The organism is Paraburkholderia sediminicola, assembly GCF_046026895.1.
GTDB lineage: Bacteria > Pseudomonadota > Gammaproteobacteria > Burkholderiales > Burkholderiaceae > Paraburkholderia > Paraburkholderia sediminicola_C.
Window position 1 is genome coordinate 1 of the sequence record NZ_JAQQEU010000024.1, and the last position, 57,671, is coordinate 57,671.

Here is a 57,671-nt window from a genome sequence, read left to right on the forward strand (position 1 = left end):
AGCAGTCCACCCACTCGAGATTCGAAAGAGGCATAAAGCAGGTTGAGTTGATGACAGCGGTAATGCCGTCGGTATTTCTTGCGTCAGGCTTCCATGACATAGGTTCCGGGCGCCGCCGCCAACGACGGATGCCGTTCGCTGCCGAGCACTGCCGGAGCGCCGCGCCGCTCGCCCGAACGCGCGGACAGCCAGTCGCGCCAGTCGCTCCACCACGAATCCTTCTCGGCCTGTGCATTCGCGAGCCACGCGTCGGCCTGCGTGGGCAGGTCAGGATTCAGGTAAAACTTCGCCTTTGGATTGCCCGGCGGGTTGATCAGACTCTGGATGTGGCCGCTCGAACTCAGCACGAACCGCGTAGTGCCGCCGAACAGCCGAGCCGTGTTGTAGACACCCTTCCAGGGCGTAATGTGATCGGTGATGCCGGCCGCCACGTACTTGTCGCACGTCACCTCGGACAGGTCGATCGGCGTGCCGAGGATGCTCAGCGCGCGGGGCTTCGTGAACAGGTTGCCCGTGAAAATATCGAGCAACTGGCCGTGTAGGCTGGCGGGTAAGCGCGTCGTGTCGTTGTTCCAGTACAGGATGTCGAACGCGGGCGGCGTCTTGCCCATCAGGTAGTTGTTGACCCAGTAGTTCCACACCAGAACGTTGGGTCTCATCCACGCGAACACGCGGCCCATCTCTTCACCGGCGAGCACGCCGCGTGACGTGCTGGCTTGCTTGGCCGCCGCGATTGCCTCGGGGGTCGCGAAAAGACCGAGTTGCGAATCCGCCGTATTGTCCAGTACGGCCACCATCAGCGTGGCAGCGTTGACGGATTTTTCGCCGCGGCTTGCCAGATATCCGAGCAATGCCGAGATGGTCATCGCGCCGGAGCATGCGCCGTGCAGATTGACATCGTCGCTGCCCGTGATGTCGCGTACCGCCGCGATCGCTTCGAGCAGAGCCGTGACGTAGGTATCGAGATCCCAGTGAGATTGCGCGGCGGTGGGATTGCGCCAGCTCACCACGAACACCTGGAACTCGCTCTGCACCAGATAGTCGACGATGCTCTTGCCTTCGGAAAGATCGAACACATAGAACTTGTTGATCTGAGGCGGAACGATCAGTTGCGGACGACCGTAGACGTGCGTGGTCGCCGGTGCGTACTGGATCAATTCCAGCACCTCGTTGCGAAACACCACGGCACCGCGCGACGTGCCGAGGTTCTTGCCCACCTCGAATGCCGTCTTGTCGACCTGGGCCGGCATGCCCTGATTCTTCAGCAGGTCCGTCACGGCGTTCCTGATCCCGCCAAGCAGGCTCGCGCCGCCGGAATCGACGATCTTCTTGAGGGCCGCCGGATTGCCCAGCAGCGTGTTGGTCGGCGACAGCGCGTCGGTGAACAGCGACAGCACGAACTGCGCACGTTCCTTGGACTTCGCATCGAGCGCCGAGCGATCGACAAAGCCGGCAAGCGCGTCACGCCACGCGAAATAGCTCTGCTGCGTCATGCGGTACAGCGAATTGTCCCGCCACGCGGCGTCGCCGAAGCGCTTGTCTCCCTGCGGCGTCGTGCTTTGCCCATTGCCGCTCAACACGGCCATCAACTCGCGTGCCAGTTTCGCTTCCTGCTCCACAAACAGAGCGGGTTGCCGCAACGCCTGCGTGCCGATCTGGTGCGCGGTGGCGAGGACGTCACACGGACGCAATCCGACAAACGGGTTGGGGCCCAACATGCCTTCCGTGGCAGACGCCGCGAGATCGTCCGACTGTTCGCTTGCCGACAGGTTTTCAGTACTTACCGCCATCTTGCTGCTCCTCAAACGGCTTATTCAGCCTGGTCAAACACGTCCGGTCACGCGACCAGCATCGCCAGCGTCTCGGCAATCAGCGCCGGCTTGTCCTCGCCGTCGATCTGCAACTCGTTCATCGTCTTGACGATGACCCTGCCGCCGCCCTTTCTCTCCACTGCCAGCAAAGTCACGCGGTTTCGCACCCGTGCTCCGGCTTTCACGGGCGTCATGAAGCGCACCTTGTCCAGCCCGTAGTTCAGGCCAGCGGATGCATCCTCGGGAATGACGCCAATCTCGATCGCGAGCGCCGCCAGCAATGACAGCGTCAGATAGCCGTGTGCGATGGTTCCGCCGAACGGGCTCTCGCGTTTGGCGCGCTCGACATCGACGTGGATCCACTGCGTGTCGCCCGTGCATTGCGCGAAGGCGTCGATGCGCGCCTGGTCGACGACGACCCAATCCGACACACCCAGTTCGCGCCCGACGAAATTTTCGACCGCTGCGACGCTGTACTCATTGATGCTCATGTGTTTGCTCCTCGTGACGGGTCAGGCGAACTGCGCGCGCAGCCACTTCTTGTTCATCTTGCCGACGCTCGTCTTCTCCAGCCCATCGACGAACTTGACGATTTGCGGCACCGCGTACTTCGAGATCCGTCCCGACGCACTGAACGTCAGAACATGACGCTTGATGTCGTCCTCGGTGACCGCGGCGCCTTCACTGAGCACCACCAACGCCACCGGCCGCTCCCCCCACTTCTCATCGCTAATTCCGATGACGGCGACTTCGGACACGCCGGGGTACAGCGAAATCAGGCTTTCGATTTCGAGCGAAGAGATCCATTCGCCTCCCGACTTGATCACGTCCTTGAGACGGTCCGTGATCCGGACGTTTCCTGTCGGGGCGATATTCGCAATGTCCTGCGTGTGCAGATAGCCGCCGCTCCAAAGGTGAGCGGAAGCTTCGGGATTGTTCAGATAGCCCTGTGTCAGCCAGGGCGCGCGCACGACGATCTCTCCATATGCTTTGCCGTCGTGGACGGCCTCCTCCATCTCTTCATTGACGATGCGCAGATCGACCAGCGGTATCGGCAGTCCGGTCGTGCAGCGCAGGCGCAACTGCTCATTCGCGTCCAGCGCCTCGGCGCCGGGCGGCAGTTGCGCGAGACTCAGCACAGGACACGTTTCGGACATGCCATAGCCGCCGAAGATGTCGATGCCGCGATCGAGCGCGACCTGCGCGAGCCCGTGCGTCAGTGCCCCGCCTCCAATGACGATCTTCCACTTGCTGAAGTCGGCGGACTTCGCTTCAGGACAACTCAGCATCATGTGCAGGATCGTGCTGACGCAATGCGAGAACGTCACGCCTTCGTCGCGCACCAGTTGCACCAGCCGGTCCGGCAGATAGCGGCCGGGATAAACCTGCTTCACACCCAGCACGGTGGCGATGTAGGGCATGCCCCACGCGTGCACATGGAACATGGGTGTGAGCGGCATATAGACGTCGCCGCGGTGAAAGCGCTGTCCGGATTCGGGGCTCGACAACGCCGCCATCACCGTAATGGTGTGCAGGACCAGTTGCCGATGCGAAAAATAGACGCCCTTGGGCAGGCCCGTCGTCCCCGTCGTGTAAAAGGTCGTGGCGCGCGTGTTCTCGTCAAAGTCCGGAAATTCGTACTGGTCCGAGCTCGCGGCAAGCATGGCCTCGTATTCGGCGGAGATCGGAATCGAGTGCGTACCGACCTCGCTGCCCTCCTCGTCGATCCAGACGAAGGTGCGCACGGTTTCGAGCTGGTCCTTGATCGACTCGACGAGGGGCAGAAAATCGGTGTGAACGAACAGGATTTCCGCGCCGGCGTGATTGATCGTGTAAGCGATCTCAGCCGGCGACAGGCGCACATTGACCGTTTGCAGCACGGCACCCATCATCGGAACCGCAAAATAGCACTCGAGATAACGGTGACTGTCCCAGTCCATCACGGCGACGGTGCTGCCGTGCCGCGCGCCGAGGTGGCTCAAGCCGTTAGCGAGCCGCGCGATGCGCTCGCGCAGTGTCGTATAGGTCATCCGCACCTGTCCGCGGTATACGATTTCCTGATTCGGCGCCTGAATGAATGGCGTGTGCAGCAGTTGTTTGATCAGCAATGGATAAGCGTAGGCCGTGGGCGCGGAGGCCTGGACATCGTCCCGCATCTGAATCTCCTGGAGTTCTGAACTGGATGGCGGGCAAACACGGCTTCATCGCTGAGTCGGCTTACTGTGTCGTCCCGATAGATCCAATGATCGGGCCGAACGCGCTCTGAACATATCCCCTGAACGGGGGAGAAAGGGGGGATGCGGGAGGGACGCAGGGGCGCTAATATGGACGCCGTCGAGTGACAATGAGAGCAGGCTCCATGAACGCATCGGCTATCTCCGCGCTGGCTGCACTAGTCGGCGCCGCCATTGGCGGCCTGACCTCGGTGCTTGCCTCATGGCTGACCCAGCGCACCCAGGTTCGCGCCGAGTGGCTCGCCCACGATCTCACCTGGCGGCAGGAGCTGTACAAGGCGTTCATCGAGGAAGCGACGAACCTCTATGTTCACGCACTGCAACACAACGAGCCCGATCTCGCCGCGCTCGGCATTCTCTACGCGAAGATCAGCCGCATGCGCATCCAGTCGTCGAGCGAAGTCGTCGAGGAAGCCGATTTGATCGGGCGCACGATCGTGGACACCTACCTTGCGCCAGACAAGACCTTCATCCAGATTCGCGAGATGCTCGCGGATGGCTCGATCGATATTCTCGGCAAGTTCGGCGACGTGTGCCGCGCGGAGTTCAAATCGCTGCGTGCACAGGAGTTCTGAACGCAGTGCACGCGCCGTTCAACGCGGCTTCAGTTCGACAGGCGAATCGGCGCGATAGCCGCCGCCGAGCGCCTTCGTCAACGCAATCTCCTGGCTCAGTATCTGGCCGTTGAGCGTGAGCAGCGCCACCTGTTCCGCGATCACGGGCTGGCGTGCCTGGAGCGCCGCGAGCCGGTTCGTGAGGCCGCGTTGATAATGGGCTTCGACGCTGTCCCTCGCGAACGCAACCGATTCGATCCGTTGCTTCTGCAGTTCGGTTTCCGCATCGAGGGCCTGCAAACGGCTGCCGGTCTGCGCGACATCGCGTACCGCGTTGAGAACGGCCTGGTTGTACTGCTCGATCAGCAGGTTGCTGCCCTCGCGCACGCCGCTCAGGTTTGCGTTGAGCCTGCCGCCGTCGAAGATCGGCAAGGTCAGGCCGGGAATCAGGTTGATCTGCTGGCTTGCATGCGTGAAGAGATCCGCGAGATGCAAGGCGTTGAAGCCGAAAAACGCCTTGATGTCGAAGCTTGGATAGAACGCCGCCTTCGCCGCGTCGATTCGGTCGAACGATGCTTCTACATACCATCGCATCGCCTGCAGATCGGGCCGGCGGGCCAGCAGTTCGTATGAAAGCGTCGCTGGCAGAGCCGCCTGCGAACCCGGCAGCGCGACGGGCTCGATGGCGGGCAAGCCGTCGGGACCCGCGCCGGCCAGCGCCCGCAGCGACTCGCGAAGCTGCTTGATCTGCCCTTGCGCCGCCACGATCTGCCGTTCGATGCCCAGTTGCTGCGCCCGTGCCTCTTCGAGCTGGGTGCGGGCTTCGAGACCGCGACCCGCGCGCGCCTCGTGAGCCTGCACCGCGAATACCGCTACCTCATGCGACTCGTTCAGCAGATCGATGAGCTGATACGTCGTTTGAATGCCGTAGTAAAGCGTCGCGACATCGGTCGAGATTTCGAGTTCGACAGCGGACGCCTCGGCAAGCCGCGCATTGCTCACGCCGAGCGACGCGGCAATCTGCGCGCGCTGCTTGCCCCAGAGGTCGATGTCGAGGCTTGCGCCCAGCCCGACGATGCCCTCCGTGTACCACGGCCCCGTCAGCCCCAATTCCGGTTCGTTCCTCGCGAACGGGCCGAGAAAGCCGTTCGCGGAAACATGCGTGCGGTCCAGCGACGCCAGCGCCGTCACCTGGAGATTCGATCCCGCTGAGACGAGCGCCACATCCGACCTGGCCTGCGCGACGCGCGTGCGCGCGATCACCATGGTCGGCGCGTTGGCGAGTGCCTGATCGATCAACCCGTCGAGCTGCGCATCGCGATAGCGCGTCCACCAGCGCGCGGCCGGCCAACCGTCGCGCGCGAGATGAATGTCGTCCGCAAGGTTGATCTGCTCGGGCGCGATCTCGGTGTAGGGCGCGCCGTTGTGATGGATCAGCGCACAACCCGGCAACACTGACGACATCCACGCGATGCATAGAAAGCATCGACGCCATCGCCCGTTGCGCCCACCCGTTCGCCCACTCATGTTCGTAGGGCCGGTGATGCGCTCGCCGCGACCGGGGCATCGACGCGCCAGTCCGGCAACCCCGCAACCTGCCGCGACAGTTCGTCCGCTGCGGCGATCAGGCCGCCGTCGGCCGGTTCCACAGCTTGCGCAGTGATTCCGATGCGTCGCGGCGCGCGGGCGCCCGGCGGGTTGGCCGCCAGTTCGTCCGCATACCGGTTGAGTTCGACGCACGCCTGTTCCTGTGTCGAGTGCACTGCATCGACCGTCCGCTGGCTCGCCAATCCCCGTTGCGCCGCTTGCAGGTTGTGCAGCGCATCGCCCGCCAGCATGATCTCGCGTCCCTGTGCGAGAACCGTTTGCGCGCGCAGTGTCAGTTGCGCTTCCTCCGCTTCCTGCCAACTGGGTTCGAGTGCGACACGCGAGAGCGCCGCCTCGCAATCAGCCAGCACCGCCCACGCCTGCAACTGGCGCTGCGCATAGGTCAATTCATCGAGCTTCCCGGCGACGGGCTGGGTTGCGCGTAGTTGTGCGGCAATCGCGCGCAACAGGGTTACGAGCTTCTGGCGCAGCACGTCGCTCTCGCCTTCACGCCAGAACGACATCTGCACGAAGGTCGCCACGCAAACGCCCAGCAGGATGCCCACGATCCGGTCGCGGATTTCAGTGAGGTTCGTGGTTGGGCCGAACTGTGCGAGCAACGCGAGCGAGAACGTGAACATCACCTGAATGCCGGCATAGCCGATCCGCTCCGACCCGGCCGCTATCCATGCCCCTAACGCGACAACGGGTAGCGCCATCAGCAGCAGACCGACGACGTCGTCGAGATGCGGCACGACGAACACCACCATGAACAACGCCAGTCCACTGCCGATGCCGGCCCCCGCCAGCCGCAGCAACGCACGCTGCGTCGATGCGCCGAGGCTCGGCAGCGCGACGATCAGGCAGGTCAGCATGATCGTGTGGACGCCCTGCCAGTCGACCGCGTTGTAAAACACGTAGCAGACGAGAACCGCGAGCAGCGTCTTCAGCGAAAAGCGCAGGTACGCGGGATTGGTCCAGGCGTCGGCCACGACCATCGGCTCGCTCGCGGCCGGCTTGCCGGCCGCCGGGCCGCTTGCGACCAGATCGGCGAACGCGCGCAGCGCCCGCTGCAATTCGGCGGCAACCGGAGACGTGTCGGCGGCATGGCGCTCGTCACCGGTCGCCGTGCTCACGTAGCGATACGGCTGGCCGGTGCTGACCGATTCGTCGAGCGCGCGGCAGTTAGCGCGCAACTCGCGCAATATCGCCAGTTGCGCCGCCGACGCGCCAGGCCAGCTGGGCGGCAGGTCACTCGCTGCGCGATAAAGACGCGACACCGTCGCAATGCACGCAAGCTGCAACGCCTGATGCTCGCGATAGTCGGCGTCACGCATCGTCGTGAACCGCAGCAGCTTCTGCAGCACGAGCGCGCCTTGCTGGACGGCTGCCAGCGTGATCGGCCCGGCACGGGTGGTGCCGTCTATCAGCTCCGTCAGGCGTGTGTCCACCGCCGCCAGCTGCCGATGGATTTCCGCCTTGAGTTGCAATTGCGGTTCGGCGGGCAGCAGCAATGTGTTGACCAAGAGCGTCAGCGCGATCGGATAATTGACGGCGATCCACACCCACAACACGGCTCGGATCAGAAGATCTGCTTGATCGGTCTGGTCGACGAAGCTCTGCACGTAGATCACGACGATCGCAACGATGAAGAACACTACGCCGATCTTCAGCACCCGCATGAGGTACACGCTGCCGAAGAACAGCAGACTCGCGGTCACGATACGCAGTAATGGATAGTCGAACGTAAACTTCAACAGCAGGATAGACGTGCCGATGGCCAACGTCGATCCGACGATGAACATCACGCCGACCAGCCGCGTGAGCACCACGTTCGACTGCGTCACGTAGAACACCAGCAGCAGCGACAGCGCGAGCTCCGGCACTTCGAGCGCCATCGACACGACGATCACGATGGCGCTCGTCAGGGTGCAACGCAACATCACGTTCAGACGCCCGGGGAAAGGCGCCAGCTCGTGCCTCAGGAAAGTGCCTGCATCGCGCAGTGCGACGGGCAGGTAGTCGGCGGCGCTCATGGGCTCCTCACCGGCGCTCGCCGTGCTCGTCGCGCCCGGGCTCCAGCACGGCCACGGCCGACGTACCCACGCGAAACAGCTCCGGGTTCGGATTCGCGACGCGGATCTTCACCGGGAAACGCTGGGATACATGAACCCAGTTAAGCGTGCGTTGAATGCGCGGCAAGCCGCCGGGCAATGCCAGGCCGGCTTCATCGGGCGCGACACCATAACTGATCGAATCGACCGTGCCCTGGAAGCGCCGGCCGGTATCGCTCATCAGATAGACCGTGGCGGGCGTGCCCGTGCGGATGCCTTTGAGTTCGGTCTCGCGAAAGTTCGCGATCACGTACCAGTGGCGTGTGTCGATCAGCGTGAAGACCGGTTTGAGCGCGGTTGCAAACTGGCCCGTCGATGTCTTCAAGGACACAATGCGTCCGTCGAACGGCGCACGTACCGTCGCATACTCCAGGTTGAGTTCGGCAAGCGCGATCTCCGCCATGACGACGGCACGTTGCGCGACCAGCGCATCGACGCCGCTCACAGCCGCGGCCGCCTGTTGCGCCTGCAGTTGCGCGGCGCTGAGTTCGGCTTGCGTGGCGCGTTGCGCGGTGCGCGCATGGTCGACGTCTTCCGCCGACACATAACCGTGTGACAGCAACGGCTCCATGCGGTGCAGCGTATCGGATGCCTGACTGGCCGCGGCGCGCGCGCGCTCGACGGCCGCGCGCACCGACTGCGCGTTGTACTGCTGCGCATTGACCGTGCGCTGGGTCAACTCGATCTGGCGGTCGAGCGCGACGAGGGACGCGTTGCCTCGCGTCAGCGCATCCTGATACGGACGCGGATCGATACGGAACAGCAGATCGCCCTGCTTCACTGCCTGATTGTCGCGCACGGCCAGTTCAACGATGCGTCCGTTGACCTCGGGTACGACGTCGATCGTATCCGCATACACGTAGGCATCGTCGGTACGCGGCGCGCGGTCCAGCAGCCGGATGACATAGACAAGCAGCAACAGCGTCACAACGACCAGAACGAAGGCTGGCCACTTTCTCTTCGATGTTCTGCTGGCTATGTTCGCCATTTACCCACTCGACGGATTCAATGTTGAAAGAACATCAGCCAGATAGCGAGCGCAAGAAAAGTGACCAGCGTGGGATACATCACGGCTGCAGGCTCTATCAGATGGCTGGCCTGCGAACGCCTGAGAATCAGATGAATGACGACCGCGAGCACGACGCCCGCGACGATACAGAACAGCCAGTCGGGAAAGTACGCGCCGAGCACGCCAATCGACGGCGAGTTCACGCACCCCGACATCAGGGTCGCGGCAATCACGGCCACGCCGATTGATCGCTTTGAACATCTGCCGCTGGCAAGTGACATGTGTCGTTTCAAGGTTGTCCTGCTGGCTCGAACCAATGCCACACCATGATGATACGCCGATGTGCCCGCTCCGGATTTCGCTTGCAAGGGAGGCAAACAGCTTCGGGAGCACTGTTCCTGCCTGTCCGGTCAGCTGGAATGGAAAGATGGCGGGTGTAGCAGGTCGTCAAATTACTGCCAAAAGAGGCATTCCGCATCACATGAATATGCAATACCGCCGCGACGAGCAACGGCGTACACTTGCGTGCGTCGCTCGTGGTCGCCTGTGACCACGGCACTCGCCCATGGGTGCCCATTCAGGCGCCATGCTATCGGCTACCCCTTGTTGCGTTCGCACTCTCGATTGGAAGGCTGAAGCTGAACGTGACACCACGGATCTCATTGCGCACGGCCCAAATCCGACCGCCGTGTGCTTCGACGACCGTTCGGCAGATCGCCAGCCCGATGCCCATGCCGGTTTGTTTCGTAGTAAAGAATGGTTCAAATATCTTCTCGAAGTCGGCAAATCCCGTACCGCGATCCTCGACATCGATCACCACGCTTTCGCCATCGCGACGCGAGCGGATCAATAGCAGCTTCGGCCGTTCCGTCGTTACTGCCAACGCCTCGATTGCGTTGCGAACAAGATTGACGAGCACCTGCTGGATCTGCACCGCGTCGGCTGGGATTTTCGGCACGTCTTCGGCCAGCGTCGTTTCGAGCGAAATCGCGTTTCGCTGAATATCATCTGCCATCAGCGTGCATGCCTGAAGTATCAGTTTGTTGATGTCGAGATCGACCATTTCCGGAGCCGTATGCTTGAAAAGTGCTCGAATGCGGCTTACCACTTCCGCCGCGGCATTGCCGTCGCGCACAATGTGCTCGGCGGAGAGTCTGGCTTGTTCGATGTTTGGCGGCTCCGCGGAGAGCCATCGCACGCATGCGCGCCCATGCGCGACAACCGCCTGCAGCGGCTGATTGATCTCATGGGCGATTGAGGCGGACAATTCGGCGACCGCTGCGATCCGCGATGCCTGGGCAAGCTTCTCCTGGGCATCGCGCAACGCCTCGGCCAGTTTCGCGGCGTCGTCAATGTCGACTTCGAGGCCGAAGAACTGCATCACGCGCGCCTCGGCTGGTTCGCCGCGGTGTTGCTCGCGAGCGGGATCAACTTCAAATCTGGATAACAGATGGGGCTCGCTCGACAACTGGACGAGTAGATTGAGAAGTTCGCGCGAGCCGCCTTCAGACCGACGTGATCCTTCTTCGACCGTGATCGCCCAACGGGGCCGCCGGAGCTGCTGATCATGGTCGGCCAGATAAGTGCGGACAATGATCTGGGCGATGAGATCGAAGTAGTCGAAAAGGTAGAGCGAGACGTCGAACAGCAACTCTTTGGTCAGCCTTCCGTCCAGCTCCCCCAGTGCGATGTACGTGCTCCAGATTTCTCGCAAGCCGTAGCGCAACGCCTGCAGCAGACTGTTCAGCGGCACACGCTGATGCTCGCGTCTTTGTCCGATTTCGCGGAACACGGCCATATCCCGAGCCGATGGAGGCTCACCCGACAACAGCGTCTCGAACCACACTTTGGCCGACAGCGCGACCGAATCCTCGACGTCGCGCATTGCAGGGGGAGAAAGCAGCTTGTATCCATCGAGCGACTTCAATATCCCGAGTGCACGTTCGACAACAAGAGACAGATCTGCTGCGAGCGAAACGGTTTTTTCCCGTAAATCGCTGCTGATTCTTGGTACGTTGGCTAACACGGCAATAGGCCTGAAGGTTTCGGACGGACAGCTTCGATGAACGAACGCGCTGGCGCTTTGAGCGCGACTGCTGCTCATCGGTTGGAACCCGCACAAGTAGTGCAATGCGGGCCGATGCGGCTGTCGGGTCTCTGGGCGAGCGGGCGTATCCGGTTCCGGGGATGTGGCGGTTCCGGAGAAGACCCGGCGGCCGCCACGCAGGGATGGGCCAGCGCACTACCCGTTGCCGGGTGCGTGCTGCAAATCCCACCGTTGTCTGCATGGTCTGCCGGGACGGCTTGACGCAACATCCCCCCTTTGGGGGAGGCGCGCCCGCGGCAATGGGGGATGGGGCGCACTCCACATTCATGTAATGGCAGCCCGCAAGCCTGCTATCTATCATCAAGCCATGACCGAGCGTTGGCTCGAGCCCTGCATGTCACATAAGCCTGCGGGCAAGCCACTGGCGTCGCATTGCCAGCGTTTGTCCAACCACAATCGAGGAACCGCGCCATGCAAGCTCCCATCGAAGCAGACAGACTCTGGCGGCCAACGACGACGCGCCTCTCTAGCAAAGCCGAAATGCGGCTGCCCATTGGGTCCAATCTCACCCACCCGATGTATGGCGAAGGCAATTTTTCGACATGTTCCATCCGGGTTCTGGAGTGCAATGGACAGACCTCGGCAACTATCGCGTGGAGCGACCCGACCTCCTGCTGCTACGGTGCACAGATCTGGCGGCGCTGCATCGCGAAGAAAGCCGGAGTTTGCGCCCTGAGTGGGCAACGCATCGCCACAGGCGACGCCGTGTATCGACCCAGGCGTCTTAAACCTGCACCACGAAACATCGAAGCGATGATTCTGGCCACAGTCATGCAGGCTATCCCATTGGAGGAACCGGTCTGATTGCATGTTTATGTAATCGGGGCCGCGTCCATGTGCTTCGCCTCGCCGTTCGATAGGCGTCGAGCGCCAATAGCCTCGTCAGGCTGATTGCAGATTCATGTAATAGCCGTCCTTCATATCGCCCACTACCATTAAAAAGCATGGCATAGCGAAACGTTCAACTCAGTCACTACGGCTTGATGATCCGGACTGTCGTTTGTTTTCCAGGGAGAGGTGAAATGGCAACCATAGCTGCCGACTACATGGTGAGTGCACTAGTCAATGCGGGAGTCAAGCGCGTGTATGGTGTGGTGGGGGATTCGCTCAATGGATTCACGGACTCCCTGCGCCGCGATGCATCGATTGAATGGCTTCACATGCGGCATGAGGAAAGCGCGGCTTTCGCCGCAGGCGCCGAAGCTCATTTGACGGGGCAGCTCGCAGTCTGCTGTGGGAGCTGTGGCCCGGGGAATCTGCATCTGATCAACGGTCTGTTCGACTGCCATCGCAGCGGTGTTCCTGTTCTCGCCATCGCCGCGCATGTCCCCAGTACGGAAATCGGCATCGACTATTTTCAGGCTACTCACCCCGAAATGTTGTTCAAGGAATGTAGTCACTACGTCGAACTCGTCCACAGTGCCGACCAGCTACCGCAGATTCTGGGCCGTGCCATCCGCACGGCGGTTGCGCGCAAAGGCGTCGCTGTGGTCGTCATACCAGGGGATGTGGCACTCGGGACTCTCACCAAACCTGCGCCGCACTGGAGCGCGCCTGCCGCTCCGGTGATGCGCCCATCGGACGACGAAGTCGCGAAACTCGCACGCCTGTTGAACCAGTCGTCGCGAGTGACATTGCTGTGCGGGGCCGGATGCAAGGATTCCCACACGGAGGTCGTGGAACTTGCCCGCAAGCTGCAAGCGCCGATAGTGCACTCGCTGCGTGGCAAGGAGTACATCGAATACGATAACCCGTTCGATGTGGGCATGACGGGCCTTGTCGGGTTCGCCTCCGGCTATTCCGCGATGAAGAGTTGCGACATGCTCCTGATGTTGGGCACCGACTTCCCCTATCGACAGTTCTACCCGGAGAAAGTGACCATCGCGCAAGTCGATACGCGGGCGGAAGCACTCGGCAACCGGTGCCCGCTAGAGCTCGGCGTATTGGGAACGGTCAAGGATACGCTCGAGGCACTTCTTCCGATGATCCAGGAGAAAACGGACAGCAACTTCCTGAACCGCGCGATCGACGACTATCGCAAGGCTCGCCACAGTCTGAATGCGCTCGCGGAACCAGAAGCGGGCAGCAACACCATCCATCCGCAGTACGTGACCAGGCTCGTCAGCGAACTGGCGGACGACGATGCGATCTTCTCCTGCGACGTCGGCACCCCCATCGCGTGGACCGCCAGATACCTGAAAATGAACGGCAAACGACGGCTGGTCGGTTCATTCAATCACGGCTCGATGGCCAACTCACTGTTGCACTCGATTGGCGCGCAGGCCGCTTTCAGGGACCGTCAGGTGATCTCGATGTCGGGTGACGGCGGCTTCACCATGATGATGGGAGAGTTTTTGACGCTGGTTCAAACAGGCTTGCCCGTGAAGGTCGTCGTGCTCAACAACGGAACGCTGGGCTTCGTGGAAATGGAGATGAAGGCCAGCGGGTTCCTCGATACAGGATGCGACCTGAAAAATCCGAACTTCGCCGCGATGGCCAATGCGATCGGAATCAAAGGCGTGCGCGTCGAGCACCCAGCAGAGCTGGAACAAGCACTCAGCGAGGCATTCGCCCATCCGGGTCCGGCTCTCGTCGACGTAGTGAGCGCACGTCAGGAACTCGTGATGCCTCCTGCGACGACCGGTGACCAGGCTTATCACTTTGGACTCTTTATGCTGCGTGCCGTCATGGACGGTCGAGGCCAACAGCTCATCGACCTGGCAAAGGTCAATCTGTTCCGGTAGTGCGATCCGCAAGCGTGAATCCGGTCGGTATGTCGCGCCGGGATTCGGTCGAACGGGGGTTGACCGATTCCGGCTCTGGATAAGCTGATCTGTATCTCCGCCGCACGTTGGCCCGTACCCGGTTCATCGGCAATTCAAGGGAAATTGAATCATGTCCAGCAAGGTCTTGAGCACCGAGAATCTTCGATCGAACCGCGAGCCAATCCACATGGGCTTCGTCGTCGCGTGGCTTTTTTGTGCCGCGTTCTACTTCATGCAGTACATGCTGCGCTCCGCGCCGGGCGTCATGGTGCCCGAGTTGAGCACGGCGTTCGCCCGCGATGCGTTGGGCGTGGGCACGCTCGTCGGCCTGTACTACTACACCTATGCGCTGTTCTCGATCGTTTGCGGAGCGTTGCTCGACCGGCTCGGCGGCAAGGCCGTCATTCCGGCCGGCATCGTGCTGGTTGCCGTCGGGGCCGCACTGTTCGGCCTGGGCAGCGTCGAGGCCGCTCAGGTCGGCCGCCTGCTGCAAGGCGCGGGCTCGGCATGCGGGTTCATCGGCGCGGTGTATCTGGCCACGCACGGGTTTCCCCCGCGTTCTCTTGCGACTGCCGTAGGTTTCACTCAGTGCTTCGGCATGTTGGGCGGCTCCGCGGGCCAGTTCGCGGTTGCGCCGCTGATTCACGGCCTCATCACGTGGCAGCAGTTCTGGTGGCTATCCGGCCTCGTGATCTTTTTGATCGCCGTGCTGGTGCTGATCGCGACACCGGCGGCGCACGACGACAACTCAGCCAGCCAGGGCTCGTGGATGAAGATGTTCGCGCCGTACAAGCAAGTGCTGTCCAATCCGCAGTCGTATCTTTGCGGTTTCTGCGCCGGTCTGCTGTTCCTGCCGACTACGGTTGGCGACATGATCTGGGGCATCCCATTCCTGCGCAACGGTCTGGACGTCAGCTATGGGGAGGCCGTCAATCGCGCGAGCATGGTGCCGCTCGGCTGGGTGATCGGCTGCCCGCTGTTGGGCTACCTGTCTGACCGTCTGGGTCGCCGCAAGCCGGTGTTGATCGCAGGCGCACTGCTGATGCTGGCATCGGGTGCCGGCATTTTCTATCTGCCGGCCGGTGTGGCGCCGCCTTACGTGCTCGGCCTGGTGCTCGGCATCGGCTCCGGTGCGGCTATGCTGCCGTACACGGTGATCAAGGAAGTCAATCCGGACAACGTGAAGGGCAGCGCCAGCGGGGCGATCAACTTCCTCGTGTTCACGTTCAGCGCATTGCTTACGCCTGTGTATGGCAAGCTGCTCGCCCACCTCGCGAACGGCGGTGCAATGGATCTGCCGGTGTTCCGTGCAGCTGGCTCGTGCTTGCTCGGCGGCATCGTGCTCGCAATGGTGCTCGCGATGTTCATGCGCGAGACCGGACCACGCGGACGCGCGAATGCATGAGCCTGCCCATTGAGGCAAGCGGGTTCGCAAGAGATGTCAGCACACGTAGGTATCGTCAATTACGGCAACGGTTCGAAGGGGAGGCGCGTGCATCTCTTTCCCCGGGTCATGGAGTCCCATACAGCTTTAACGTTGGCGTCAGGCTTCGAACGTGAGCGTCGACGGGGCTTCCAGTTGCAGTTTGCTTGCCTGCCTGACGAGAGTGGCAAAAGAATCCGCCTGCATTTTCTTCATTATATGGCCGCGATGTATCTGCACGGTATATTCAGTGATGCCAAGGTTCGCCGCCACCTGCTTGTTGAGCAGACCGCTTACGAGCAAAGGCATCAGCTCCTGCTCACGGGGTGTCAGTGATTGATAGCGCGCCCGGAGGCTCGCCACATCCTCCGCCTCCTTGCGAAGAACGTGCGCCTTGGCAAGTGCCGCATCGACCGTGCGCATCAACGCGTCTTCGTCGACGGGCTTGGTGAGGAAATCCACAGCCCCGCCCTTCATCGCCTGAACCGCCGACGGTACATCTCCCCTTCCAGTAATGAAAATGACGGGAATCCGGGAGTCCGTACTGACCAGCTTCTGGACTTCCAGACCATTGATGCCGGGCATGCTCATATCCAGAATCAGACATGCAACGACATTCCGACGCCGTGTGTCCAGAAACTCAGCCCCGGAATCGAAGGCCTGAACGTCTTTCCCGTTTGCGCGCAGCAGCGTCGACAGAGCTTCTCGCACCCGTCTGTCGTCGTCGACCACATACACCAGCTCGTTTGCGCATTCCATGGAACCCCCTCCGTGGTTAGGTAAAAAAACTCTCCTAACGTCGATACAGTCGGTCTCCGATAGACCCGCTGAATGTGCCTCTTATGTGGGCGCGCCGAAGAGAAATTATAGCCATCTGGACCGTCGTCCGGAACCAAAGATAGCGTGTTGAGCATTACATGATTATGTAATGTCACCACCGTTTATGAAGTTGTAGGGTAATTGCTTCGCCTCATTGGCCTGACCGCAAATTGCTGGCGCGCGCTCGAAAAGCTTCACTCCTATCGGTTCGACCATGTTTTTCAAAGCTGCAACTTCAGGGAAGACCGATCCTGGAGCTGCCGGCAGTCATTCGCTATTGGTATGACAGATTCGCCCTTGGCCCCTGTATTCGATGCTGAAGCTCCACGGCTCGCACGAGCAGACCTCTTAAGTACTACACGAATTAACCACCAAACCCTCCCGATCCACTTGCGAACAAGGTTGCGCTCTAAAAATCCCACCATCGGGAGGGAATCCAGAGTCTTACTCTCTATGCGCCGACGAACTCCGGGGCTGACATGCTTACCGTGTTGATACCACGCTCGGCTCGGAACATTGCTCTCAGCGTCGCCATATCAGGTGCGTCAGGCGTGGCAGGGATACTTGAACCAGTTACAGGCTGCCTTAGCCTCCTCCTGGTTGTCCTCTTCACGCAGTTTTTTGGCCGGAGTTTCGGGCGTCTGGCCGCAGGGTTCGCCTCGCTCGGGATAGCCGGCGCGGCAGTGGCTTCCAATCAACCTGCTTTTGCCTCGAGTTCTATCGCCCGTTCCGCTGTCGCCATTGGCGCGGCCTGGCTGTGTGCGGAGCTTGTCTCCCGGCGCTCCCGGCTGCCGGACTCAATGGCCGGATTGAAGAATGCGATTGACGAGCAAATCCGCCAACGACCCCAGACACTTCAAAGTACCAGCAGTCTCGTTCCCGGCCATATGTGGACCGCTCTGCCCAATGGAGACGTTGAATACCTGAATCCCAGCCTATCCGACTACACAGGCATAAAAGAAGCAGTGTCCTGCGACTTTTTCCGAGCCGCAATCCACCCGGAAGACCCGTTGGCAAATGACCGATATTGGGACGCACTCAGGGACGGAAATGATCCGGGAGAGCTTGAGTGTCGGCTCAGGTGTGTCAACGGCGAGTATCGGTGGTTCCTCTGCCGTGTCAAAGCCATCAGAAACGACAACGGAAAGCTACTTCGATGGGTCGGGGTGAGCTGGGACATACACGACCGGAAGATTTCGGAATCTCTTCTTCGAACCGAAGAGGAAACGTACCGGCGCATTGTGGATAGCGTGCCAGCATGCGTATGTGTCGGCGGACCCACCGGTGAGATTCTCTATGTGAATCGAGTTGGTGTTGCCGCGCTAGGAAGACCGATGGAGCAAATAGTCGGCGACGGATGGATGGACTACATTCACCCCGACGACGTGCAGGCCGCGCGGCAGCAATGGAGCGCGCACATTGCCGCGCGTGAACCGGTCGATATGGCATTGAGGATGTTGCAGCACGACGGCGTATACCGATGGCAGCGTCTTCTAGCCGAGCCATCACGCGGCGCAAACGGGGACATCGTCAACTGGTATCTCATCGGAATTGAAACCGAAGAGACCATCAAGGCTCAACAGGCATTGACCGCAAGTGAGAGAGAAGCCAGAGAACTCCTCGACCGGTTACCGGGCCGCTTCGCCACCCGGACAGGGCAGGATTTCGACTTCATCAATCGGCAGATTCTCGAGGAAGCGGGAACCACCCTCGAGGGCATGCAGAACCTGGGCTTCTTGCAATTCATCCACCCCGATGACCGCTCCAGAGTGAAGGAGGGCTATCTGCGCTCCGTCCGGGAAAAGAGCCCGTACGATACGAGCTATCGATGGGCAGACCGGGACGGTGAATATCATTGGCGTCACTCGCGCTCCGTTCCTTACTTTAACGATGACGGTAGTGTCTACAAGTGGTATGCCGTGAATATGGACATCGATGATCTTTATAGATCCAAAGAGGTCATCCGCGAACGGGAAGTTCAACTGAACTGGCTGGCGGAGAGCGTTCCCAGCCTCCTCTTGCGTATGGACTCCCATGGCCGCCTGGAATATGTGAACAAGCGCGCTGAAGACTACACGGGACTACGGCTAGATGAATTGATATCGCACGGCTGGCTTCACCTGGTGCATCCCGACGACTTTGCGTCAACAATCGAAGCCTGGCAAGCTTCCCTCGAAAGCGGCAGGCCTTACGACTGGGTCTATCGATTACGCGCGGCCGACAATACGTACCGCTGGTTTCAATCCAAATGCATCCCCATGCGGGATGCCAACGGCGATACCGTGAATTGGTATGGTCTTTTGATAGATATCCACGAACGAAAGTTGGCGCAAGAAGCCCTTCGCACAGAAGAGCTCAATTTGCGAAGGCTCGTTGACGCATTGCCCGCGATGATCTGGAGGGCCACGCCACAAGGAGACGTCGACAGGTGGAATCGGCAAATGCTAACGTTCATGGGCAAGAGCGGCGAAGAATTCGACGGGGAAATGTTACTCAGGCTCATTCCGGAAGCCGACCGTCTTCGTGTCCGCTCGCGCTGGAGGCGAGCTGTCCAGGAAGGTGCGTCGTACCAGGACACGTATCCGGTGACCGGCGCCGATGGGAAACTGCGCTGGTACCTCGCTCGCGGCGAACCGTTTCGGGACGAAAACGGGCAGGTTCTGCACTGGTACGGCGTATGTACGGACATCAACGATCTCAAACAAACGGAAGCCGCGCTCGAACAGCGGGAGCATCAGCTACGCGAGCTTATCGAGACCATCCCCGCCATGCTCTGGTGCAATAATCCGCGAGGGGGACTCACTTATATCAATCGTAAAACCGCCGAATTTGTCGGCCTGAGTATCTCGCAGCTCACGGACCTCTGCTTTACGAAGACCATCCACTCCGACGACCTGGACAGCCTGCTTCAAGCGTGGAGACACTCGGTCGAGACTGGCGAACCCTACAGCCACGTTGCCAGGCTTCGCCGAAAGGACGGGGTTTATCGATGGCACCAGCACACGGCCGAAGCGATGAGAGACTCCAATGGCAACATTGTCCAATGGTACGGCCTTAGTCTTGATATAGACGAACCAAAGCGTGCAGAAGACCGGCTCAGGCAGACCCAGGCTGAACTCGCCCGTGCAACCCAGATTGCCACGGTCGCAGAACTCTCGGCGTCCATCGCACACGAACTTAATCAACCTCTCACGTCCGTTATCGCTAATGCGCAGGCATGCAAGCGGTGGCTCGCAGCGTATCCGCCAAACTTGCCGGAAGCCAGGGCTTCCGTGGAAAGCGTCGTTCGTGATGCCCGGTCCGCTGACGAGACGATGCAAAGCATCCGCGCACTGTTCAGGCGGCAGACATTCCAGAAGCTGCAACGGAATGTGAAAGACCTGGTCCTCGAAGCCGTAGGACTCCTACGGGAAGATGAAACCAGATATACCGCCGACATCGAGTTCGACTTGCCTGCTGGCCTGCCTCCGGTGTTCGTCGACCAGATACAGATTCAGCAGGTCCTTCTCAACCTCATTACGAACGGGATAGAGGCCACGGAAAACTCGGGCCGCACCCCCAGGATTCTCATTACCGCATGTTCCCTTGACGACGCGTCCGTGCTGCTCCGGGTCATCGATAACGGTTCGGGCATCGTCGGTGGCGACAGCATATTCGACTCGTTCGTCACGACCAAGAACAAAGGGATGGGCATCGGGCTGGCGGTGTCGCGCTCGATTATCGAAGCGCATGAGGGTCGTCTGACTGCCGCCAATAACGAGGGCTTCGGAGCAACCTTCAGCGTCGTCCTGCCAGTCCTGCCTGTGCAAATTGCCCAGCAGCAGGCGGGCGCTAAATAGTGCACCCATGGTGCGACGTTGCTCCTCAAACAATTCTATCCAACAGGTCCAGCAACGCGTCCCCGTCGACAGGCTTTCTGAAGAATCCTACTGCGCCTCGTTGCAGATAGTAGCTTTCAGTATGTTCGCCCGGCTTTCCTGTGATGATGATGACGGGCATTGTCGAATCAGACTGAACCGCCCTTTCGAGCACTTGCATGCCATCGATTGGCCGCATGCCCAGATCAGTAATAACGCATACCAGCCCCGCGTGGCCGTCGGAAAAAAAATCGAGTGCCGATTCGTAGACCCGTGTTCCAAACCCGCCAGAGGCAAGCAGGTTTGCCAGAGATGTCAGAACGCGTCGGTCATCGTCAATTACGGCAACGGTTCGAAGCGGAGGCGCGTGCATTTCTTTCCTCCGGATTATGGAGTCTCACACAGCTTTAACGTTGGCGTCAGGCTTCGAACATGAGCGTCGACGGGGTTTCCAGTTGCAGTTTGCTTGCCTGCCTGCCGAGAGTGGAAAATGAACTCGCGCGCATTTTCTTCATTATATGGCCGCGATGTATTTGCACAGTATATTCAGTGATGCCAAGGTTCTCCGCCACCTGCTTGTTGAGCAGACCGCTTGCGAGCAAAGGCATAAGCTCCTGCTTACGGGGTGTCAGCGATTGATAGCGCGCCTGGAGGCTCGACGCGTGACCCCGTGTGTCCAGAAACTCTGCCCCGGGATCGAAGGCCTGAACGTCTTTCCCGTTTGCGCGCAGCAGCGTGAACAGAGCCTCTCGCACCCGTCTGTCGTCGTCGACCACATACACCAGCTCGATTGCGGATTCCATGGAATCCCTCCGTGGTTAGGTAGAAAAACTCTCCTAACGTCGATACAGTCGGTCTCCGATAGACCCGCTGAATGTGCCTCTGATGCGTGCGCGCCGACAAGAAATTATAGCCGTCGGAACCGTAGTCCGGTATCACGGATAGCGTGTTGAGCATTACATGATTATGTAATGCGCCATGCGGTATGAAGTTGTAGGCGACGAACAGGAAGCTGTTGCAACGGCAGTTGAACACGTTGCGAACGGCGTCACGCCGTTCCTGATCATCCTGGCGATGACCGGGGGATTGATCCTGCCCCGCATGCTGTTTGAGCGGTTTGCGACCGCGCCCCAGGCGCGACGCTACCAGCCGTACTTCAGCTCCAGCCCAACATAGTCGGCGTTGCTTCCGCCCAGCTCGCGGACGGAATTCCCGACCTGGAAATGAACGGCCTCAACGGCTGCAATCAGGTTGGTCGCCACGGTCCAGTCAGCGCGTATTTGTGCATAGGCGCCCGTCCATCGCGTGCCGTGGCCAGCCGTACCCGGGACGACAGCACTTCCCTGCTGATAAATGGCGTCGTTCGTGCTCATCCGCCATTGCAATCCAATGGCGAACAACAAGGCCAGCTTGCTGGACGGCTTGAGGGTAATCGAGGGCTTCACATGGATGAGGTTGGCATACCCCGTATAGCCCGCCAACGTGAAGTAATAACCATTCGGGAACAGCGGATTGAAGGTCTCGACGCGGCCGTCGTTCAAATGACGGTCACCCGATGCCGCATCGACCTGCAAACCGAAGCGCGGCTTCCACGGAGAATCGAGCGTATAGCCGAGCAGCGAGCCAACCGCCCATGCAGCAATCGTTTTGTCGCCGACGTGGCCCGTTTGGTACATCGACTCCACGTCCCAATCGGTGGCAGCGATTTTCCCCGTATATCGCAGGTCAAACACGTTGCGGTGCTCATCGCCTTGCGCATCGAGGAACCGCGCACCGTCACGAGTGTAAAGCGAATAGTATCCAGACAGGTCTCCAGGCCCAACGCCCTGCCGTTCGAAGCGCACGCCGCTAAAGGTCAAATGGCTATTCGACGTGTCGTCGAATGGCGAGACGTCGCGGTACTGAACAGGCTGTGTCAGGTAACCGATGAAGCGCCATTTCTGATACTCGTAATCGGCCCAGATAGCGTCGTACGCCTGGCGTACGTTCGGACCGTCGCGAACGGAAATGAACCGTTGAAGGTCGAACGCCATTTCCTGGCGGCCGACGCGGAATTTCACCGTTCCGGGCCCAAGCGGGCTGACCCACGCAACAAATGCCTGTTCCAGATCGAGTGGATTCTTGTCGACAGGGGTCACCGTATCCTTGCCGAACGGCCTGGCATCTTCGAGTTGCGCAAAGAATTGAAGGTACGGGCCAATCCGCGCATCGGCACTGACCTGCGCGCGCTGGATCACGTAGGTATCCGGCTGTCCCGAGCCGATGCCGAATAGAGGCGCATTGTTGACTTCCAGGCGCTCGCGCAGATTGGCCCCGAGCGACAGATACGAATATGGGTCGGCTCCGAGCGGGATATATTTCAGGCTGTCCAGTGCCTTGCGGGGCACACAGGGGTTCCTGAGAACGGACCAATCTTCTTGCCAGCGATTGAACATCACGACCGGCCGCTTGGCGTCACACGTCTCAGTCGGCGTGTCGGTCTGCTGAGAGGGTTGCGCCTCGTTATCCGCCCGCGTGTCTTCACAGAACCCGAGCGCAAGCCCGGCAACGGCAATCCCTATATATGCCGCGAGTTGCATCCCCACCTGGCCTCCCGCCCTGTCAACATTGTTCTTCCTGTTTCTATGGAGTGAAGTGCTCTGTCACTGCACACCTCGCGCGCTCTTCGAATGCCGTCACACCACCGTCGATGCTCCCTCCATGTAGCACGCCAGCGAGTGCGCCCGCAGGAGAAGTATCAAGCGACAAGCTTACCTACCGCGTTGCGGTGCATCCAGGCGTGAATTGCCAGCCACGCAATCCCGATTACCGGCAACAGGAGAGCCCAGAAGCCAACGCTTCTGTAAGCGAGAGCACCGGCGACGGCGCCGAGCGCGAATGCCGCAATTGCTGGAAGCATTTTGGCAATTCGCGTTCGTGCAGCAGTCTTGATGTCCGCCGCAACGCGTGGCGAACACAGGTCTAGCGCGTCGAGAATGACCTGCGTCACATTGCCGGTCATGACGGTGTTCGGCACACCAGGGCGGGCAACAAGACGGCTGTGGGCGTTCTGGACACCCATCGCGGTCGCGCCGATCATCCCACACACGACCACCGCCCAATTTTCCGGATTGAACCCGGGTTCGAGCCTGACACCTGCAAAGCAGAACGCCAGCAGCAGAAGCGCCTGCACGGCGTAAAGCATGCACGCGCCGCGCATCGGCGTCTCGGGGTTTGCGCCGCGAATGATGAAGCTGCTCAGCGCCACCCCCAGGATAAAAGCAGGAAACGCCATCAATTTAAGGAACACGCCCTGCCCATACCCGGCGATGCCGCCCCCAATGAGCACGAAGTTCCCCGTCACGTGCGCGGTGAACAGCCCGAACAGCGCGACAAAGCTGAGAGTGTCGACATAACCAGCAGTCGCAGAGAGCAAATTATCGTCATTCATTGCTCACCCTACTGGGAAGCGTTAGCGAGGATTGGCCTCTCGGATATTGACACTCCTTGGGTCGTGACGCTGCTCTATTTCGCCGCCGCGTGAATTTCCGCGACGTATCCGCCTGGGAACTGGACGATTGCCGATTCTCTGCGCTCCGACGTGAAAGGCTGCACGAGAACCGAAACACCAGCGGCCTGAGCCTTCTTCATGGTGTCATCGAAGTCCTTCACTTCATACCCGGTCATCTCGTGCCCATACGGATACGGCAGATGGCCATCGGTCACGAAAACGGTCATATTCCCGAACCCCGACGTCAGTCGAACGCGCCGGAAGGTATCGTTCGCCCGACCGATTTCAACGCCGGGCGCGCTGTGATTGTCGGAGACGACCTTACCGTGCGAGAACGCGAGCCAGTTCCTGATGAGTGCGTCCGCACGTCCCGGCGAGACGTACACCCGGTTCTCCGGAACGGTCTCGAGCGCCTCGTAGTTCGGTGCCTGCGTATGCCAGTAGAGCTGCATGGGCACGCCGCCCGGCCACGAGATGACTGCATCACGCCCAATCGGGTCCGAAAAAGTATCGACCACGACATCAGCGCCATGAGCCTTCGCCGATTTCATTGCACCGTCCATGTCCGTGACGAGATAGCCGGTACGCTCGTCACCGAACGGATGCGGAATCGGTGTCTTGAAGCCGAACACCGAAATCGTACCCACCGGCGTGAAGACCAGTTGGGACATCGTCTGGCTCGGTGTCGGCGTCACCTGGAAGACGCCTTGCTGCGATTTGTGGCCGCCAAACGTGGCGACGACGCTGTCCGTGAACTTGTCGAAGTCCTCCGGCGCCACGTACACGTGAGTGGTGTCGTACTGCGGCCCGACCGAGAAAGACGCCGACTGCGGCGCCCCGATGTCGGCCTTTCCGAAAGAAGTCGACGGTGCACTTGCAACCAGACCGAGTGCAAGAGCAATGGCGACACCGAGGGATTGAAAGTTGCGCATGATAGTGAGTTTCCTGTCTTTCTTTTTAGACGCGGGGGCGTCGCTCACCGCTGGCGAGATAGGTGACCATCACGAAGGCGGCAACCAACCCCAGGTGCTCAAAAAAACTGTTCAACGCAATGAAGCGCGCCACACCTTCCAGACTCCAGAAGTTGTTCGCCACGAGCATCGCGACCACCGTCAATGCAGCCAGCGCTCCCGCTCCGAGCCAGGTGAACCTGTTGAAGATGACGCACAGGGAGCCGGCAATCTCCACGAGGATGGCCAAGGTCGCCCAGAGCCACCCGGGATGCAGACCGAAGTGCACCTGCTCGGCGACAGCGGCGTCGAAATGCATCAGCTTGGCGACGCCGCCAATGAGGTACGCTGAGACGAGACAGATGCGGACCAATGGCATGACCCAGGGTTGACGCAGTAGTACCGCTACCCAGGAGGGACTGTCCGCCACTGGCCCTCTCCCTAGACCGCCCAGCACGCGCATCCCAGCGCTCCCCAAAAGCCCTTGTAGTCCGATGCCGGCGCATTGCCGAGCCACGCGCGTTGATGGTCGTGACCGTGTACGCCGCACGAGCGCGCGCAGCCACACGCCGTGGACGCCACCTGCTGCAACGGCGCGCCGCCCGCGCCGCCCTGCTTCCACGCGGCAAACCCGCCATACTTTCGGACCGGTGACCAGTCGGGCATGGCGGGCGGCGGCGGACTGTCGTCCAGCGAGGCGAATTCGCCAGCCGCATACACCACCTTGCCACCCACGACCGTCAGCAAGGACGAGGCCGCAGCGATATCGTCCTCGGCGCAGGCAAAGTAGTCGCGGTCCGGAACGATGACGTCCGCAAACTGACCCACTGCAACCTGCCCTTTCTTGCCGACTTCATTCGAGAACCAGGTGACCTTCTCGGTCCACATGCGCAGGGCCGTCTCACGGTCCAGACAGTTGCGCTGCGGATAGATGCGCAGGCCGCCGACCGTCTTGCCGGTCACCAACCAGGCGAGGGAGACCCATGGGTTGTAGGACGCAACTCGAGTCGCGTCGGTCCCCGCCGAAGTGTGTATCCCCTTCTCGAGCATTCGCGCAACAGGAGGCGTGCCCTCAGCAGCTTTCTCACCATATCGCTCGACGAAATACTCGCCCTGGTACGCCATGCGATGCTGGACCGCAATGCCCCCGCCGAGAGCGGCGATGCGGTCCATCGACTTCTCCGTGATGGTTTCCGCGTGGTCGAAGAACCAGTTCAGGCCGGCAAGGGGTGTATCGCGATTCACCTTCTCGAACACGTCGAGCGCACGACTGATGGTCTCGTCGTATGTTGCATGCATGCGCCACGGCCAGCGATTCTCCACGAGCACGCGGATGACGCCTTCGAGTTCGCCCTCCATTTCCGGAGGCATGTCCGGACGCGCCACCCTGAAGTCCTCGAAGTCCGCCGCGGAGAACGTGAGCATCTCGCCTGCGCCGTTGTGCCGGAAGTAGTCGTTCCCGTCCTTATACTTCGACGTCTTCGTCCAGTTCAGAAAGTCTTCCTTCTCACCCTTGGGCTTTTGAGTGAACAGGTTGTAGGCTAGCCTGATGGTCAGCAGTCCCTCCGCGTCAAGCTTCTGGACGACCTCGTAGTCCTCGGGGAAGTTCTGGAAACCACCGCCGGCATCAATGGCTCCGGTGACGCCCAGTCTATTCAGCTCGCGCATGAAATGCCGCGTCGAGTTCAGCTGATATTCGAGCGGAAGCTTGGGCCCCTTCGCCAACGTCGCATAGAGGATGGCCGCGTTCGGCTTCGCGAGGAGCAACCCGGTCGGATTGCCCGCGCTATCGCGAACGATCTCGCCTCCAGGGGGCTCAGGCGTGTCCTTCGTGTAGCCCACCACGCGCAGCGCCGCGGCGTTCAGCAGCGCTCGGTCGTAAAGGTGCAGCATGAAAACCGGCGTATCTGGCGCGGCCGCGTTCAGTTCCTCGATGGTCGGCAAGCGACGCTCGTCGAACTGATGCTCGGTGAACCCGCCGACGACGCGAACCCATTGAGGCGGCGGAGTCATTGCAACCTGCGCCTTGAGCATCTCCATGGCAGTCGCCAGTGAGCGCACACCATCCCACCGAAGCTCCATGTTGAAATTCAACCCGCCACGGATGATGTGGAGATGGTTGTCGATCAACCCAGGAAGAGCCAAGCGTCCCTTCAGGTCGACCGTGCGCGTGCTATCGGACTTGAGCGGACTTATCTCGCTGTCGCTGCCGACGGCAATGAATTTACCGTCCTTGATGGCAACCGCAGTGACAGTCGGCTTCGATTTATCTAACGTGGTGAACCGGCCATTAAGAAGAATCAAGTCCGGCGCCTGTTGGTGAGATGTCATGACCGCTTCTCCTCAGACGATACGCCCGCCATGGGCCGAGGTGCTCCGGAGTTCCGGCCAGGCAAAGACCCAAATAGGTGTTGATTGCAATGCTCCTCCTTCCAGGCCACACGCAAGTTGGCTCCGGAAAGCATCTTTTTTGCAACCGGGAAAATCTGTTCGCCCGCGAGTATGCCTAAAAGGCCCACGAGAGCGACGATAGGAGGCGCCGGTGACGGCACGCCAATCAAGCTATAGACCACGCCTACCAAGATGCCAGCCAGCAGCGAAAGCACATACGCTTTCATCGACCAACCCTCCTCCAGTATGCCGTGCGCAATCACTCGCGACGACGATCACGAAGCCGAAAACAGGAAGCACCTCTTCACGTATTCGGCGAACCGGCTTCGAAAAGTGTCGCCCCACCTTGCAACGATTGATGACGTGGCATCAAAGGACGCGCTCCGGCACGATGTAGACAATCTTCCGAGCATTGCACAGGATGATAAAGACAAGACGAGAAACCCGCTATCGAAGAACGACGAGTCTTGCGCTTTCCTCGCAGCTTATGACTTTCCATCTCCAAAGAAAAGCATCCTGTCGGTATCGAACACATACATAAAACCCTGATATCGCCATCAACAGCTTCACATCCATGCAATGTGGACTATGCTTGTTTTGGACCACGAGACGGCATCGCTCATTTCTCACTAATGCAGCGAGAGGCGCGTCGTTATTGACTTCATTCGAGCAACGCAAGTGGCTCTTCTGGCGCTCAAATCTGGCGCGACGTTTTGTTAGAACCTGAACGGATGGCATCATGAGCAAACAGAAACTGGAAGTACTTACTCCGGCCAACAGCCAAATCATCTTCATCGACCAACAGCCTCAGATGGCCTTTGGCGTACAGTCAATCGACCGGCAAGTATTGAAGAACAATGTCGTCGGACTGGCGAAGGCGGCAAAGACCTTTAATATCCCGACGACGATCACCACGGTCGAGAGCGAAAGCTTCTCCGGCTTCACGTACCCTGAACTGCTCGACGTGTTCCCGGACCAGCCCACTCTCGAGCGAACCTCGATGAACTCGTGGGACGACCAGAAGGTCCGCGACGCGCTCAAGAAAAACGGCCGGAACAAGGTCGTCGTCGCCGGCCTGTGGACGGAGGTTTGCAACACGACGTTCGCGCTCTGCGCGATGCTCGAAGGCGGCTACGAAATTTACATGGTCGAAGACGCCTCGGGTGGCACGTCGCAGCACGGGCATGACTATGCGATGCAGCGTATGATCCAGGCCGGCGTCGTGCCCGTGACGTGGCAACAGGTGATGCTCGAATGGCAACGTGACTGGGCTCGCAAAGAAACCTATGACGACGTGATGAAAATCGTGAGGGAACATTCTGGCGGATACGGGATGGGCGTCGATTACGCCTACACCATGGTTCATAAGGCACCCCAGCGCACCAAAACGAAACACGAGTCTCTCGCCGCGGTCCCGGCGAAGACCTGACGGGGCGGCGCATCTTGAGCTGAAATGCGAGGCTCGCAGCCGGAATGATCATTCCGGCGCGGGCTGTTCAGCGCAAGGTCCGTGGCTACGAGCTGAATGCGAAATAGATCGCGATAGCCATCGAGCGCGCTGATACGCGAGTCCGAGGAATTCTATTCCGATGAAACCTTATATTCTCTCGCTCCTCGGTGGCATTCTCGCCGGCGCGATATACAGCCTGATTCGAGTACGCTCGCCGGCACCGCCATTGGTGGCCCTCGTGGGATTGCTGGGGATGGTTCTCGGGGCACAGATCATTCCGACCGGACGCCAGCTTCTAGCGAGCGCCGCGCTGCCGTTTGCAAAAACAGAGGTAATGCAGACGCACACTTCGCATTCGCCTTCTTCGAATAACGCTAGACTGATTTCGCGCACGCCCGCCAACGTCTCACCGAATTGAATCCAGCAGCCTTGCGTCGACGATGCGGGCAAGCCGGTGAAGCGTTGCGCATGTTTGGAAATCAGCATCGGCTTGAAACTGTCGTTGCGATCGCGCGGAATATCCACTCGTAGCGGACGATCAATCAGCTTGACGGCAAAAGCGGCAAGGCCGTGGCACGTTCAGGCTGTGGCCAATTCGCACCCGGCAGTGTCATCGACAAAACCGTGTTCGCGTCCCAGCCGCTCAAGCCGAGACGCCCAGTCACTTACTGCGCAACCGTCGTGAATATCCTCGAGTTCAATCAACAAGTCGATCAATGGCCTCGACCGGACATCGACCCCCGACGCTGCGAGGGCTTGAAGCAAAGGGCTGTCGGGATAGTTTTGAAAGTACGATATGCCTAGCTGATCCAGTGCCGGATGGTAGTACTCCTCCCGAATCAGGCAGCCAATCGCACACTTGCGTCCCTGGTACCCGCGCAAACAGCATGATCCGGCTTCATCTTCTGACACCGCCTGCTGCGCGAGCATATGGCAGCGTACGCGTTCGAATACTGCGCAATCGTCCAACATGGCACTCACCCTTCAATCAAGGCATCTCGCGTTGCAATATCGAACTCGCGCGCAATCGAGCGCAACCGGTCATTCCATTCCCACACGCCGAACGCGTCATGTACGTTTTGCAGGCAACTCAGCAGTCGCACTGTGCGGGCGTCGTCGATGTCGATGCGTGCCCGGCGAAGCGCCTTTCTAAGCGCCATAACTCCGGTACTCATCCATGCGGGAATCTCATCGCCTAGCTTGCCGATATAGCGCACCGGCACGCCTTCCATCGCCGTGGTGTAGTCCCGTAGCGAAATGAAGCCCCCAATCGGGCAACCACCGCATGCACCGCGATATGCCCCTCCACCGCCGGGGAGTAACGCCGAGCGACGTTGCGAATTCAGGTGAGCGACCGCGAAGTCGAAGATCTCCTGGTGTGAGCGAAACACTGCGCGTTTCATTTGAGGCTCCTTGAGAGCGGGGGATCGGCCACGTGCATCACGTGTACGGCGTTTCACCGTCGTGCGCCGTTTGCGCGCCTCGTGACACGTAAACAACCGAACCACGATTCCTATTCCAGACCGCTGCACCAGAATGCAGCCGGCGCCACGCATCGCGCATTTCACCAAGGGTGAGTGCCGATTTCTGGAATGTTTCCGGTTTCGCGGGACAGGCGGTACGCGGTGTCGCTTGCCTATCCGCAATCAGGGACGATTCCTGGTCCGGAGATCGTCGCGGGGCAGCGCAAGGGCTGGGGCCCAATCCTTACTCGCCGCGGGAAGCCGGTGCGGGCCGCCAGCATGGTCGGCGGGCGAACGTTCGTTGCATGAAGGGGGAGCGGATGGTCGAATGTCCATCCGATGCCGCAGGAAAATGCCGCGACTGGCCGCAGCCGGTAGGCCGCTCATCTTTCTCCGTCTGTGCCATGCGTCATGCCCCAGCCCGCAATACGGCGATGTTGCCGTGCGGACCGACCAATCTTCAACTAGCTAACTGAATGCAATGAGGTTCGTCGATCGTGCCGAGCAAGGTCAACCCCAGCCAGGCTCAAAGTGTTTGCAATAGTCGCTGCAAAGGCTTGCCTGCCGATGAGCTTCCGTGAGTGCCCCGGGCTACGAAATCAGCATTATTTTCCGATCCTTACTTTCTCCTACCACCCCTACACCAGGAGATACGCGTACGCGCTTCCCCCGTCTAACAACTGCCATTCCGCCAGTTCCACTGGTGAAATTCGACACGTGCCCACACTATAAGTCTCGCAAACGTTTGACCACTTTGCTTGCAATGGTCGCCGCGCCGATGAGCTTCAGTGAGACTGCCCCGGTCTACGAAGTCAGCATTATTTTCCGATCCTTGCTTTCGCTTCTCAGCCCACACCAGGATATACGCGTACGCCCTTCCCCCTTTTTTCAACTGGCAGTCCGGCAGCTCCACGGTGATATTCGACACCGTGCCCGACGCGACAAGCCTCGCAAACGTTTAACCACTTTTAACTACTTACTCCGAACTATCGGCAGCGGCAGGCCGCGCGTGATAGATCGAAAAGAAATTCGATGCGAATCGTTAAAGATTCTTTTTTGGTCGCCGTTAGAGCACTCACCGGCCCTCCCGCCTCGGAGTCCGAAGCGACCGCTGTTTCCTGGACGACAAAGGCATGGGATAGGGCTGGCCACACCGGGTCCCGGTCCTTCCCGGGCCAGTCCGCCTATCCGTTTTCGGGGAATTAAATGAGTAAATTTCTTAAAGCATTCGTTCGTGACGAGCGTGGCGTCAGCGCCATGGAATACGCCATTCTGGCGGGGATCATCGTCGTCGCATTGACGGCGGTTGGCACCACCTTCAAAGACAGCATGACCGGCATATTCGATAACTTGATCAACAAAATCAACGCAGCAGGCGGTAAGACCAGCTGATGGATCGTGCCGGAGGTCTGGGCCCTCGGGGTCCGGATCTCGTTCGACCTACGCTGTCTCCACACCGAGTCCATCGTGCACGTTCTATCTCTCGTCATTCGTCTCACCGTGCTAGGTGCACTACTCTGGCTCGCGATCGTCGACATTCGTTCACGGCGCCTGCCGACCCGCATCGTGCTGGCAATCGGTGTGCTGTTTTTCGTAGACGCGGCAATGATTCGCCTGACCCTCGACCAGGTGATCGTCCACCTCGCGTTGGCACTCGGCGTCTTCGCGGTTTGCGCGGCGTTGTTCGCAGCCAGGATGCTGGGCGGCGGTGACGCAAAACTTGCCTCGGTCATCTTCCTGTGGGTCGGCGCGAGTCTCGCGCTACCGGCCCTGACCTTGATTTCAATGATCGGGACGGTAGTGTCCCTGATCAGTCTTGCCACGCGAAACATGAATTCGGATCAGCGTTCGCGGCCGCTGCGGGCATTGGCGATGTTTTCGGGAGCGCGCGGCGTCCCTTACGGCGTAGCGCTCGCGTTTGGCGGCGGTGTGGCAATTGTGCTGCCCGCCGTGCTGCCTCTGATTCTGAAGTGATAGGACGTCGGCCCCATGTCAAGCGTCATTAAATTCGCCGTGCTCATCGCCGGGGCACTCATGATCGCCCTGATCGTGCGGGTGGTCATCGCGAGCGGTTCGCATCAGTCGAAACCGGTTGTCCAGACGCAAAAAGTGTTGGTCAGCGCCGCCGACCTGCCGCAAGGCCTGCTGCTGCGCGACGAGGACCTCGGCTGGAAGGCCGTGCCAGTCGCGAACGTGCCGCCCGGCGCCATCATCTCCGGCGCGCCCGACGCCCTCGAACTGAAGGGCGCACTGCTGCGCCATGCGGCCGCCAGCGGCACGGTACTCGTGGCCGAAGACGTGATCCTGCCAAGCGCACCCGGTTTTCTCGCGGCGACCCTCAAGCCCGAAATGCGCGCCGTCTCGGTGGCGGTCGACGACGTGTCCGGCAACGCCGGTCTGATCCAGCCGGGCGATTACGTGGATCTGCTGCTGACGCAGCAAATGGATCGCCGTACCGATTCCCCCGACCTCGCGGTGTCGAGCGAAACGGTCGTCGAACACGTGCGGGTCCTCGCCGTCGGGTCGGAAATCAAGCGGCCCAAGAACGGCGACGCGCCCGATGTCCTCGGCAACCGTGCCCGCACGGTCACGCTGGAAGTCACGCCCCGCATGGGTGAAGTCGTGTCCGTCGCGGCACGCCTGGGCAGCCTGTCGCTCGCGTTGCGCAGTTTCGCGACCGCCTCGCGCGACCCTGCGGCATCGACGCCGGCGTCCGCCGCGCAGCCCGCGCCGGTTTGGGCCGGCGACATCTCGCGTGCCGTGCGCGAACTGCCGCGCACGCGCGCGGTCCAGGTCGCCGCCGCTGCGCCAGCACCTGTGATGGCGCGGCCGGTCACGATCTATAGAGGCTCCGAAAAATCGGAAGCGACAGCCGGGACGACGACGGCAAGCGACGGCGCGCCGCCGCTGCCTTCGATGCCCCCGGCGCGCTAATGCCGTTCAAGCCGCTTGCCCGGTCCATACCCCTGGATAGAGAAAGTCAAATGCAGTTCAGTCCGATTCGCAAAGCAACATGGGTGATGACGTGGGCAGTGTTCTCCGCCGCACCGGCTCTCGCAACTTCCCCAAAGGCGATCGAGGCGCCCGTCGTTTCGTCGCCCCACGCGGTCATCAGGGCTGACTCGGTAACGACCGCGAGCCCGTCGGACGCGACATCGGCGCCCCTGAACATCGCCGCGGGCAAAGGCACGCTGATCCGCTTGAGCCAGAACGCCGGCTCGGTTTTCGTGGCCGACCCGACGGTCGCGGACGTGCACGTCCCCTCGCCGATGGCCGTGTTCGTGCTCGGCAAGAAGACCGGTACGACGACCCTCTACGTGCTGGGCGCGAACAACAAGACGCTGGTGCAGCGCACGGTGGTGGTCGGGCGAGACATGGACGGCCTGCGTAGCATGATCGCCGCTCGCTTTCCCAACATGAAAGTCCAGCTGAGCACGGGCCAAGGCTCGTTGCAGATTGCTGGCGACGCGCCCAATCCGACCGACGCCGATGCCGTGGTCCAGGCCGTCACGCCCTATCTGGCGGACAAGGAAGTGCTGATCAACCGCATGACGATCGATCGCCCGCTACAGGTTCAGTTGCGCGTGCGTATCACAGAGGTGGACCGCAACGTCACGCAGCAGCTTGGCATCAACTGGCAGGCGATGGGCAATGCGGTGGGCAATTTCTACGGCGGCATCTTCAGCGGGCGGCCGATTTACAACCTGTCCCAACCGATCGTGGGCGCCAATGGACAAACGACCTTTCCGGTCAATCTTCCGAGCAACAACGCGTTCTCGTTGTTCGGCCAATTCAAGACCAACAACGTCAACATCCAGGCGCTCGTCGATGCGTTGAACCAGGAGGGCCTGCTGACCGTTCTCGCGGAGCCGAATCTCGTGGCGTTGTCCGGGCAGACGGCCAGCTTCCTTGCCGGTGGCGAATTCCCGATTCCGGTGTCGCAAACCAATGGCGCCATCTCCGTCGAGTTCAAGCAGTTCGGCGTCAAGCTCGACTTCACGCCCACCGTGCTGAACGACCGCCGCATCAGTCTGAAGGTGCGCCCCGAGGTGAGCCAGATCGACACGTCGGTGAGCGTGACGACCGGCGGCATCACGGTGCCGGGCCTGAGCGTGCGCCGCGCGGATACCACCGTCGAACTGGGAAGCGGTCAGAGCTTCGCGATCGGCGGCCTGTTGCAAAGCAATACCACCGACATCATTTCGCAGGTACCAGGCGTGGGTTCGATTCCAATCCTCGGCAAGCTGTTCTCGTCGACGAACTATCAGAACAACAAAACCGAGCTGGTGATCATGGTGACGCCGTACCTGGTCGAGCCGACCGATCCGTCGAGACTACGCACGCCGCTGGAATCGCTGATGTCGCCGAGCAGCGACATCGAATACAGCTACGGCCAGCAGCCCGGCGACGCACCTTCCGCGTCCAGCCAACCGCGTCTTGTCGGCGCGGCCGGATACGTCTATTGAGCCGCTTATCGAGCCTGACATCATGAAAACGCTTCGTCTTCTCACGCTCCTGCTTGCCTGCGTCGTTGCGGCAAGTGTCAGCGGCTGCTTCAAGCCGCCGATCGGCATGCCCGATCAGTCGACGATCGGCTTCGACGGCCACACCGCGTTGCCGCCCGATTGCGCGAGCCTCGCGCGTCCCTCGCTATTGACGGACGCGGGCTGGCGTCGTCCGAGCATGGAATGGGGATGCGCGACCTACACCAATCTCGCGGCGCAGGTCGCCAATCCGCAAGACCTCGTCAAGCCGCAGCCGCTCGGCCCGGCCGATGCCGCGGTCGCGGCAAGCGGGGTGCATCGCTATGAGACCGGCCATGTGATTCCACTCGACAACGGCACGTCACGCAATTCCAAATGACGCGAGCCACACACACCGAAGAACGCCATGGGCACGATTGAGTTCAGTTTCACGAAAAGCAGCGCGGGCACCCGGCTCGCCGAGTTCATTGCGTTCGTCAACGACCGCAAGACCGAGCAGGTGCTCAAGAGTTTCGTGCTCGATCAGGCGATGCCTCACACGCACGTCGCGATTGGCGGCGTCAATGACGCGATCGCCTATCTGTCGAAGATCGAGCGCTCGCCGCAATTCCTGCTGATCGATCTGCACGACTCGGTGATGCCGCTTTCGGACCTCGGCCGGCTGGCGGAAGTGTGCGAGCCGTCGGTTCAGGTCATCGCGCTCGGCGAGCGCAACGATGTCGGCCTGTTCCGCAGCCTGCTGAAGATCGGCGTGCGTGACTATCTGGTCAAACCGCTCACGGTCGAATTGCTCAAGCGCACCGTGAACGTTGCCGAGGGCAAGGTCAGTCCCGTGATGCTGGCCCGCTCCGGCAAGACGATCGCGTTCGCGGGAACCCGCGGCGGCGTGGGCACGACCACGATCGCGCTCAACGTGGCCCGCCATCTGGCCGAGGACACCCACCGCCGGGTGGCCTACGTCGACCTGAACCTGAACGGCGGCGCGGCGAACAGCATGCTCGGCATCAAGAGCAACAACGGCTTGAGCGACGTGCTGCAAAACGTGCATCGGCTGGATCCGCAGTATGTGGAGCGCACGCTGGTCGCTAAAGGCGCGCGGCTCTTCGTGCTGTCCGCCGAACTCGACTATGGCAGCGCGCGGCCGTTCAAGAGCGGCGCGCTCGGGCGCGTGCTCGAATTGCTCTGCGACAGCTTCCACTATGTGATTCTCGACGTCGGCAGCATGACCGATCCGCTGGCGAGCGACGCGTTCGATTTCGCGTCACGCGTCTATCTGGTCTCCGAACGCTCGGTGCACTCGACCCGCGAGACGATCCGGCGGCTGCGTTTTATCGAGGACCGCGACAACAATCCGCCCACCTCGCTGCTGCTGAACAACGCCAACGCGGCGAGCGCCGGCAAGGTCGAGGCGGCCGATTTCACCTCGGCGGTCGGACGGCCGCCGTTGTACGAGATTCAATTCGAGTCCAAGGCGATCTCGATTGCGGAGAATCTTGGCGAGCCGCCGGTTGAAAAGGCGTCGAACGGCTTCAACCAGAGCATCACGCGAATCGGACATGACCTCACGGGTCAGCCCGCGGCCGCTGAACGCAACTTCTTGCGGAAGCTCAAGTTCAGGAGAAGCTGATGTTCGGGCAAAAGCAGGTTCGCGCGATAGCGACGACCGACGACGTCACCGTCGAGGACAACATCGCGGCGCCGGAACCGGAGCCGGCCCCCGCGGCTCCCGTGAACGGCCCGGAAGGCAACGAGACGCTGGTCCGCTCGGAACTGTTCAAGACCATCCGGACCGGCGTGTTCAGCCTGATGAACGCGTCCGCCGCGGTGGGCCGCACGCGTGAGCAGATGAAGGTCGGCGTCGAGCAGCTCGTGATGGAAATCGCCGAGCGCGAGCACCTGAACATCACGATTGCGGAGCAGGCGCAAATCGTCGGCGAATTGCTGAACGACATGTTCGGGCTCGGGCCGATCCAACCATTGCTGGCCGACGAGACCATTACCGACGTGCTCGTCAACGGACCCGACCAGGTCTACGTCGAACGCCACGGCCGGCTCGAACTCACGCCGTTCAAGTTCCGCGACAACGCGCACGTCATCAATGTGGCGCAGCGGATCGCGGCCGGCGTGGGCCGGCGCGTCGACGAAAGCAGCCCGATGGTCGATGCGCGCCTGGCCGACGGCAGCCGGGTCAACGTCGTGCTGCCGCCGCTCGCGATTCACGGCGCGACCATCTCGATCCGGAAGTTCTCGAAGCGCAACATCACGCTTCACAGAATGGCGCAGCAAGGCAACATGTCGCAGTCAATGGCGAATCTGCTCAAGCTCGCCAGCACCTGCCGACTCAACATCATCGTGTCGGGCGGCACGGGCTCCGGCAAGACCACGTTGCTCAACGCGCTGTCGCATTTCATCGGGCTCGGCGAGCGGACCATCACCATCGAGGACGCCGCCGAACTGCAACTCGTGCAGCCGCACGTCGTCAGCCTGGAGACGCGCCCCGAGAATGCTGAAGGACTGGGCGGCGTCGCGCAGCGCGATCTCGTGCGCAACGCGCTGCGGATGCGGCCCGACCGGATCATCCTCGGTGAAACGCGCGGCCCCGAAGCCTTCGATGTGTTGCAGGCGATGAACACGGGCCACGACGGATCGATGACCACGATCCACGCGAACACGCCGCGCGACGGCATCACGCGGCTCGAGAGCATGGTGATGATGGCGAACGGCAATCTGCCGTTGCTGTCGATTCGCCGGCAGATCGCGAGCGCGGTGCACCTGATCGTGCAGATCGAGCGGATGCGTGACGGCATGCGCCGGGTGACGCGGATCACCGAACTGGTCGGCATGGAAGGCGACGTCATCATCACCCAGGACCTGTTCACGTTTCGCTACGATCCTACGGCCTATAGCGAAGAGGTCAAGGGCGTCTACGAATCCGCGCAGGTGCGGCCGGCGTTCGCCGGGCGCGCGGCGTATTACGGGCTTGAAGAAGCGTTGCTCGAGGCGATGAGGCCATGAACCGCATCGACCTGCTCACCGCGTGCGCATTCCTCATCGTGCTGATGCTCGGCGTGATGTGGCTGACCGTGCAGGACATACGGAAAAAGCAACCGCACGCGCGGATCAGAGCGCGCATGGTGGATACGTTCTCCGCTGAGAAATTTCGCTCCAGGGACGCCAAGGCGCACACCACGGATCTGTTTGCCGTCAGCAAACGGGAGAACGTGTTCAGCCGCTGGTACGACCCGAAAGTGGCGCGCCTTCGTACCGTCGCCGGAAAGAAAGGCGTTCGCATCGCGTTCGCGGCGGGCGTGACGGGCGCGCTGCTCGCGCTTCTGATGACGCGCTTCATGCCGCTGCCCGACTTCTCCAAGCCCTTGCTCATTGTCGGCTTGCCGGTGTTCGCGGTGGTCCGCGCGTACGGCTTTCTGGTGCAGCGCTTTCGCCGCCGCTTTCTCGACGGCTTTCCTGATGTGATCGACCTGATCGTGCGCGCGGTGCGCGCGGGCGTTCCTGTGACGCAGGTCATCGGTACCGTATCGAGCGAGTGCAGCGAGCCGATCCGTGACGAGTTCAAGTTGATGAGCGACTCGCTGCAGATGGGTCTCGATCTCGAAGAAGTGCTGACCGTTGCCGTCAAGCGTATTGAAATCGCGGACTTCTCGTTCTTCTGCGTCTGTTTGCTGCTACAGCGCGAAACGGGCGGCCAGCTCGGCGAGACCCTCGAAGGACTCGCCACGATCGTGCGAACCCGCCGCGAAATTCGTCAGAAGACCAAAGCGCTGACCGGTGAAGCCCGTATCACGACCAAGATCATGGCCGCGATTCCGGCGGTGATCATGCTCTCGATGTACATGCTGAACCGAAACTATCTAATCATTCTGTTCGAGACGCCACCTGGCCAGAAGCTCCTGACGTTCGGCGCGATCTCCATGGCGTTCGGGCTGTTGGTGATCGGCAAGATGTCCAAACTGGATACGTCGAGATGAGTCCGGACAACGTCGAAACCCTCATCAATCTGCTGATGCTGTTCGCACTGTTCGCCGCGCTGGCGATCTGGTGGGCGACGAAGCACGGCGGCCGGCGCGGCCGGATTGCAGAACGTACCCGGCAGGCCGCGCTGATCCGGCGCGCGGACAGCGTGCACACGGAAGAACCCGAAAACGACAGCAGCTTCCGGCAGCGCCTGCTGCGCCGCCTCGCGATCCTCGGCGACCGCCTGCCGCTTTTCGATGCGAAATACCGGCTGAAGCTGCAAAAGGAAATGCTGCGCAGCGGCTACCGCAGCCGGGCCGCCGTCTCGATCCTGCTCGCGGTCAAATTCGCAGTCGGTCTGATTTGCGCCGCGCTGACGGTCATGCTTGGGACGCACATTCCGGTGATCGGCGCGTACCCGGCCGTGCGCGGCATGCTGATGCTGTTCGTGTTCATGGCCGGCATGATCATTCCCGAATACGTCGTGGCGTTCCGCGCATCGCAGCGTCGCAAGGCGATGGCGGCGTGTCTGCCCGACGCACTCGATCTGCTCGTGATCTGCACCAATGCCGGCAACAGTCTCGGCGTGGGCATCCGCCGCGTGGCCGACGAACTCGCGACGATCTGCCCACCGCTTGCAAGCGAATTCGCGCTGACCGCCGACGAACTGAAGCTGTCCGGCGACAGCACGCGCGCGCTTCGCGATCTGGCTGAACGCATCAACTTGCCGTCGATCCGCGCGCTCATCGCCACGCTGACTCAATCCATGCGTTACGGCACGCCGATCACGCAGGCACTGCGCACGCTGTCGCGCACGGAGCGTCTCGCGCACATCGTCTCGCTGGAAGAGAAGGCCGCCAAGCTGGCCCCGAAGATGGTCGTACCGATGATGCTGTTCATTCTTCCCGCCGTCGTCGCGATCGCGGCGGGGCCGGCTGTTATTCAACTGATGGACGCTATTGCCAAGCAATGAAAACCGCTCCCCACACCATCGCTCGATGCACCCTCTTTGCGCGGGGCACGAAGCTCCTGCGCGCCGCCCGGCACACAGGGCTGATGGCGTGCGGCATCTCGCTGCTGGCGCTCACCGCCGCCTGCACCACCACCGCGCGTGTCACCGAGGCGCGGCCGGTTATCAGGAACTCGTCGCCGAGCAACATGAGCGAGCTGCGCATCGCGGACACCGCGCTCGACTCGGGCAACCTCGAACTGGCGACCTCGCTGTACGACAAGATCGTCAAAGCCGACCCGCGTTCGGTCGAAGGCTTGACCGGTCTCGGCAATACGCTTTACGTGGTAGGCGACTTCACGCGCGCGGCGGTCTACTACGATCACGCGAGCAAGATCGACCCGGCTGCAGCCGCGCCGCTGATCGGCCTCGCACGCGTGGCCATTCATCAGCGCCGCTTCGACGACGCCATAGCCACGTATCGCCGCGTGCTCGCCGTGTCGCCGAACGACCCGCTGGCGTTGGCGGGCCTCGGCGCGGCGATCGACCTGACGGGCGATCACGCGGCCGCGCAGACCGTGCTGCGCGACGGCTTAAGAATGAATCCCGGCGATCCGATGCTCAGCGTGAATCTCGGCTTGTCGCTGATCCTCGGCGGCAATCCGCGCGAAGGGGCGAACGTGTTGCTCGACGTCACGCGTTACCCGGCCGCGCCCGCGCAAGCTCGCCAGGATCTGGCGCTCGCGTATGGCCTGCTCGGCAATACGGAAGCGGCCGCTGAAATTCTCGGGCGCGATCTGCCCAAGGCGTCGGTGCAAGACAACTTGCGCTTCTACGAAATTCAGCGCGAGCGTCTCGTGCCGCAGTCAGGGACGGCGAAAGTGGTTGCCGTGCCGGGCGTTTCGGTGCAGGCCGCGAGCCTCCGATGACGACGGCGGCCTGGCCGTGGAGGCGCGGCCCGACCGGCGCGCTGGCCGATGACAGCGGGGTTTCAGCGATCGAATTCGCGCTGCTGTCGCCGCTGGTGTTCTTCCTCGTGTTGGGCACCGTGGAACTCGCGCTCGACATGATCGTGGACGCGTCGGTGCAGATCGCGGCGCAGTCCGCTTCGCGCACGGGCTTGACCACGACGGCGCCGGCCACCGGCACGCGTGCGGCCCAGGCGCAGAGCATCGTGATGAACACGCTGGGAGGCTGGCAAAAAATCGGCGGCACGGTGACGATCACCACGGTGAATTACGGCACTTACAACAACGTGGGTACATCGAACTATCAGACCAACATGGGTGGCTTTGGCGATGTCGTCTCCTACCAGATCACGGTCACGCTGCCGAACGGCTTTACGGGTTTGCCGAGATATTTCGGCGTGCCCCTGCCGCTGACGTTCCAACGCAATTATCTGGTGCAGAACGAAAAATGACTCGCCTCCTACACAGCATGCCGCCGGTTATGCGCCGCCGTCCGCGCGCCCGCTGGCGCGCCCTTCTACGCTCCGATCGCGGCAGCGTCACGGTCGAATTCGTGATCATCGTGCCGCTGATGCTGCTGATCATGCTCGGCTTCAGCGAGATCTACATGTACATGCGCGCGGTGAGCCTCGTCGAGCATACGGCCTTCACGCTGGCTGACTCGCTGGGACAGATGTCGTCGGTCGTCAACGATCCCACCACGAGTTCGTCGAACAGTCTAGGTTCGATCTGGAGCGCCGCGAATCTGATCGCCGCACCGAACAGCTTGCAGACGAAGGGCGGCGTCTATATCACGTCGATCTGCGACCAGCAGATAGGCTGCGATCCGGCCAATCCGCCGAACCCGCCTTCGATGGCGGCGGGCACACCGCAGCAGTACTGGCAGCAGAGCGCCCCCTGGACCTTGTCGGGCATGAAGTCTAGGGAAACCGCCGGCAATCTGTTGCCGGCGACATGGCCGTTCCGCAATGGCGATTCGGCGATCGTGGTCGAGGTCTTCTACTCCTATACCCCCTTCTCGATGACCATGCCTTTCTGGACGAATGCGCCGGGCACCCAGCTCATCTATGAGCGCGTCTATGTGCGCCCCCGCATGGGCAAGCCCCTTCCACTGGTGGCCTCATGAAACGCGTTCGCGCCACGCCACGAACCGCCGCCGGCGCGGGCGCCGGCACGGTGCCGTCGCAGCCGCGCTCGCTCTCGACCTTGCTCAAGGGCGACGAAGGTGCCATTACCGTTATCTTCGCGTTGTGCGCGACCCTGATGATCGGCTCGATGTGTACCGCCATCGACACGATTCACTATGAGATGACGCAGACGCGCGTTCAGATGGCGCTCGACGTCGCCACGCTCTCATCGGGTGTCAACCTTTCGCATTACAACTCGACCACTGGCAACAATCTCACGCAATGGCAAGCCGACGCGCGCGCCTACTACAACGCGAACATGCCGTCGGGCTACATGGAATTCGCGATGCCGGACGCCCAGTTCTCGGCGAACATCAGCGGTGTGCCTTCCACTGGCCAGACCATCCAGCTCTCGGCCACGGGCTCCGCTCCGCTGCTCGCGCCGGTGATCTTTGGTACTGGCACGTCGAGCGGCGGCTCGGGGTCCGGCTCGGTCTCCGGTTCGAGCGGATCGTCGCCCGACACGGTGACGATCACGGCCAGCAACACCGCGCTGCGTTTGCCGCAAAGCCTGCTCGAATTGGTGCTGGTGCTCGACAATACCGGCTCGATGGCGGACTACGCGAGCAGCGACACAACCCAGGGCACGAAGATTCAGGGGCTGCGAACCGCGGCCACGGATCTGGTGAACGATATTCTCGGTGTGCAGAACAATAATTCCTACGTTGGACTCGTGCCGTTCACCACCATGGTGAACGTCAGCGGATCGCTGCTTGCGAGCGGCAGCTGGATGACGCCGAACTTTACTTACAACCCGAACAATGTTTCGATGACGGCGCAATCGGGTATCACCGGATCGGGATGGGGCGGTTGCGCAGTCGAGCCGCGCGACGCAGCGTCCAATCTCTATCCGAAAGCGTATGCGCCGAAAGACATACCCGGCTTCACGCCGTTCTTCTATAACGTCCCCAAGACGGGCTTCAAGGTTGTCACCTACAACAGCACCAGTGGCGGCAGCCAGAATTGCGTGGCCTCGACCCCCATCAACGTCAGCGGCGTTCCGCTGACCTTGCAGACCAACGGTTCCACGACAGCCTGCGGCATTGGAAGCGGGTCGGGCATTGCGGCTGCCTGGGGCCAGGCAACCACAAGGAAACCCAAAACGAACACCTACGATCAGAACGGCAACATCAACGGGAAAGGCAGCCCCTGCTCGATTGAGCCGGTGAAATTCCTCAGCAAGGATGCGAACGCGCTGACCACCGCGATCGGAAACATGCAGGCGGCGGGCTCCACGATCATCCCCACAGGTTTGTTGTGGGGCCGGCGCATGTTGTCGTCCGACTGGTCCAACAATGTGTCGAATGGCAATGGCTGGGTATCGACAGACAGAACGTTGCCACGCCCGGAGGCGACCCAGGGTTTGCAACGGGTTGCGATTGTCCTGACCGACGGCGAAAACGATCCGGGCAGCGCGAACGGCATCATGCCTCCCCCATCGTTCAACGGTTTGACCGGCGTCGGGAGCAGCGCGCTGCAAGCGCCGACCGTGACGCGCACGGACGGAACCGCTCTTTCCAATGGATCGACGACATCGGTTGCCGACATCAATGCATTCCAGCTCGGTGTCTGTACCGCCATGAAGAACAGCGGAATCATCATCTACGCGATCACGTTCGGCAGCGATGCGTCCAGCTCGGTCGCCCAGCAGACGATGCAAAGCTGCGCGTCGCCGGGGAACTACTACCATGCGCCGACCAACGCGACGCTCGACGCGATCTTCCAGCAGATTGCCGGCAACCTCGGAGTGCTTCGCCTGACCCAGTGACGAAGCTGGGCAGACGGTCGATCGGCTCCGGCGTGTTTGCGCGGGAAAGGGTCGGGCCGTTGCGCTCACCTGCCCGCGAGAGGGGGCGATGGCAGCTGATCAGCATTCCCTTCGTTCCCGGTCTATCCGAAACACGGGAGGCCCCAACACCGCGTCGACAGTGTCGGATTTCGCGGCATCGCTGGCGCGCGTCTGATCTCGGAGTAGTATCGCTACCAGGTGCAGGGCTAGAACGCCTGAACGCCACGCAGACGAACCTCATAGCGGTGCCGACAGTGACAAGAGCATTGATCATGTCAAGCGAATGGAAGCGCCGCGTCAGGCTGTTTATCCAGCGTTTCTGGCAGCCGACCAGCGCGTGCATGACCTGTATGCCGGGTAGTTGGGGCAACATCTTGAGCCTCGGCCACTGGGTCATCGCATTACAGACAGGTCTGCTCACCGGACTTCTGGCGGTATTTCTGACGTTCACGCCGGCGGCCAGATTCTACGGGCATCGATATGGCAATGCGCTGATTGTCGGTTTGCTGACAACGATAGGTGACGCTTACTCTCACCCTAGCCACTATCGCATCTCGTACGTGGAGCACTTCTTGACGGGTGCGATCTCCGGTCTTTTGACGTTGGCCGCGTCATATCTCTTCGAGGACCGGGCGCGACGCCTTCGCGCGGCATGGGCGCGGCTTTTCGGGTAGCAAATTGCGCCGGCGGGGGCGAACGAGCCGCTTCCATTGCGCTAACCATTCGTTGAGCCAAACCGCGCCACTGGTGGTGGCTATCGGAATTGAATCGGCGTGGCGCTGGCTGTGGCCGACCCAAGCTTATTACCTACGAATTACGCAATCTTCCTTTCCATTGCCCGACGATTGTCGGCTTGCCGATGGATGCGCAAGGCGTATTGGAATATGTTCGTTATCGCCTGGAAAGCTAGACGCACATCGCGATCGAATGTGTTTCGCCCGCGTGCCCTCTCGCGATCGCGATACTCGCCAATTTGCGACGCTTTCAACCGTAAGACGAATCGGGCAATCGCATTGCATGCAGTACGGCGAGCATTGTTTCGCCCTGTAGACCACTGCAGCACTACGCGCTTACTTTCGTAACACCCGGTGAGGATCGGCCGGATATCGTCCGCGAGAGGCCGCAAATAGCGGCGCAACGACTGGCGGCGTTCATGGCGGCAAATCAGACTTTGGAGCAGGCGAAAGAGCGGCACCTCGCGCTCGATTTTGCCGCCGCCCGCACGCTCTACGAATGCGTTCTCGCCAACCAACCCGGCGACACGAACGTGATGTTCCGCCTCGGTGTGCTCGAATACCAGCTAGGGGCCCATGATGCCTCGCTGGTCTGGCTCGACGCCGCGCTTGCTCACGCGCCGAACGACGCCCGCTGCCACCACCTGCGCGGCCTGGTACACGCCGCCGCCGGCCGTTTCTCCGGCGCAATCGCCGCATACCGCCGTGCGCTCGATCTCAACCCGCAATCGGCCGACGTGCTGTTCTCGCTGGCCACCGCATTGCAAGCGGTGACCGACCATGCCGGCGCGATCGAAGCCTACACATCCGTGCTCGCGCTCGAGCCATCGCGCGTGGATGCGTTGAGCAACCTCGGCAATTGTCATCGGCAGGTTGGGGCTATCGAGCTGGCCGAAGCCGCTTATCGACGCGCATTCGCCCTACGCGGCGACGACGAAACCGCGCTCACGAATCTGGGCACGCTGATGCAGACACGCGGTCAACTGGACGAAGCCATCGCGATGCTGCGCGACGCGGTCCATGTCGCGCCGATGTCGCCGTGCGCGTTGCTCAATCTCGGCGTCGCGCTACACCAGCGCGGCGATTTCGAGCACGCGGCGGCCTTGCTCATGCGCGTGATCGAACTCGACCCGAGCTTTCCCGAAGCCGCCTACAACCTCGCCAACGTATTCCAGTCGCTCGGCAGGCCGCGCGACGCCCTGCGCCACTATCGACGCGCGATCGAACAAGAGCCCGCTCACGCCGACGCGTACAACAATCTCGGCAACGTCTACAAGGAACTGGGCGAGACTGAAAACGCCGCGCGCTCGTTCGGGATCGCGATCCGGCTGCGGCCCGATTTCATCGCGGCCTACAACAACGCGGCCACGCTGATGCGCACGCTCGGCCGGCTCGACGACGCCGAAGCTCACTTGCGTATAGCGTTGTCGATCGACCCGCGCCACTCGGCGACCTGCAACAATCTGGGCACCGTGCTGAAGGATCAAGGATCGATCGACGAAGGCATCGACCTTTATCGGCGCGCGCTCGCACTCGATCCGTGCAACGTGGTCGCGCATAGCAACCTCGCCTACTCGTTGACGTTCCAGGCGCGAAGTCCCGCCGCGATGCTGGACGAATGCCGCCGCTGGTCCGCGCGCCACGAAGCGCCCTTGCGCAACACTCATTCGCCGCACGACAACGAGCCGTCGCCCACGCGCCGCTTGCGCATCGGCTATGTGTCGCCGGACTTCCGGGACCATTGTCAGGCGCTGTTCATGATGCCGCTTCTCGCGCACCACGATCACAGCGGCTTCGAAATCATCTGCTATGCGAGCGTCGAGCGGGAGGACGGCGTGACCCGGCGCGTTGCCAGTCATGCCGACAGTTGGCGCAACGTGCGCGAACTCAGCGACGAACGGCTCGCGCAACACATCCGCGAAGACCGGATCGACATTTTGATCGATCTGACGATGCACATGGCCGGTGGCCGGCCCCTGCTGTTCGCGCGCAAGCCCGCGCCGGTGCAGATTGCGTGGCTCGCGTATCCCGGCACGACCGGCATCGAAGCAACCGACTACCGGCTGACCGATCCGTGGCTGGACCCCCCCGGCAGCGACACGTTTTACAGCGAACGCTCTATTCGGCTGCCGGCTTCGTTCTGGTGCTACGACCCGCTGACCGATACGCCTGAGGTCAACGCATTGCCCGCGTTTTCGAACAACTACATTACGTTTGGATGCCTGAATAATCCTTGCAAGCTGAGCGATCGGACGCTGAGTCTGTGGGCACAGGTGCTGCGCATTGTCGACGATGCAAGGCTCCTGCTGATGGCGCCTGAAGGCTCGGCCCGCGCCCGACTCGAAGCGAGGCTCGAACAGCATGGCATCGCGGCGCGGCGCGTGCGCTTGGTACGGTTCCAGCCACGCGCCGATTATCTGCGCACCTATCATCAGATCGACCTCGGTCTCGACACGTTTCCGTATAACGGCCACACGACGAGTCTCGACTCGACCTGGATGGGCGTGCCCATCGTGACGCGGGTCGGCGAAACGGCGGTCGGCAGAGCCGGTCTCAGTCAGTCCATGAATTTGGGTCTCGGCGAACTGGTCACGCATAGCGACGCGGACTTTGTCGACACCGCAGTTCGACTCGCACGCGATCTGCCCCGCCTGAGCGGTTTGCGCGAGAGTTTGCGTGCGCGCCTCGTCGCGTCGCCGTTGATGGACGGCGCGCGCTTCGCCGCCGGCATCGAAGCGGTGTACCGGCAGCTATGGCGGCAATGGTGCGATACGGCGCAACGATTGGCTGTCGCGAGGTTCGGCGATGAACCTGGCGCGGTGGCGCGATCTGCCGGGGCTGAGGCTGATGCGGTCCGGTCACCAGCCGCGCCCGCGTTGCGCTGACGGAGGTCCCATGTCCATCGAAGATACCCACGCGCCGCGCGAACTCGATCCTGCGTTCTACCGTAAGCAGGCCGAAATCTGCCGCACGACGGGCGACGAACTCGCCGCGCTGGCGAATCTGATCGCCGCAAAAATGCTCGACGCTTTCGCCGCGCAACCGTCCGTCGCACAAACGCGCCATGTGTGCGACGTCGCCACCGGCTATTTCATGAAGGGCGACTACGAGGCCGCCGCGCATTGGTATCGTCTCGTGCTCGATATCGATCCCGAGACGGCCGTCGCATGGTTGAATCTGGCGGCGATCCACGCCGGGCAGGACGACGATCACGAGGCCGCGGCATGCCGCGAGCGCGCGTACAAGAACCAGCGCGTGTTCATCGAGCAGACCGGCGGCGAGACACGCCGCGTGCTGATTCTGTGTACCGGCAGCGGCACCGGCAACGTGCCGTTCGCGGCGTTGCTGTCAGGTACGGTCAATTGCCGCATCAAATACGCAATCGATCACGCCCTCGACGACGAGGACGCCAATCTTCCGCCATTCGACCTCGTGTTCAACGCGATCGGCGATCCGGACATCGCGGAGCCGATCGCCAGGCGCCTCGCCCAGTTCGAGTCGCGCACTTCGCGGCCGGTGCTCAACCGCTCGGCCGCGGTGGCGCGCACGCGGCGGCATCGGCTGCCTGAATTGCTGCATGGTGTGAGCGACGTGGTGAGCGCGCAGTGCGTGCCCGGCGTCGCGCCGATTGGCGCCGAAAAGCCGCTCGCGCAGCGCCTCGCCGATAACGGGTTGACGTTTCCGCTGTTGTTGCGGCCGCTTGCCTCGCATGGCGGCGATGGCCTCGTGCGCTGCGACGACCTCGACACACTTGACGCGCATTTACGCGTAATGGACCGCGCGCATTACCTGAGCGCGTTCCACGATACGCGTGACGCGGACGGTTTTTATCGCAAGTACCGGATGATCTTTATCGACGGCGAGCCGTTCGCGTATCATCTCGCGATCTCGCCACACTGGATGGTCCACTACTTCTCGGCGGAAATGGAGGCGCACGCGTGGAAGCTCGATGAAGAGCGCCGGTTTCTCGACGACCCGCGTGGCGCGATCGGCGAGCGCGCGTTACGTGCCATCGCGAAGATCGGCGAACGGCTCGCGCTGGATTACGCCGGCATCGACTTCACGATCTTGCCGGACGGCCGCGTGTTCGTCTTCGAAGCCAACGCGGCGATGCTGGTGCACTACGAACGCCACGACGGTCCGTTGATGCACAAGAACGGTCAGGTACAACGCATCGTGAACGCTTTCGAGCAGATGATGATTCGCCGAACTGTCTCTCATGCCGGGCCCGCGTGATTTACGTCGTCACGCAGAGCCGACGTGATCGGGCGCCGCGCTGCCCTGTCCGGTCTGCTCGCCGAACCACCCATCTATCAGTAGCGCAGCTCGCGTCGAAGGACTGCCTTGACGCGATCGTGAAGCGCGTGACGTAACTGGCCGAGATCAATACACCTCGAAGCTTTCGGCGCGTGCCATCCATGCCAGTCCGATAACGGCAATACCCCCGAAGAGCGCTGGCAGCAGGAAGACATAGGGAAGGCCCAACAATGCAACCCCGAAACCACCCGTGACGCCGCCTAACGCCGAGGCGAGAGCCGTCGAGCTCATGAAGATTGCTGACGCCGTCGCTACCGCGTTGGGTAGCAGGCGTTGAGCCACGATGATGCCCAGAACCATAAAGATGCCCCAGACACCCCCCATGAGGATCTGTCCAGCGAACATTCCCGCTGCGGACGACCACAGCGCAAAGCAAAGATTGGCCAATACCCCCATCGCGGCCGCGATACACATCAACCACACATTACCCAGCTTGCGGCCCAGCCCGATGCTGAAAGGCATGATAAGCAGCTCGATGAATGGCTGTATCCCGATGACCGCTCCCCGTACGGCCGGACTTAGCTTGAGCTGTTCCTGCATGTAGATCAGCAGGTATCCGTACTTCACCGGCTCTCCTGCGTAGACCAGGACGAAGAGTCCCGTGAAGCTCAGCAGTGGAAGCATGGCACGTAGGCTGGCGCGACGCGCGGGCTCACTCGCCGACTCCGGCCTGAGCTTGACGGTTGGGTTCAGCGTTCCGAGAGGTGCGATCTGTAGAAGCATGCAGATGGCGGTCATCCAAAGCATGGGGCGCAGGCCATAGGCAGCTGCCACCCACGCTCCCAGGACAGGCCCGACGATCCATCCGCCGGTAAGCGCCATACGGATGATGGCAACAACACTTTCATTTGCGTCGTCGGGCTTTTCACTGAGCTCATCGTGGACAGCCGCAAAAATTTGCGAGGCGGTAGCACCGGAAACGGCCAGCAACGCGACGGCGATGATGAAGGGCATCCAGACCGAAGTAGAGAGGGCCAACCCCGCCCAGCCCAGAAAGCCCGCCACAGCACACAGGCGAAAAAGACCGAGGCGATTCCCGGTGTGATCGGAGTAGCGGCCGACGAAATACCCCGCGACTGGTGCTGCGAGGCTGGTCAAGTAATAGAATCCCGCCAACGGCAGCGAGGCGCCGAGTTCCTTCACGAGGAATAGAACGATCTGTGGGGCAGCCGCTGACGTGCCGAGACCCGACAGAAACATTGCAATCGTTGCGCCGAGAAAAAACCGCGAAGCTCCAACCTGACGCAATGCAGATTGACCACCAGTTCGGTCAGGCATCGTCACAGATTGACTACCGCTTCGGTCAGACATCGTGAATCGAACCCCTTGGTTATATTCCTGAACCGGTTCGGCAGCGACGGTCGATCCGGCGAGCACGCTGAAGATTATCGCAACCGCTTCTCGATTGCTATGGTCACGTCCAAGTCGTCACTTCGGCATTGCTGAAACAAGGGGCCGCGGTTTGAAATTGAAAACGCTTGAGCAGTCCGCACGAATACGACCAGCAATGCGCCGCATGCCATCAGAGCTGCCATGACGTATGCGCGTAGCCCTCGTTGAAGGCCTCGAAAACAATCACCGCATCGCAGCGCTACCAATCAACGCTTCGTTGCCTGCTGACGCAACCAGCAGGCGTCTTTCAACGTGCCTTCGCAGCCGCGTAAATCACGGCGGGATCGTCGTTACCGCATGCGTACATCGCCTCGACTGAATCCGCTCGTTGTGCGAGCACCGCGCGTTGATTGATCGAGCCTTTGTCGGTGACCTCGCCCAGGTCCAGCGACGGCGGTACATCGAGCAAGCGCAAACGCGCGATGCTGCTCGCGCCCCCGGTCGCACCGCGATTCAATCGCGCCAGCATATCCGCGAAAAAGCCGCGTACACGCGAGGACTCCACGATCTCTTTTGCGCCCGCGGTCGCCGGCAGGTTGGCGAGCGCACGGCATTCGTCGAGGCGTGGAAACACGAGCAAACCGACGTCGTCGCGATTGATGCCCGTCACAACCACATCCTGCACATAGGGCGCCCCCTCCGATAGCACGCGCGCGCGCATCGGCCCGACGCTCACGAAGGTTCCCGAGCTCAGCTTGAAGTCTTCCGCAATGCGGCCGTCGAACATCAAGCCGATCTCGGGACGCTGTGCGTCGACAAAGGTGACGGCGTCGCCGCTACAGTAAAAGCCCTCTTCGTCGAACGTGCCCGCGCCGGCATGCGGATCCATGCGCCAGTACCCCGCCATCACGTGAGGACCGCGAAACCGCGCTTCGAGCTTGCCGTCAACCGGCGTGAGCTTGACCTCGCAGCCGGGCGCGGGCACGCCGATGTAGCCCGCGCGCATGACCGGTCCCGTCGTGAAAAGACAGGACGGCGACGTCTCGGTCATGCCGAGTCCCGCCATGATGCGGATCCGCTCGCCGCAGTATTGTTCGGTCACGCGTTCGAGCCGGGTCCACGCGGCCTGCGACAGTCCGGCGCCAGCGAAGAAATAAAGTTTGACGCGTGAAAAAAACCTCTCGCGCAACTCGGCGTCGCTTTCGAGCGCGATGGTCAGTTCTTCCCAGCCTTTTGGAACGTTGAAGTAAATCGTCGGCGCGATCTCTCGCAGATTTCGCGCGGTTTCGGCGAAATTCCTGCCGACCGGTTTTCCGTCATCGATATAGAGCGTGCCACCGTTGTAGAGCGCAATACCGACGTTATGGCTGCCGCCAAAGGTATGGTTCCATGGCAGCCAGTCCATCAGCACGGGTGGCTCGATGCCGAATTCCGGGAAGGTCTGTAGCAGCATCTGCTGATTGCTACACAACATGCGATGCGTAGTCGGCACGGCCTTCGGAAGCCGCGTCGAGCCCGACGTGAACAGGAACTTGGCAACCGAATCCGTATCGATCGCGTGGTGGACGGCGTCGACGGTAGTCGGCACGGTCCGCAGGAGTTCGGCGAGTCGTGTGCTGTCCCGGCCAACGGCGCCACTGTGCGTGATGATTTCGACATTGTCCGGCACGGCTGCCGCGATCGCGGCAGCGAACGCGTCACCGTCCGCTGCGAACACCGCACCCGGCGTAAGCAGTCCGATCGCATAGCGCAACCTGGCGTGATCGTCCGATACCAGCGAATACGCCGGTGAAATCGGCGCGTGGGGCACGCCGGCAAACATCGCGCCCAACGCGATCTGCAGGTGCTCGATACTGTTGCCCGAAAGGATCATGATCGGCCGATCGGCGCCCAGACCACGATCCAGGAGTGCCTGCCCGATCGCGCGGGCATCCGCCAGCATCTGCGCATAGCTGATGCCCCGCCACGCGCCGTCGGTGCCGCGCCGGGCAACCAGCCAGCGCTCGGGATGCGCTCCCGCCCCACTCACCAGACGCTCGGTCAGGCTGTGCGGATAGTCGCCAAGCCGCTCGGTCGATTGCAGATACCAATGCTCGCCGTCGCGGCGCACATGCGGCGGCGCGGAACTGACCCGCACGCCGCGATACGACAGCGCGGCGGCGACCGGCTCAGTCGCGACGCCCGTTTGACCCGCATCTGTTTTTTCCGTTTGAGTCGGCTCGAAACTCACCTTGTCTGTCTCCTCTGTCGGCGGTCGTGCGCCTCGCAATGCGCGCGAGCTCTGCGCTATCTGCCGGGTTGCCTTGCTTCGATACCTTGCATCTGCAGCGTACGTCTTAGATCGGATAGTGACGCGGCCCGGTTTGAATCGTGATCCAGCGCAGATCGGTGAACTCGGCAATCGAGGCCTTGCTGCCGAAGCGGCCATAACCACTGCTCTTGACTCCGCCGAATGGCATCTGGGCTTCGTCGTGCACGGTCGGGCCGTTGATATGGCAGATCCCCGATTCGATCCGCTTCGCCACCGCCATCGCACGCGCGATGTCGCGGCTAAATACCGCCGCCGAAAGACCGAACTCGCTATCGTTGGCAATACGCACGGCTTCGTCGTCGCTATCCACGCGCTGTACCGTCAGAACCGGCGCAAACGACTCCTCTGCATACAGCTTCATGTCCGGTTGAATACCGTCGACGATCGTTGGCTGCATGATCGCGCCCTCCACCGGCCCGCCCGCCAGAACCGTCGCGCCTTTGCTGCGCGCATCGTCGATCAACGCCGCGACGCGTTGCGCCGCCTGCGCGCTCACCATCGAGCCGAGCACGGCGCGGTCGTCGGTGGGTGCGCGTGCGACCAGGGTGCGAGCCTTCGCTGCGAGCCTTTCGACCAGCGCATCGCCGACACTGCGATGCACGATCACACGCTCCGTCGACATGCAGATTTGCCCCTGATTGAAGAAAGCGCCAAACGCGATCGCGTCGACGGCGGCATCGAGGTCGGCGTCGTCGAGCACGAGCAACGGTGCCTTGCCGCCGAGTTCGAGCAATGCGGGCTTCAGGTGCTTCGCCGCATGCATCGCGATGATCCGCCCCACGTGCGTCGAACCCGTGAAATTCACGCGGCGCACGGCCGGGTGCGCGATCAGCCGTTCGACAATCGTGGCCGCATCCTCCGGGGCATTGGTCACGACGTTCACCACGCCGTCGCCGAGCCCGGCTTCCTGCAGTACTGTGCCGATCAGTCGATGCACACCCGGACACGCCTCGGCCGCCTTCAGCACCACGGTATTGCCGCACGCCAGCGGCATGGCCAACGCGCGTGTCGCGAGAATCACCGGCGCGTTCCAGGGCGCGATACCGAGCACCACACCGCACGGCTGGCGCACGGCGAGTGCCATGCTGCCCGGCGTATCCGACGGAATCACACTGCCGTCGATCTGCGTGGTCATCGCGGCGGCTTCGCGCAGCATATTGGCGGCCAGATGCACGTTGAACCCGTACCAGTTCGCCATCGCTCCGGTTTCGGCGATACCGAGCGCAATGAACTCTCCAGTCCGCGCGTCCATCAAGTCAGCGGCTTTGAGCAGGCGTGCTCGACGTTCGGTCGGCAGCAGCGCGGACCAGGCGGGAAAGGCAGCGGCAGCGGCGACCACGGCGGCATCGGCGTCGGCCAGCGTCGCAGCGGGTGCGCGCGACGCCATTTCGCCACTCACCGGATTCAGGCGCACGAACGTCGCGCCACTGGAAGCGGCGCGATCCTGGCCGCCGATCAACATACTCACTTCGCTCACGATCAATGTCCCCTCGCATGTTTGTGTGATGTCCGGAGCGCACACTTTGGCGGCGTTCCGGCTGCCCGCGCGGCGCGCTTAGCGCTTATATGCCTGCAAGCCCGGCTTGATCGATTTGTCATCGAGGAACTGCTTGAGACCCTGTTCACGGCCGTGCTCCGGATCGCGCAATTGCGCCTGATCGAGCTTGGCGTACAGGTAGTCCTCGTTCTGTTCCCAGGTCAGCTCCCGCGAACGCTTGAAGCCGTGCTTCGCGGCGCGCAGCACCACCGGGTTCTTTTCCAGCAGCTTGGCGGCGAGCGCGAGCGTTTCCTCGCGCAGTTGCGCAAGCGGCACACTCTTGTTGACGAGGCCCATTTCAGCGGCTTCAGTACCGGTGAAGGTGTCGCCGGTCATGATGTAGTGCAGAGCCTTCCGGTGTCCGACCGTATCGGCCATAGCCTTGCTGACCAGATTGCCCGGCGGGATGCCCCAGTTGATTTCGGACAGGCCGAACACGGCTTCGTCCGCCGCCACGGCGAGATCGCATGCAACCAGCGGCGAGAAACCGCCGCCGAAGCACCAGCCGTTCACCATTGCGATGGTCGGCTTCGCATACATGCGCAAGCGGCGCCATTGCCATTCGGAGGCGTCGCGGCGAATCTTCTCCTGCAGAATCTCGGGGCCCGCGTCGACTTCGCGAAAATACTCCTTCAGATCCATCCCTGCCGTCCACGCCGCACCTGCGCCGGTCAACACCACGACGCGCGCGGCGTCGTCGAGTTCCAGCGCGTCGAGGACCTGCAGCATTTCGGAATTGAGCGTCGGGCTCATCGCGTTGCGCTTCTCGGGACGGTTGAACGTCACCCAGCCAATGCCACCCTCGACCTTCACGTCTACCGTTTTCCAGCGACCTTCGTAGCTAGCCATGCTCTTCACTCCTGCGTATAGGTGAGATTTCGCCCGGTGTCTAATATCAGGCATCCTGAGATAAAGTATAGTATCAGGTCACCTGACAAACAATCCTTCAATTCTTGGTAATTACCCCTGGTTCAGTATGGACCGAGGGGATGCGGGTGCGCGCAGATCCAGCAGATCGATCGCGTTCTCTTTCAAAATCAACGAATGCACTTCGGGCCGGAAACCCGCTGTTTCGAAGTCGCTCAACCAGCGATCCGGGCGAATCAGCGGGAAGTCGGACGCAAACAACCTCTTGTGCCGCAGCAGCGTGTTCGCGTACTGGATCAGCTGCGGCGCGAAATACTTCGGCGACCGGCCGGACAGATCGATATAGACATTGGGTTTATGCAGGCAGATCGACAGCGCCCGGTCTTGCCACGGCCAGGAAGGGTGTGCGATCACCACCTTCATGTCGGGAAAGTCGGCCGCGACTTCATCGAGGTGAATGGGCTCCGAGTACTTCAGGAGCAGGCCGCCACCGCCGCGCATGCCGCTCCCCATTCCGCAGTGGCCGCTGTGAAACACCGCGGGCATTTTGTATGGCCCTAGCAAACGACACGCGGACTTTCTCGGCTTGCATCCCGTTCAGTGTGCCGGCCGCATCGGCGCTCGTGCAACGAAGGGCAACTTAGCAGTCAAACGGGTGAACGGCTCCATCAAGGTTGCCATAGCATGGACAGGAGATCGTGCCCATAGCACATGACAAGATGCCGGTCCAAGAACCGGAACCTGTCATTCTCCGCGTAGATTTGCCGATCCGCATAAAAGATTGTCCTTGAATTGATACCGGCAACCGCGTTGGCCGGCAATTCGATAGCATCAGCGCGGCCGTCGAAGCGCCCGCGGATCGCCAGCCTCTTTGAAAGTGGGCAAAACACTGATGTACCGAGAAGTCCGAAGCTCGGCGGGTAAAATCCGCCCTCCATTTCCTTATCGTCCCAGCATAGCGTGACGGGACGGTCCGAAGTCGCGAACCCGCCGGAACCATGCGCAGCCCTCGCAACAATCCAGCTACGTCGATGCAGGAGGTTGTACACGGTGTTCAGGGACTTGAGATCCTGATCAACGTATTCGGTCGTGGGCACTGCAATGGTAAAGTCGCCTCGCTCGACTAACTCCACGACTTTCTCGTAGGTGAGGTCTGCTGCGCCCTCGACGCCGGCCTCCGCCGCCTTTCTTTTCTGCGACTCCCAACGCTGACGATTTTCAACAGCAAGTTCCAACTGCCTGCGGGTTTCCTGCACCTTCAGGTGGCGTGTGATCTCTTTGCGGCCCGGATTGCACACAGCCAGCATGGCAACCAGTCCGAGAATGATCGCGCGGTCTGCGTGATGCTGAAAGTCGCCCTTGGCATCGGTGCGGACCAATGCGGGGCCTAGTTTCGACTCGAACTCCGCGTAACTCGAACCGAAAAGCTTCGGGTTCTCAAGGGCAGCTACGAGGCGCCCGACGTCAGGGTCCACCGCGACGTTTTGCAGCTCTGTGAAAAAGCCTTGTGTCGCTGTCGAGTCCACTACATACAGCCGTGATCCTTCGCTGCGGTTGCGGGCGAATCCTGCGAGATAGCATTGAGGAGCGTAAAGATGGTCGCGGACTTGTCCGCCTTCGTTGCTTTCCATGGCATACGCGTGGGTTTGGCGTCTGACGCCAGAGTCGCCTGGCAATGACAACCCACTCCTGTGGAATCAATCGGATGTTGGCAGCGATGGATGGTCGGCCTCGATGCATCTACCTCGAAAGCAGCGCTATCGCCCGGATGGCGCGCCCCATAGAGGCAATTCACCTCATCGGAGGTTGCCATCAGTTCGAACGTCACCTAAACGTTTGGGCAGGGGCAACTATTCCATCGTTCGGGCAGATCTTGATGCAACAAACACATGGCCACATGGATACTGAAAAGGCGAACGGTTTGTGCCAGCGATGATTGCGCAGCCGCAACGGCAACCCTTCAGCCGCGCACGATCGGAATATCATCGCAGAGCAATCAGAGAGGTTCGAATCTCGGACAGTGCGCCCGTCTACAATTTAGGCGACGCTTAAAATACACGTCACAGGTCCGCGGTGCTGCGATCAACGCCGGCCTGGACAGCGATCATACGAGCCAGCGGCAGTCAGAGGATGGTAAGACAGGGCAAGCGTGCCCTGCTTTTGGGACGACCGTATTCTGTGGGTTTTCCCAGCGTTTTGTGGTGAAGCATAGCCTGCGAACCGTGGGTCAAATCCCCGACGGCATAGATTCGCTTACTCGTGTATTAGTGGCCGTGTAAGCCGTCGTATTGAGCGCTGCGCGGTATAAATCGTGCTAGCGCTGATGAGAACGTCCGTCTTAACCTAGAGAGATCAAGTCAACTCGCTCAACGGGCGTTCGCCTCTCCTCGCTGCGCCATTCCGCCGGAGGTATCAGGATGCAAAGATCCGACTCTTTTTCGATAGCACGTGTGCTGACCGTCGTCTTTGCGGCCCTGTCGGGGATATACCTGCTGGTCGGCGGTACCTGGCTGGCGGCGACCGGCGGGTCTCCGTACTACATCGTCGCCGGCATTCTGATGCTGATCACCGCCATTCTGGTCCAACGCCGCAGGCCCCTTGCACTCGCGCTCTATGCGTTGTTGCTGTTGGGCACGATTGGCTGGTCGCTCTGGGAGGTCGGCACCGACTTCTGGGCGCTGGCGCCGCGTCTGGACGTGCTGGTGCTCTTCGGTATCTGGCTGCTGCTACCGTTCGTCTATCGCCGCTTCGACGCGTCGCCGAAGACGCCGGCCATCGCGCTGGGCGTCACGGTGATCCTCAGCGTAGCGCTCATGGTTTATGCGGTATTCAACGATCCGCAGGAACTCCACGGCACGCTGAGCCGCGCGGGCGCACCGCCGGCTGCCGTCACCCCCGCAAGCGCCGCCGACGCCGACTGGCCCGCGTACGGCCGTACCCAGCATGGCACACGCTACTCGCCCCTCAAGCAGATCAACACGGGCAACGTGAAAGATCTTCGAGAGGCGTGGACATTCCGCACCGGCGACATGAAGCGTTCGACCGATCCCGGCGAGATTACCAGCGAGGTCACACCGATCAAGGTGGGCGACCTGCTGTATCTGTGCTCGCCGCACCAGATCCTGTTCGCACTGGATGCGGCGACCGGCAAGGAAAAATGGCGCTTCGATCCGAAGCTGAAGACCGATCCGAGCTTCCAG

48 protein-coding genes and 1 pseudogene (1 of these 49 running past the window's edge) are annotated in these 57,671 nt (G+C 61.4%); 25 read left to right on the forward strand and 24 right to left on the reverse strand.

Annotated elements, in window-relative coordinates; genetic code table 11:
* Nucleotides 1–83: 83 nt before the first annotated feature.
* The 3 genes from PQR02_RS18270 to PQR02_RS18280 are packed head-to-tail and all read right to left on the reverse strand — an operon-like array spanning nt 84 to nt 3,967.
* Nucleotides 84–1,790: an alpha/beta fold hydrolase gene (locus tag PQR02_RS18270; RefSeq protein ID WP_408233689.1), complete on the reverse strand. Its 1,707-nt coding sequence runs from the start codon at nt 1,788–1,790 to the stop codon at nt 84–86.
* Between the two features lie 47 nt (nt 1,791–1,837).
* Nucleotides 1,838–2,302 (reverse strand): MaoC family dehydratase, encoded by a 465-nt coding sequence (locus PQR02_RS18275; protein ID WP_408233692.1) that lies wholly within the window; start codon nt 2,300–2,302, stop codon nt 1,838–1,840.
* Between the two features lie 21 nt (nt 2,303–2,323).
* Nucleotides 2,324–3,967: a fatty acid--CoA ligase gene (locus PQR02_RS18280; protein WP_408233695.1), complete on the reverse strand. Its 1,644-nt coding sequence runs from the start codon at nt 3,965–3,967 to the stop codon at nt 2,324–2,326.
* 203 nt (nt 3,968–4,170) lie between these two features.
* On the opposite strand from PQR02_RS18280, the gene PQR02_RS18285 reads away from it, so the two are divergent.
* Nucleotides 4,171–4,620, forward strand: coding sequence for a hypothetical protein (locus tag PQR02_RS18285; protein WP_408233698.1), 450 nt, complete (start codon nt 4,171–4,173; stop codon nt 4,618–4,620).
* A gap of 18 nt (nt 4,621–4,638) precedes the next feature.
* On the opposite strand, the gene PQR02_RS18290 is transcribed toward PQR02_RS18285, so the two are convergent.
* The 5 genes from PQR02_RS18290 to PQR02_RS18310 form a co-directional block, all read right to left on the reverse strand.
* The gene (locus PQR02_RS18290) at nt 4,639–6,126 is read right to left on the reverse strand and encodes an MdtP family multidrug efflux transporter outer membrane subunit (protein WP_408233701.1); all 1,488 of its coding nucleotides are present in this window, start codon (nt 6,124–6,126) and stop codon (nt 4,639–4,641) included.
* On the reverse strand, nt 6,123–8,222 hold the full coding sequence (locus PQR02_RS18295) for an FUSC family protein (protein ID WP_408233704.1): 2,100 nt from the start codon (nt 8,220–8,222) through the stop codon (nt 6,123–6,125). Before PQR02_RS18295 ends, PQR02_RS18290 begins: the two co-directional genes overlap by 4 nt.
* Before the next feature lie 7 nt (nt 8,223–8,229).
* The gene (gene mdtN / locus PQR02_RS18300) at nt 8,230–9,288 is read right to left on the reverse strand and encodes a multidrug transporter subunit MdtN (protein ID WP_408233707.1); all 1,059 of its coding nucleotides are present in this window, start codon (nt 9,286–9,288) and stop codon (nt 8,230–8,232) included.
* Nucleotides 9,289–9,305: 17 nt separating this feature from the next.
* A complete protein-coding gene (locus tag PQR02_RS18305) occupies nt 9,306–9,542 on the reverse strand; it encodes a YtcA family lipoprotein (protein ID WP_408233710.1) in 237 nt (78 codons plus the stop codon).
* A 356-nt stretch (nt 9,543–9,898) separates the two neighbouring features.
* Entirely contained in the window at nt 9,899–11,413 is a 1,515-nt protein-coding gene (locus PQR02_RS18310; protein WP_408233712.1) for a sensor histidine kinase, read from the reverse strand.
* Between the two features lie 414 nt (nt 11,414–11,827).
* Between PQR02_RS18310 and PQR02_RS18315 the strand changes: the two genes are divergently transcribed.
* From PQR02_RS18315 to PQR02_RS18325, 3 genes are all read left to right on the forward strand, one after another.
* On the forward strand, nt 11,828–12,220 hold the full coding sequence (locus PQR02_RS18315) for a DUF3331 domain-containing protein (protein ID WP_408233715.1): 393 nt from the start codon (nt 11,828–11,830) through the stop codon (nt 12,218–12,220).
* A gap of 218 nt (nt 12,221–12,438) precedes the next feature.
* Entirely contained in the window at nt 12,439–14,160 is a 1,722-nt protein-coding gene (gene poxB, locus PQR02_RS18320) for a ubiquinone-dependent pyruvate dehydrogenase (protein WP_408233718.1), read from the forward strand.
* Nucleotides 14,161–14,311: 151 nt separating this feature from the next.
* The gene (locus tag PQR02_RS18325) at nt 14,312–15,586 is read left to right on the forward strand and encodes an MFS transporter (protein ID WP_408233721.1); all 1,275 of its coding nucleotides are present in this window, start codon (nt 14,312–14,314) and stop codon (nt 15,584–15,586) included.
* Between the two features lie 138 nt (nt 15,587–15,724).
* Here the strand turns inward: PQR02_RS18325 and PQR02_RS18330 are convergent, their stop codons facing one another.
* Nucleotides 15,725–16,363, reverse strand: coding sequence for a response regulator transcription factor (locus PQR02_RS18330; RefSeq protein ID WP_408233724.1), 639 nt, complete (start codon nt 16,361–16,363; stop codon nt 15,725–15,727).
* 611 nt (nt 16,364–16,974) lie between these two features.
* Between PQR02_RS18330 and PQR02_RS18335 the strand changes: the two genes are divergently transcribed.
* Entirely contained in the window at nt 16,975–20,262 is a 3,288-nt protein-coding gene (locus tag PQR02_RS18335; RefSeq protein WP_408233727.1) for a PAS domain-containing protein, read from the forward strand.
* A 25-nt stretch (nt 20,263–20,287) separates the two neighbouring features.
* Here the strand turns inward: PQR02_RS18335 and PQR02_RS18340 are convergent, their stop codons facing one another.
* Together PQR02_RS18340 and PQR02_RS18345 are read right to left on the reverse strand one after the other, a co-directional pair.
* Nucleotides 20,288–20,653 carry a response regulator gene (locus PQR02_RS18340; RefSeq protein ID WP_408233730.1) on the reverse strand — a complete coding sequence of 122 codons (366 nt, stop codon included), beginning with the start codon at nt 20,651–20,653 and terminating at the stop codon, nt 20,288–20,290.
* A gap of 46 nt (nt 20,654–20,699) precedes the next feature.
* Nucleotides 20,700–21,083 (reverse strand): response regulator transcription factor, encoded by a 384-nt coding sequence (locus PQR02_RS18345; protein ID WP_408233733.1) that lies wholly within the window; start codon nt 21,081–21,083, stop codon nt 20,700–20,702.
* 175 nt (nt 21,084–21,258) lie between these two features.
* Here PQR02_RS18345 and PQR02_RS18350 point away from each other — a divergent pair, with 175 nt between their 5' ends.
* Nucleotides 21,259–21,456 carry a hypothetical protein gene (locus tag PQR02_RS18350; protein WP_408233736.1) on the forward strand — a complete coding sequence of 66 codons (198 nt, stop codon included), beginning with the start codon at nt 21,259–21,261 and terminating at the stop codon, nt 21,454–21,456.
* Here the strand turns inward: PQR02_RS18350 and PQR02_RS18355 are convergent.
* The 6 genes from PQR02_RS18355 to PQR02_RS18380 all read right to left on the reverse strand — a co-directional run bounded on the left by PQR02_RS18355 (nt 21,423) and on the right by PQR02_RS18380 (nt 27,338).
* The gene (locus PQR02_RS18355) at nt 21,423–22,859 is read right to left on the reverse strand and encodes an alginate export family protein (protein WP_408233739.1); all 1,437 of its coding nucleotides are present in this window, start codon (nt 22,857–22,859) and stop codon (nt 21,423–21,425) included. The two genes, PQR02_RS18350 and PQR02_RS18355, sit on opposite strands and share 34 nt — an antisense overlap.
* Before the next feature lie 158 nt (nt 22,860–23,017).
* A complete protein-coding gene (locus PQR02_RS18360) occupies nt 23,018–23,710 on the reverse strand; it encodes a YoaK family protein (protein ID WP_408233742.1) in 693 nt (230 codons plus the stop codon).
* A 74-nt stretch (nt 23,711–23,784) separates the two neighbouring features.
* Entirely contained in the window at nt 23,785–24,702 is a 918-nt protein-coding gene (locus PQR02_RS18365) for a glyoxalase (protein ID WP_408233745.1), read from the reverse strand.
* 25 nt (nt 24,703–24,727) lie between these two features.
* The gene (locus PQR02_RS18370) at nt 24,728–25,183 is read right to left on the reverse strand and encodes a DoxX family protein (RefSeq protein ID WP_408233747.1); all 456 of its coding nucleotides are present in this window, start codon (nt 25,181–25,183) and stop codon (nt 24,728–24,730) included.
* Nucleotides 25,162–27,051, reverse strand: coding sequence for an amidohydrolase (locus PQR02_RS18375; protein WP_408233750.1), 1,890 nt, complete (start codon nt 27,049–27,051; stop codon nt 25,162–25,164). The genes PQR02_RS18370 and PQR02_RS18375 overlap by 22 nt, the downstream gene beginning before the upstream one ends.
* The gene (locus tag PQR02_RS18380; RefSeq protein ID WP_408233753.1) at nt 27,048–27,338 is read right to left on the reverse strand and encodes a XapX domain-containing protein; all 291 of its coding nucleotides are present in this window, start codon (nt 27,336–27,338) and stop codon (nt 27,048–27,050) included. Before PQR02_RS18380 ends, PQR02_RS18375 begins: the two co-directional genes overlap by 4 nt.
* A gap of 512 nt (nt 27,339–27,850) precedes the next feature.
* On the opposite strand from PQR02_RS18380, the gene PQR02_RS18385 reads away from it, so the two are divergent.
* Entirely contained in the window at nt 27,851–28,540 is a 690-nt protein-coding gene (locus PQR02_RS18385; protein WP_408233756.1) for a hydrolase, read from the forward strand.
* Between the two features lie 160 nt (nt 28,541–28,700).
* Nucleotides 28,701–28,979: a DUF1427 family protein gene (locus PQR02_RS18390; RefSeq protein ID WP_408233759.1), complete on the forward strand. Its 279-nt coding sequence runs from the start codon at nt 28,701–28,703 to the stop codon at nt 28,977–28,979.
* 559 nt (nt 28,980–29,538) lie between these two features.
* On the opposite strand, the gene PQR02_RS18395 is transcribed toward PQR02_RS18390, so the two are convergent.
* Nucleotides 29,539–29,964, reverse strand: a complete 426-nt coding sequence (locus PQR02_RS18395; RefSeq protein WP_408233762.1) for a hypothetical protein — start codon at nt 29,962–29,964, stop codon at nt 29,539–29,541.
* 1,266 nt (nt 29,965–31,230) lie between these two features.
* Here PQR02_RS18395 and PQR02_RS18400 point away from each other — a divergent pair.
* The 16 genes from PQR02_RS18400 (at nt 31,231) to PQR02_RS18475 (ending at nt 48,343) form a co-directional block, all read left to right on the forward strand.
* Nucleotides 31,231–31,416, forward strand: a complete 186-nt coding sequence (locus tag PQR02_RS18400) for a Flp family type IVb pilin (protein WP_408233765.1) — start codon at nt 31,231–31,233, stop codon at nt 31,414–31,416.
* A 6-nt stretch (nt 31,417–31,422) separates the two neighbouring features.
* Entirely contained in the window at nt 31,423–31,998 is a 576-nt protein-coding gene (locus PQR02_RS18405; protein WP_408233768.1) for an A24 family peptidase, read from the forward strand.
* A 15-nt stretch (nt 31,999–32,013) separates the two neighbouring features.
* A complete protein-coding gene (gene cpaB, locus PQR02_RS18410; protein WP_408233771.1) occupies nt 32,014–32,958 on the forward strand; it encodes a Flp pilus assembly protein CpaB in 945 nt (314 codons plus the stop codon).
* A gap of 50 nt (nt 32,959–33,008) precedes the next feature.
* Entirely contained in the window at nt 33,009–34,490 is a 1,482-nt protein-coding gene (locus tag PQR02_RS18415; protein ID WP_408233774.1) for a type II and III secretion system protein family protein, read from the forward strand.
* Nucleotides 34,491–34,512: 22 nt separating this feature from the next.
* On the forward strand, nt 34,513–34,887 hold the full coding sequence (locus tag PQR02_RS18420) for a CpaD family pilus assembly lipoprotein (RefSeq protein ID WP_408233777.1): 375 nt from the start codon (nt 34,513–34,515) through the stop codon (nt 34,885–34,887).
* A gap of 27 nt (nt 34,888–34,914) precedes the next feature.
* Nucleotides 34,915–36,135 carry a CpaE/TadZ family protein gene (locus PQR02_RS18425; protein ID WP_408233780.1) on the forward strand — a complete coding sequence of 407 codons (1,221 nt, stop codon included), beginning with the start codon at nt 34,915–34,917 and terminating at the stop codon, nt 36,133–36,135.
* Nucleotides 36,135–37,523, forward strand: a complete 1,389-nt coding sequence (locus tag PQR02_RS18430; RefSeq protein ID WP_408233782.1) for a TadA family conjugal transfer-associated ATPase — start codon at nt 36,135–36,137, stop codon at nt 37,521–37,523. The genes PQR02_RS18425 and PQR02_RS18430 overlap by 1 nt, the downstream gene beginning before the upstream one ends.
* Nucleotides 37,520–38,494, forward strand: a complete 975-nt coding sequence (locus PQR02_RS18435) for a type II secretion system F family protein (protein ID WP_408233785.1) — start codon at nt 37,520–37,522, stop codon at nt 38,492–38,494. Before PQR02_RS18430 ends, PQR02_RS18435 begins: the two co-directional genes overlap by 4 nt.
* Nucleotides 38,491–39,453, forward strand: a complete 963-nt coding sequence (locus PQR02_RS18440; protein ID WP_408233787.1) for a type II secretion system F family protein — start codon at nt 38,491–38,493, stop codon at nt 39,451–39,453. The genes PQR02_RS18435 and PQR02_RS18440 overlap by 4 nt, the downstream gene beginning before the upstream one ends.
* Complete coding sequence (locus PQR02_RS18445; protein ID WP_408233790.1) at nt 39,450–40,358, forward strand: tetratricopeptide repeat protein; 909 nt, start codon at nt 39,450–39,452, stop codon at nt 40,356–40,358. Before PQR02_RS18440 ends, PQR02_RS18445 begins: the two co-directional genes overlap by 4 nt.
* The gene (locus PQR02_RS18450; RefSeq protein WP_408233793.1) at nt 40,355–40,849 is read left to right on the forward strand and encodes a TadE/TadG family type IV pilus assembly protein; all 495 of its coding nucleotides are present in this window, start codon (nt 40,355–40,357) and stop codon (nt 40,847–40,849) included. The genes PQR02_RS18445 and PQR02_RS18450 overlap by 4 nt, the downstream gene beginning before the upstream one ends.
* Nucleotides 40,846–41,523, forward strand: coding sequence for a TadE/TadG family type IV pilus assembly protein (locus tag PQR02_RS18455; protein WP_408233796.1), 678 nt, complete (start codon nt 40,846–40,848; stop codon nt 41,521–41,523). Before PQR02_RS18450 ends, PQR02_RS18455 begins: the two co-directional genes overlap by 4 nt.
* The gene (locus PQR02_RS18460; protein WP_408233799.1) at nt 41,520–43,352 is read left to right on the forward strand and encodes a pilus assembly protein TadG-related protein; all 1,833 of its coding nucleotides are present in this window, start codon (nt 41,520–41,522) and stop codon (nt 43,350–43,352) included. The genes PQR02_RS18455 and PQR02_RS18460 overlap by 4 nt, the downstream gene beginning before the upstream one ends.
* A 293-nt stretch (nt 43,353–43,645) precedes the next feature.
* Nucleotides 43,646–44,047 carry a hypothetical protein gene (locus tag PQR02_RS18465; protein WP_408233801.1) on the forward strand — a complete coding sequence of 134 codons (402 nt, stop codon included), beginning with the start codon at nt 43,646–43,648 and terminating at the stop codon, nt 44,045–44,047.
* Nucleotides 44,048–44,478: 431 nt separating this feature from the next.
* A complete protein-coding gene (locus tag PQR02_RS18470) occupies nt 44,479–46,992 on the forward strand; it encodes a tetratricopeptide repeat protein (protein ID WP_408233921.1) in 2,514 nt (837 codons plus the stop codon).
* 10 nt (nt 46,993–47,002) lie between these two features.
* Entirely contained in the window at nt 47,003–48,343 is a 1,341-nt protein-coding gene (locus tag PQR02_RS18475; protein WP_408233804.1) for an ATP-grasp domain-containing protein, read from the forward strand.
* Nucleotides 48,344–48,490: 147 nt separating this feature from the next.
* Here PQR02_RS18475 and PQR02_RS18480 read toward each other — a convergent pair whose 3' ends face one another.
* From PQR02_RS18480 to PQR02_RS18505, 6 genes and pseudogenes are all read right to left on the reverse strand, one after another.
* Nucleotides 48,491–49,624: an MFS transporter gene (locus PQR02_RS18480; RefSeq protein ID WP_408233807.1), complete on the reverse strand. Its 1,134-nt coding sequence runs from the start codon at nt 49,622–49,624 to the stop codon at nt 48,491–48,493.
* A gap of 439 nt (nt 49,625–50,063) precedes the next feature.
* Nucleotides 50,064–51,986 (reverse strand): feruloyl-CoA synthase, encoded by a 1,923-nt coding sequence (locus PQR02_RS18485; RefSeq protein WP_408233810.1) that lies wholly within the window; start codon nt 51,984–51,986, stop codon nt 50,064–50,066.
* A gap of 106 nt (nt 51,987–52,092) precedes the next feature.
* Nucleotides 52,093–53,544 carry an aldehyde dehydrogenase gene (locus PQR02_RS18490; protein ID WP_408233813.1) on the reverse strand — a complete coding sequence of 484 codons (1,452 nt, stop codon included), beginning with the start codon at nt 53,542–53,544 and terminating at the stop codon, nt 52,093–52,095.
* 78 nt (nt 53,545–53,622) lie between these two features.
* On the reverse strand, nt 53,623–54,453 hold the full coding sequence (locus PQR02_RS18495; RefSeq protein ID WP_408233816.1) for a p-hydroxycinnamoyl CoA hydratase/lyase: 831 nt from the start codon (nt 54,451–54,453) through the stop codon (nt 53,623–53,625).
* A gap of 111 nt (nt 54,454–54,564) precedes the next feature.
* A pseudogene (locus PQR02_RS18500) lies at nt 54,565–55,035 on the reverse strand (amidohydrolase family protein); the annotation flags it as partial.
* Between the two features lie 104 nt (nt 55,036–55,139).
* Nucleotides 55,140–56,102: a DUF4238 domain-containing protein gene (locus PQR02_RS18505; protein ID WP_408233819.1), complete on the reverse strand. Its 963-nt coding sequence runs from the start codon at nt 56,100–56,102 to the stop codon at nt 55,140–55,142.
* 786 nt (nt 56,103–56,888) lie between these two features.
* On the opposite strand from PQR02_RS18505, the gene PQR02_RS18510 reads away from it, so the two are divergent.
* On the forward strand, nt 56,889–57,671 hold the start of the coding sequence (locus tag PQR02_RS18510) for a glucose/quinate/shikimate family membrane-bound PQQ-dependent dehydrogenase (RefSeq protein ID WP_408233822.1). 1,611 nt of this gene lie beyond the right edge of the window; only the first 783 of its 2,394 coding nucleotides appear in the window; it begins with the start codon at nt 56,889–56,891; the stop codon falls past the right edge of the window.

Bases quoted from the DNA above. Each gene is read 5' to 3' on its own strand.
- PQR02_RS18270 (WP_408233689.1), bottom strand. From the start codon at position 1,790: ATGGCGGTAAGTACTGAAAACCTGTCGGCAAGCGAACAGTCGGACGAT.
- PQR02_RS18275 (WP_408233692.1), bottom strand. From the start codon at position 2,302: ATGAGCATCAATGAGTACAGCGTCGCAGCGGTCGAAAATTTCGTCGGG.
- PQR02_RS18280 (WP_408233695.1), bottom strand. From the start codon at position 3,967: ATGCGGGACGATGTCCAGGCCTCCGCGCCCACGGCCTACGCTTATCCA.
- PQR02_RS18285 (WP_408233698.1), top strand. From the start codon at position 4,171: ATGAACGCATCGGCTATCTCCGCGCTGGCTGCACTAGTCGGCGCCGCC.
- PQR02_RS18290 (WP_408233701.1), bottom strand. From the start codon at position 6,126: ATGAGTGGGCGAACGGGTGGGCGCAACGGGCGATGGCGTCGATGCTTT.
- PQR02_RS18295 (WP_408233704.1), bottom strand. From the start codon at position 8,222: ATGAGCGCCGCCGACTACCTGCCCGTCGCACTGCGCGATGCAGGCACT.
- mdtN (WP_408233707.1), bottom strand. From the start codon at position 9,288: ATGGCGAACATAGCCAGCAGAACATCGAAGAGAAAGTGGCCAGCCTTC.
- PQR02_RS18310 (WP_408233712.1), bottom strand. From the start codon at position 11,413: ATGAGCAGCAGTCGCGCTCAAAGCGCCAGCGCGTTCGTTCATCGAAGC.
- PQR02_RS18315 (WP_408233715.1), top strand. From the start codon at position 11,828: ATGCAAGCTCCCATCGAAGCAGACAGACTCTGGCGGCCAACGACGACG.
- poxB (WP_408233718.1), top strand. From the start codon at position 12,439: ATGGCAACCATAGCTGCCGACTACATGGTGAGTGCACTAGTCAATGCG.
- PQR02_RS18325 (WP_408233721.1), top strand. From the start codon at position 14,312: ATGTCCAGCAAGGTCTTGAGCACCGAGAATCTTCGATCGAACCGCGAG.
- PQR02_RS18330 (WP_408233724.1), bottom strand. From the start codon at position 16,363: ATGGAATGCGCAAACGAGCTGGTGTATGTGGTCGACGACGACAGACGG.
- PQR02_RS18340 (WP_408233730.1), bottom strand. From the start codon at position 20,653: ATGCACGCGCCTCCGCTTCGAACCGTTGCCGTAATTGACGATGACCGA.
- PQR02_RS18345 (WP_408233733.1), bottom strand. From the start codon at position 21,083: ATGGAATCCGCAATCGAGCTGGTGTATGTGGTCGACGACGACAGACGG.
- PQR02_RS18350 (WP_408233736.1), top strand. From the start codon at position 21,259: ATGCGGTATGAAGTTGTAGGCGACGAACAGGAAGCTGTTGCAACGGCA.
- PQR02_RS18355 (WP_408233739.1), bottom strand. From the start codon at position 22,859: ATGCAACTCGCGGCATATATAGGGATTGCCGTTGCCGGGCTTGCGCTC.
- PQR02_RS18360 (WP_408233742.1), bottom strand. From the start codon at position 23,710: ATGAATGACGATAATTTGCTCTCTGCGACTGCTGGTTATGTCGACACT.
- PQR02_RS18365 (WP_408233745.1), bottom strand. From the start codon at position 24,702: ATGCGCAACTTTCAATCCCTCGGTGTCGCCATTGCTCTTGCACTCGGT.
- PQR02_RS18370 (WP_408233747.1), bottom strand. From the start codon at position 25,183: ATGCGCGTGCTGGGCGGTCTAGGGAGAGGGCCAGTGGCGGACAGTCCC.
- PQR02_RS18375 (WP_408233750.1), bottom strand. From the start codon at position 27,051: ATGACATCTCACCAACAGGCGCCGGACTTGATTCTTCTTAATGGCCGG.
- PQR02_RS18380 (WP_408233753.1), bottom strand. From the start codon at position 27,338: ATGAAAGCGTATGTGCTTTCGCTGCTGGCTGGCATCTTGGTAGGCGTG.
- PQR02_RS18385 (WP_408233756.1), top strand. From the start codon at position 27,851: ATGAGCAAACAGAAACTGGAAGTACTTACTCCGGCCAACAGCCAAATC.
- PQR02_RS18390 (WP_408233759.1), top strand. From the start codon at position 28,701: ATGAAACCTTATATTCTCTCGCTCCTCGGTGGCATTCTCGCCGGCGCG.
- PQR02_RS18395 (WP_408233762.1), bottom strand. From the start codon at position 29,964: ATGAAACGCGCAGTGTTTCGCTCACACCAGGAGATCTTCGACTTCGCG.
- PQR02_RS18400 (WP_408233765.1), top strand. From the start codon at position 31,231: ATGAGTAAATTTCTTAAAGCATTCGTTCGTGACGAGCGTGGCGTCAGC.
- cpaB (WP_408233771.1), top strand. From the start codon at position 32,014: ATGTCAAGCGTCATTAAATTCGCCGTGCTCATCGCCGGGGCACTCATG.
- PQR02_RS18415 (WP_408233774.1), top strand. From the start codon at position 33,009: ATGCAGTTCAGTCCGATTCGCAAAGCAACATGGGTGATGACGTGGGCA.
- PQR02_RS18420 (WP_408233777.1), top strand. From the start codon at position 34,513: ATGAAAACGCTTCGTCTTCTCACGCTCCTGCTTGCCTGCGTCGTTGCG.
- PQR02_RS18425 (WP_408233780.1), top strand. From the start codon at position 34,915: ATGGGCACGATTGAGTTCAGTTTCACGAAAAGCAGCGCGGGCACCCGG.
- PQR02_RS18430 (WP_408233782.1), top strand. From the start codon at position 36,135: ATGTTCGGGCAAAAGCAGGTTCGCGCGATAGCGACGACCGACGACGTC.
- PQR02_RS18435 (WP_408233785.1), top strand. From the start codon at position 37,520: ATGAACCGCATCGACCTGCTCACCGCGTGCGCATTCCTCATCGTGCTG.
- PQR02_RS18440 (WP_408233787.1), top strand. From the start codon at position 38,491: ATGAGTCCGGACAACGTCGAAACCCTCATCAATCTGCTGATGCTGTTC.
- PQR02_RS18445 (WP_408233790.1), top strand. From the start codon at position 39,450: ATGAAAACCGCTCCCCACACCATCGCTCGATGCACCCTCTTTGCGCGG.
- PQR02_RS18450 (WP_408233793.1), top strand. From the start codon at position 40,355: ATGACGACGGCGGCCTGGCCGTGGAGGCGCGGCCCGACCGGCGCGCTG.
- PQR02_RS18455 (WP_408233796.1), top strand. From the start codon at position 40,846: ATGACTCGCCTCCTACACAGCATGCCGCCGGTTATGCGCCGCCGTCCG.
- PQR02_RS18460 (WP_408233799.1), top strand. From the start codon at position 41,520: ATGAAACGCGTTCGCGCCACGCCACGAACCGCCGCCGGCGCGGGCGCC.
- PQR02_RS18465 (WP_408233801.1), top strand. From the start codon at position 43,646: ATGTCAAGCGAATGGAAGCGCCGCGTCAGGCTGTTTATCCAGCGTTTC.
- PQR02_RS18475 (WP_408233804.1), top strand. From the start codon at position 47,003: ATGTCCATCGAAGATACCCACGCGCCGCGCGAACTCGATCCTGCGTTC.
- PQR02_RS18480 (WP_408233807.1), bottom strand. From the start codon at position 49,624: ATGTTTCTGTCGGGTCTCGGCACGTCAGCGGCTGCCCCACAGATCGTT.
- PQR02_RS18495 (WP_408233816.1), bottom strand. From the start codon at position 54,453: ATGGCTAGCTACGAAGGTCGCTGGAAAACGGTAGACGTGAAGGTCGAG.
- PQR02_RS18505 (WP_408233819.1), bottom strand. From the start codon at position 56,102: ATGGAAAGCAACGAAGGCGGACAAGTCCGCGACCATCTTTACGCTCCT.